A 55,309-nucleotide genomic window follows, 5' to 3' on the forward strand; every position below is an offset into this window, starting at 1 on the left:
CCCAGCGGAGGGCAGTACAGTCAGGACCCGTGAGGACGTTCCTGCGAGCTGTCGCGGTCGAGCATCTTCCGGTCGCGAGGGGGTCTGGGACGCCGTCATCGTTGACGAGGCGCACAACGGCCGCAAACCGAGCAGCTTCTACTCGATGATGGAGCGGCTCCGCGACCATACGCAGACGTACTATCTGCTGACTGCAACTCCCATGCAGTTGCATCCTGGCGAACTCTACGACCTGATGTCGCTGCTCGACCTTCCCGGTGGGTGGGGCAATCACGACGAATTCGTCGAATTCTTCGAAACGCGTAGAGCACTCAGCAAATCCCTCGACAAGGAACTGGACGAGACAGATTCGAACGACTCCGACGATTCTTGGTCGGCACAATCGACCCTCACCGACGGGCGGTATCAAGACCGGCTCTCCGAGGACCCGGATTTATCGAACCGAATCATCGACCGCGTCGGTAGTGAGTTAGATATCAAGGACGACGACCAGGCACGGTCCATCGCGAAACAGCGGCTCCTGAATGCGTGTACTCTCGCGAGCGACTACGGTACCCACTACGACGGCTACATCGAGGCGTTCGAAGCAGCCCTCGACGAGCACGATGTCGACCCGTTCGAAGCGAAAGAGGACGAGAAGCTGAAGTACCTCCTCTATCCGGAGTGGAAAGCTGAAGAAGAGTGGTTGACATTCTCTCAGTCTGACCAACTCAAATCGCTCGACGAACTGACGGGGTCGGGGTGGAGGGTCGTCCAAGATGTCCTCTCCGAGTCGACTCCTGTTGACGCTCTCATCCATCGAAATACCCGTGATACGCTCCGGAAGTACGAGCGAGTCGGGCTCCTTGACACGCGAGTCCCGACACGGAATCCTGAGCAGCACAAAATCGAGCTGACTGACGAGACACGCGAGGTGTATGACCGCATCGACGACTACACCAGGAAGTTCTACAAGCTGGCTCAGCAGTCCGACGAGGCCGACTCTCGGGCCATCGGGTTCGTGATGACGACGTACCGACAGCGCTTGACCAGCAGCGTCTACGCGATCTCACAGAGTCTCCAGAATCGAGTGAAGAAGCTCCGTGGGCAGCTCGCTGTCCTCAGGGGAAAACAGCGAGCGAAAGAGCAGATCTACAGTGACACGCAACAGGTGGTGATGGAGACACTCGGAAACTATGACATCGATGACCCTGACGACTTAGACCAATTAGAAGGGGAGTTAGAGGACGCAGATCTAAGCGAAATCATCCCGAGTGTGACCGACGAGGGACTCCACCTACTCGAGCGGGAGATTGATGAACTCGAGTCGTTCGTGGACGTACTCGCCGACATCGAGCAGGACCCGAAGATTGGCCAACTCAAGACCGACCTTGACACACTCGATCGGGAGGGTCACAGTCGGGCGATAATTTTCACACAGTACACAGATACGATGGACTTCATCCGCAAGAGCCTCATATCGATACACGGCGAGACTGTCGCGACATACTCCGGACGTGGTGGGGAAGTCTACGACCAGGAGTCAGGAAGCTGGGTCGAAGTCGGTAAGGAGCGAGTGAAGCGGGAGTTCTCGGACGACGACGGGCACGTCGATATCCTCGTCTGTACGGACTCAGCTAGTGAGGGACTCAATCTACAGGAATGTGGTGCGCTGATTAACTATGACTTGCCGTGGAATCCGATGCGTGTTGAGCAGCGTATCGGGCGAATTGACCGTATCGGTCAGGAGTTCGAAGAGGTCACCATCCTGAACTACAGCTACGAAGATACAGTCGAGACTGATATTTATGAGAGACTGGACGCTCGTATCGGGTTGTTCGAAAACGTAGTCGGAGATATGCAGCCGATACTGTCGAGCGTGAGCCAGCAGATTCGCACAGCAACCCTCGAATCCGATCGTGAGGAGAGCGGGGCCGCTGTTGAACGGGCTGACCGGCAACTCTCGGAGGAGATCGAGTCGCAGAAAGAGAGTGATCGAGTCGAGATAGGGGAATCTTTAGACAGAGTCGAGAACCTAGTCCAACAGGACGTCATCGACGAAGCGAAGCTCGATGCGTGGCAGTCCTACGCTCATCCCGACCTCGTGGATGTTGGGGCGGGGGACTACGAATACACGACTCCATTCGACCCAGCCGGCTTGGAAGCGACTCTACTTCGGAGTGAAGCGCTCGCTGAGGCTGGAGTCAAATTCACGGCAGTGGCCGATTTAGAAGTGGATTCGGGCGATGACTCACCTTTTGAGGGATTCGCATTCGAGGATTCGGCGTACAAGCTGGAGGCAGACGGCGTTGAGATTCCCGAGGAGGATGGGGAACAGACGATTGCAGAAACGATTGCTCCAGAAATGAATGCGGCAGCAGTCACGTTCTCGGCCGAGTGCGCTGATGAGTACCCCTCGATTCGATATCTAGCTCCGGGAAGCCCACTTTTAGCTGCGCTAATTCAGTTGATGCGTAAGGGAAGTCAAGACAAGACCAGACTCACGGAGCACACGAAGGGGCGGCCCGAGAGCCCGGAGCTGCCAGTAGTGTGTGGATGGGGTCGGGACCAGGAGCTATTCACTCTCAGTACAGAGGGTGCGTCGGTGTCAGATACTCCTCTAGATGTTCTCACAACGTGGTGTGAACAGTTCCTCGATAACCGGGACTCGTCGAGCACTCCATCGTAAAGACCCCCATTTCGACTGCTTCGGGTGGAACCGCCGTGCGGATGCGGAGGCGGTTTATTTTCTTCCCCCGGAGGGGGTGGCCTTTAGCCACACTCGCTAAGGGGATATTCCCGGCGGATAGGAACAGTCCCATCGGCGCTAGCGCTGGCACTGGCGTTCCAGGCGAAATACACCACGACAGGATGCTCTACAGGGGAAGGAAGCTGCGATTATTGCCGGTAAGAGGGGTGCGAGATAGTGTTGCCACTATACTGGCGGGGTCAGCCGGGGGGCCCAGCCTCACCGAGGTCGTGCCACACTTTCTGGCGGCAGTCGAGAGCGGACTCGCGCTCGCGGCCGCTGTCGAGACCGACCTCGTAGTCAAGGGACTCGAATCGAGAGCGGTACTCGTCGATGAGCGAACGAGCACGCCAAGTCTCGCCGTTCTCGAGAACGATGTCGGCACCCAAGAACTCACCTAGGGCGCGGCCGACCTGGAGCCATGCATCAGCGATTTCGTTCACAACCTTGGCGCGATGGAGTCTCGATGACGAGCGGAGCTTGCTGGTCGGCGTGCCCAAACGTATCTGAAGGCGACCGTCGTGGGTCTCGCCGAACTGAAGATCGTACCGTGCGGCGACCTGCTGGAGTACCCCGGACTCCTTCGCGAAGACGCGCTCGTCGACGCCGAGCAAACGGGCGACACGGGTAGTGGCACTGCCGACGGTCCGCTCGACGAGGTCGATGATAGCACGGATTTCCTCGGCGGCCTGCTGGCAGGCCCAGCGAACCACCCCGTTCTGGTTCTCGAGGACGCCCTCCATGCGTTCGAGCACGCGATAGACGGTAGAGATGGACACGTCTGCCTCGTTGGCGAGGTCCTCCACGTGCATCTTGTCGCCGCCGTCGGCCATGGCCTGCGTGACGTCCTGGCCGGCACCGGTCATCTCGCGGAAGGCAGCAGCGACCGATGCTTCTCGACGCTTTTTGATGGCCGGCGTGGGGTCAGAGTGCAATTCGACGCAGCGGTCGGTTACGTCGACACTGAAGTGATCGTCAGCGACGAACGATGTCGGCGCGTCGGTCGGGACACCGGCATGTTCGAGGACGTTGATGAGCGTGTTCTCGAGTTCGCCGTGGAGGTCGTCACGATCCCCCCACTGGACTGACGAGCGGTTGAGCTTGATAGTGTTCTCAGCGTTCCTACCTTTCATGAACAGCGCACCAACCTTTGGATGCTCGAGCGGGTCACCGGATTCGGTCGTCCGGACGTACTTCGGGTAGTAGCATTTCAGCTGCTTCCCGCGTTCCTGCCCTGGGAGGAACTCCCGAGCTGTTCGGGCGTTGTAGCGGAACGTGTGACGATATCCGAGACACTCTGTATTGTCGATGTCCCAGATGGCCCGGGCAGACTGCCCACCGGTCAGGAGTCGAGCGAGACGGCCAAAGTACCCGTCCTCGCGAACGAGCTTCTTTGCCATCCCCTTCTCGATCCGATAATAGCGCTCGGAAGTAGTGATGGGCGAGCGACGATCGACGTTTCGCATGGCGAAAAAGCGCTGGCCCCAGTAATTACCCCCTTCAACAGCGAGGCGCTCACACACTTCGTCAAGGAGATGTGGGAAGACATCTGGCTCGACGTTCGACCCATCGGCGGTGACGTCCACTCCCTCGTCGACGTGATCGGGGAGTTCACGAAACAGCCCCGTCCAGGGGCTCTTGAACTTGGAACCGTCGGTGTGTCGCTGGCCACGCCAGCGGGGTTTGATGTGGAACGAGGCCTTCTTCTGGCCTGGACCTCGGCCCTTCAGCCGCCACTCACGCATGGCAGCATCCTCGTCGAGACCGAAATCGGGCCGTGGGGCGAGAGTGCCAGTCTGGAATTTGACATCGAACTCCCAGTGCTCAGTCTCCCCACCGGGCATCGGCAGGTCGTACGCGACCTCGGTAGAGGCCTCGAAGGGTTGGCCCTGTAGCGCGCCAGAGAGAACCCAGTAAGGCGTCAGATCACCAACGTACCATAGGTATGCCTTGAACTCGTGCTGGGCGGAGGCAATGTGCTCGCCCGTCATAGGCGACACCCCGAGATACCAGGGACGAGAGCTGGGATTGCCCGGTTGACCGTGAAGACAAGCAGGCCGTCATTATATCCCGAATCGAGTGCGAGAGGGATCGCACGCGGAGAAAATATCGGAAAGAGGCCCAGATATTGTGCGTTAGTCGCCGCAGTCCTAAGGTGTCCTGTTGACCGAGAAAGCTCACGCTCAGGTCTGTTCGCGGCGGAACGCTCAATACAATTGAGCGACAGATTAGCCACGCCCGACCACCTTTGCGTGGCGTGGCAGTCTGCCGCTGAGGGCCGAAGCCTTGGAACAGTGAACGGCCCTCGCGGTCTGTCTTTGCGTTACACGGGGGACCCCGAACCCGCGAATGTTGATCGACTCAGACAGGACAGTATCGAAGCTACCTCTCCCGGGGGAGGTCTTACCGACATTCGAACCGAGAAGGCGATGCCGCCTCCCGGAAAATATCACGGGAGAAAATATGAGAGAGACGTCTGCACAGCTTGGGATTATGTAGAAATTTTGAGTAGTCCCACCAGGATTCGAACCTGGGTCGTTGCCCCCAGAAGGCAACAGGATTGGCCACTACCCCATGGGACTGGAGCGTCTACCCGCGACCGTCCGCAGGCACTTCCGGATACCCTCCTGAGCGTTATCAATATTCCGGAGTGGGCTCGCGGCCCCGCGGTGCGGATTCCGGGGCCGCCGTTCCCACCGCGCCATCCGGGCGGAGCCGTGACACGAACTTATATAATCGGGACACGCGCACTTCCGATCGAGAATCGTCGAGATGGTTCCGAAGGTCCTGATGCTCGGCTGGGGGTTTCCGCCGAAGATAACCGGAGGTCTCGACACCGCGATCGCCGAGCTGTTCGAAGTGTTCCGCGCCAGGGACGACGTCGAGATCGAGCTGGTGCTCCCAGCGGAGTACGCTCCCGAGGACCGCGAGGGGATCCACGGGATCCCCACGGGGAAGGGTGACATCGTGACGCGGATCGGTCGGCTCGCGGGCGAGTTCGCCGACCGCGCCGAGGACGCCGATATCGTCCACACCCACGACTGGTTCGGCTACAGCCCGGGCTCGCGCGTCCAGCTCGAACACGACGTCGAGTGGATCACCACGTTCCACTCGCTGTCCTCGGACCGGAACGTCAACCCACCCGAGCGGGAGGTCGAGACCGAACAGCGGGTGGCCAATCGCTCCGACCACGTGATCGCGGTGAGCGAGTTCACGCGGGGGAAGATAAAGCGCGAATACGGGGTGGACGCGACGGTAATCTACAACGGCTTCTCGTCGGTCGATCCCACCGGCCGCGACGTGAAGGCCGAGTACGACATCGACGGGAAGATGCTGTTCTTCGTCGGGCGGCACACCGATCAGAAGGGGATATCGCACCTGCTGTACGCCCTCTCGAAGCTCGGGCGCGACGACGTGACGCTCGTCCTGGGGGGGACGGGCCACCTCACCGAGCAGCTGAAGCGGTTCACCGAACTGCTCGGTATCGAGGACCGGGTCGTCTTCGCCGGCTACGTCCCCCAGGAGGAGCTCGGTGACTACTACGCCAGCGCGGACCTGTTCGTCTCCTCCTCCCTGTCGGAGCCGTTCGGAATCACCATCGTCGAGGCGCTCTCGGTGGGGACGCGCGTCGTCGCCTGCGAGAGCGGGGCCGCCGAACTGCTCCCCGAGGACTGCGTCATCGAGGTCGAGCCCGACTCGGACTCCATCGCCGACGGGATCGAGCGCGGCCTCGCGATGAACACCCCCCTCGAGTACGAGGTCCGGACCTGGGAGCAGGTCGGCCAGGAGCACGTCGAGTTCTACGAGCGGGTGCTAGACGAGTCGGAGCCGGACCCGGAGTAAGCCGGGGAGCGCCGCCGGGTCGTCCCGAGTACCGACCGAATCAGCGGAGGAACCGCACGTCGGTCACGGGCTCGGGGTGGACGATGCGGTAGCCGTCGGCGGTCGGCTCCAGGCCGGTCACCTGGGGTGACCCGGAGCTCCGGTAGGGGGTGTCGCCGACGCCGCTCCCGGGGTCGTAGGGGCTCTCGTAGGGGGTCTGACGGCCGCCCCCGCTCTCCGCCGACCGTTCGAAGTCCTCCGGGGGGAGGTAGATGTGTTCGCCCGAGGCCGACCGGACGATGACGGCGGTGTCGCGGTCGCCGGCGACCCGGATCTCCGTCCGCCCATCGGCGATGCTCATGTCGAAGTCGACCGTCTCGGGACCGCCGCCGGCGTCCGCCGACTCGCTCATACCGGTGAGGGGGACCTGCGTCACTTAGCTATTTCCCGCGAGGCCGACGCCCGCCGGGACGGTCGGGGCGTCCGGGGAACGCCGATCGGCGAGGAGAGGAGTCGATGACTGCGGCCCGTTCGCGGGCGTGGATGGCCTCAACACTACTATAGGTGGTGGATCGTACGGTGGGGTATGCGGTTGCGAACTGCGCTCAACGACTACAAGCGCGACCGTGCCGACGGCCGGCGGTATCCGGGCGAACGGCGGACGGTCGACGGGGCCTTCTCGGGCTACGGGGACCGCCTCGTCCACGTCGACCCGTCGGGGGGTATCAGGGACTTCTCCTCTCCGCTCTCCGGGCTCTACGGGATCGATCGCTCGCGCCTGGGTATCAGGGCGAGGTCGCGGACCCACTGGTTCGACGAACTCGACACCATCCGCCAGCACTACTACCGCGACACCAACCTCGTCGAGACGGAGTACGACGTGGGCGAGTTCACCGTCCACCAGTACGATCTCACGCTCGGGCGGGCGCACGTCACGCACGTCGAACTCCGTGGCGAGGTGCCCGCACGGGCGAGCCTCGTGGCGTTCCTCACGCTCGCACCCGAGGGACGGGACGCGCGCGTCGGCCGGCTCGTCCACGAGGACGGCGGGCCGGCGGGGAGCAAGGCCGTCGAGGTGTTCCACCGCCACGAACACGACTACGTGACGGCCTCGACCGGACTCGAACGCGTCGAGGGGCAGGTCCCCGAGCGGTTCGAGGAGATCCTCGACGAGGGCCCCGTCGAGTTCCCCCGCGACGTGGCGGTCAACCGCTACGAGGACACCCACCTCTCGGGCGACGTGCTGGTGACCGCGCCGCTGGAGCGGACCGGGCGGGCCGCCCGGACGACGCTCGTCAGCCAGCTATCCGATCACGGGGAGATAACCCGCGAGACCGCGCTCGCCGACCTGCGGGACTGTGCGACCTCCTACCGGACCGCCGACGATCTGCGAGGGGCCGCCCGGGAGTGGACCGGCGTGGACGTCCCGGAGTCGGCACCCCGGTCGGCGCTGATCGAGGCTGACCGCCGCGTGCTCGGCCTGCTCCAGGCCCCGAGCGGGGTTCGGATCGCCGCCCCGGAGTTCGACCCGTTCAACGTCGGCTCGGGGGGGTACGGCTACACCTGGGTGGGCGAGGACGCGACGGTCGCGGGGAGCCTGCTCGCGGCGTCGGACCGCCTCGGCCTCGACGTCGACCGCGAGCTCGTCGAGGCCGCCCGGTTCTACTGCGAGGCCCAGCTCGACGACGGTACCTGGCCCCACCGCGTCTGGGCCGCCGACGGGTCGCTCGCGCCGGGGTGGGCGAACGCGACCGTCGAGAACGCCGATTCCGGCGAGTACCGCGCGGACCTGACCGCCCGGACGGTGACGTTCCTGGCGACACTGCTCCGCAGGAGACGGGGAGACCTCCCGGACGACCTCGCGGACGAGGTGCGTGCGACGGTCGAGGCCGCCGTCCGTGCGATGGACGACTCGCTCGACGACGGCGGCCTCCCGGACCCGTGTCTGAACGCCTGGGAGGACACGCTGGGTCAGTTCACCCACACGGCGGCGACGTACCTGCGGGCGTACTCGGCGGTCGCCAGGGCACCCCTCTCCGAGGCGGTGGGTACGCGAGCCCGCGAGAGCGCGGAACGGGTCTACGACGGGCTCGATCGGCTCTGGGACGAGGAGTTCGGCTTCTACGCCCTCCGGCTCGACGAGGGGGTGCGCGACTCGCGGCTCGACGCCTCGACGTTCGCCCTCGTCGACGCGTTCAGGGAGTTCGCCTCGCTGGAGGGGCGGAGCCTCACGGAGACCGACCTCGACCGGCTGGCCGACCACGCCGGGACGCTCCTCAACGGCCTCTACCGGAACCCGAGGGCGAGCCCGGTCGCGGGGCTCGCCCGCTACGAACAGGACCGGTGGCGCGCGGAGGGGATCGACCAGGCGGCCGAGAAGGTCTGGTCGCTCTCGACCGCGATGGGCGCGCTCGGCGCGGCGCGGCTGGGCGAACTGCTCGAGGGCTACGGGCGGAGCGGCGAGGCGTTCTTCGAGCGCGGGCGGAACCTCTATCAGCTCCTCTCGTCGGACGGGCCGTTCTGCACGGACGCGGGCTACCTCGCGGCGGGGGTCTTCGACGACGGCACGCTCGACGGAGCGACGCCGCTCGGGCTGACGCACGCCCTCAGACTCCGGACGACGGCCCTGCTCGCCGAACACGACGCGCTCCCGACGGTCACGACGCCGACCGGCCCCGAGGAGCGACTCCGCTGGACCACCGGCGAGAAGTTCGGCGTGGGCACCGTCGCCGACCACGGGACCGGCGATCCCTCGCGCGTCTGGTTCACCCTCACCGAGGGAGCGCTGACCGAGCTCCGATTTCCTCGCGTTGACCTGATGAACCTCCGGACGCTCGACTTCCTCGTCAGGTGTCCCGAGGAGGAGTACCTCGTCCGGACACACGCGGAGATGGAGCACGGGCGGAGCGGCGGGTCGGTCGACCGCCGGGTCGAGCCGGCGGCCGACGACGCGCTCCTGTTCAGACACGTCGTCACCGAGACCGACGACGGCCACGGCCACGAGTGGACCCTCGAGGTCGAGTACGCCGCCGACCCAGCCCACGACGCCGTCGTCGCGGACGTCTCGTTCGAGGCCCACGACGGCAAGACCTACGAGGTGTTCGCGGTCGCCGACACCGCGCCCCGCAACGCCGGCGAACGCGACCGCGGGCTCCGCCTCGGCGAACCCGGCGAACACCACCTCGTCGCCCGTGACGCGAGTGCGTACACCGGCGAGCCCGTGGCCCCGCTGCTCGTCGACGAGGACGGCGAGGGCTACTCGGTCGCCGTCGCGCTGGCCGCCACCGAGCGGTTCGACTGGGCGACCGTCGGCGTCGCGGGCGGCGACCACCTCGCCGAGGTGTTCTCCGAGGGGCCGCTCCCCGATCCACGGGGTCGCGTCGACGGCGACCACGTCGTCCTCGTCGGCCGGCTCGGGATCGGCTCTCACCTAGAGAGTCAGGTCGCGCTCGGGCTCGCGGGAGCGGGCAACACGGCCGCCGCGCTCGGCGAGGCCCAGGGGGCGCTGGCGCGGGGGTACGACCCCGTGCGAGAGGGTTACCGGGAGAGCTGGCGGGCGTTCCTCGCCGACCGGCCGATCCCGTCGTCGGTCGCCGACGACCCCGACCTGGCGAACCAGTACCGGACGGCACTGATGAGCCTGCGGGCGATGGAGGACAAGACGTTTCGTGGAGCCTCGGTCGCCTCCCCTTCCGTCCCGTGGGGCGAGACGGTCACCGACGAGGTCGGGGTCGGCTGTGGCTACAACTTCGTCTGGTCGCGCGACCTCTACCACGCCTTCACGGTCGCGGACGCCGTCGGCGACGTCGAGACGGCCGCGAACCAGCTCGAGTTCGTCTACGCGCACCAGCAGGGCGAGAACGGGTTCGTCCCGCAGAACACCTACGTCAACGGCCACACCAGGTGGGGCGGCGAACAGATGGACAACGTCTCGCTACCGCAGGTGATGGCCTACCGGCTCTTCGAGCGCGGGGTCGGCTTCGAGGAGGTCGGTTACGACTACGAGAACGTCCGTCGGTCGGCCGACTACGTCGTGCGCAACGGCCCCGAGACCACCCAGGAGCGCTGGGAGGAGGAGTCGGGCTACTCCCCGTCCAGTATCGCCGCGGAGATCGCGGGGCTCGCCTGCGCGGCGAGGCTCGCCATCGAAGTTGGAGAGGAGGCCGACGCGCTCGTCTGGCTCGCCCTGGCCGATCACTGGACGAACGAGGTCGAGGACTGGACGGCCACCGAGACGGGGACCGAGCGGCACGATCGGGTACCGTACTACGTCCGGGTGACCCGCGATGGGGACCCCGACGCGGGGCGGGAGCGGACGCTCGCCAACGGCGGGCCGACGCTCGACGAACGCAACGTCATCGACGCGGGGTTCCTCGAACTGGTCCGGTTGGGTATCAAGTCGCCGGACGACCCGGTGATGCGGAACTCGCTGGCCGAGGTCGACGAGACCCTCAGGATCGACCTCCCGCAGGGACCGGCGTTCTACCGCTACAACGGCGACGGCTACGGCGAGCGCGAGCGCGGCGATCAGGGCGGGCCGTGGACCACCCGGGAGTTCGGGAAGGGCCGACTGTGGCCGCTACTCACCGGCGAACGCGGGGAGTACGAGCTCCTGAACGACGCCGGGGCGGAAGAGGAGGAGGAGGCCCTCACATCGCGGGCGCTCCTCCGGACGATGCAACGGCTCGCCAACTCCGGGCGGATGCTCGCCGAACAGGTCTGGGACCGCGAGTACGGCACCGACTACGGCTGGCGGCTTGGCGAGGGGACGGGCGCGGCGACGCCGCTCGCGTGGGCGATGGCCCAGTACGTCCGCCTGGCCCACGGTATCGACGCGGGCGAGCCCGTCGGGAGACCCGCGTTCGTCCGCGAGCGCTACCTCGAACGGCGAGTCCACGAGCGCGAGCGAAGCCCCGCCCTCCGGGTCGACACCCGGTTCCGCGGCGACCACATCGTCTTCTCCGGCGAGACGACGGGTGCGCTGGTGGCGATGAAGACGCCGACGGACACCGCGGTCGTCGAGCCCGAGGACGGCGAGTTCGAGTGCGACCTGGAGATGGTCTACGGCGAGAACACGGTCGTCGTGGCCGCCGCCTCCGAGCGCGACCTCGAACGGGCGAGCACGACCGTCAGGCGGTTCACGCTCTGAGCGCGCCGACGGGCCGCCGCCGCTCCGGCGACGTTCACCCCTCGCCGCCGTCGTCGTCCAGCCGGACGACCCGGTCGGCCCACGCTCGAAGCGTCCCGAGGACCTCGCGTTCGTGCCGCGAGACGGGGTCGTCCGTCCCGAGTTCGTCGCTCTCGAACGCGTTCAGCACCGCCGCCTCCGTCCGGTCGCAGTAGTCGGTGAGCCACTCGGGGGGGCCGCGCTCGTGCTGGAACGGGATGGTGGCGTCGTTGACGAACACGGCCCGGGGTCGGTCGGGGAGGTTATCGACGATCGCCCGGGCCCGATCCGCGTTCTCCCCCGCCAGCCGGACCGACTCGGCCTCGGTTTCGCCCTCCGCGCGCGGAGCGTGGGTGTCGAGGACGCTCGCCCGGACGCCCTCTGGGAGCGGTCCGAACCGCGTGAGCCGACCACCCAGGACACGACCGTCCCGCTCGAACTCGGGGGCGAAGTCGAGGACGACGACGCCCTCGGCACCCCGCGAACCGACCCAGGCATCGAGCGCGCGAGCGGTCAGCCGGGTCTTCCCGACGTTCGACGGCCCCACGACGAGCGTCGTCCCCGAGAGCGGGAACGGGAGGTCGGCGCGCTCGTCGGTCATGCCGTCGCCCCGCCCCCGACGGTCTGGCGGACGTACCTCCCGGCCAGGGCGACGGTGGCGAGACCGAGGCCGAGGGCGAAGACGGCGACGAACGTCGGAAGCGGGTCGCCGAGGTCCGGGAGCGCCCGCGTCCGGACGAAGTTGCCGGCGAGGACCGTCGTGACGAGGAGGAGGGCGATCCCGCCGAGGTTGGCGAGCGTCGAGTTGGGCTCCGGAACCGCGTCGCCGTTGAGGAGGTAGAGGACGACCGCGATGGCGAACGGCGTCCCGACGAGGCCGAACGCGAGGACCAGTACCAGGAGAGGGAAGAACGACCCGCCGAGGAACGCCCCCAGGCCCGAGAGCAGCGCCACGGCCACGAGCAGTCCGCGATACCGTGCGTCGGAGACGTCCGTCCCCCAGCCCAGCCTGTCCGCGAGGAGGTAGGGCGGCACGACCGTGTTACCGCCGAGCGTCGAGACTGCGGCACCCCAGAGCCCGAGGAGGAAGAGCCACTTCGCGTTCTGCCCGACGAGCGGGCCGAGCGCCTGTGCGGCCGCGACCGCGGTGAGGTCGCCCGCCGCCACGTCCGGGGAGTGGAGCACTCCCGCCGCGACGAGGAAGATCGCGAGGCTGTAGATCCCGAAGGCGACGAGCATCGACGCGCCCACGTCGAACGTCGCCAGCCCGTACTCCCGGCTCGTCCACTCCCTCGCGCGCATGTTGTACGAGTGCATCGTGATCAGCGTGATGTGGACCGCACCACCGAGGATACCCGCGGCGACGAGCGCGCCGTCCACGCCTGCGGGGACCCGGGGGACGAGCCCCGTCGCGGCGCTCGCCGGATCGACCGGCACGACGAACAGCGAGGCGAGGAAGGCGAGGACGACGCCGCTCACGAGGAGTTTCGCCAGGAGTTCGACGAACCGGTAGCCCCGACCGGCCAGTCCGAGCGCGAGGACGACCGCCCAGGCGACCCCCCAGACCCGGGCGTCGACACCCGTGACCGCGGCGCTCACGTCCGCGAGGCCCTTCATGATCACGAGCTGGGCGAGCCCCGCCGCGAGCACCGCGTCGACCACGAGGATCCACGCCCAGCCCCCGCCGAGGTGTCGCTCGACGACCGAGACGATGCCCGCCTCGGTGAGCAGTCCGAGCCGCATCGCGAGGTACTGGGCGGTCGCCCCGAGGACCGCCGAGAGGAGGACGACCCACAGAAGCGCGTAGCCGAACGTCGCGCCCGCGGTGACGACGCTCGCCATCGTCGCCGGCCCGGCCGCGACGGCCCCGGCGACCCACGAGGGGCCCATCTCCGAGAGGTACTCCCCCCACGTTCCGTCGGTCACGGCCCGCAGATCGTGTCGCCGGGTGTCCGCGTTCATCCCTCTCGGCTATCGAACCGCCGGTGAAAAGTCTTGCCACCCAGTGGTACCACTTGATTATCACCGGGAGACCCGTCCCGGCTCACACCGACCACCCCTCCTCCCGCCACGCGGCGTCCCAGAACCGGTACTCGTAGCGTGCCGAGGTCAGGAGCAGGTCGCGGTACCGCTCGCGCTCCCGGGTGGTGGCCTCGGCCGCCACCTCGTCCATCAGGTCCTTGCACCAGTCCGTGAGTTCGGTGAACTCCTCGCCGGCGTACATCTCGATCCACTCGGCGTACCGCTCGTCGTCGGGCTTCCCGGCGGCGGCGAGACGCTTGCCCGTCTCGTTGAACCCCCACATGCACGGGAGGAGCGCGGCCACGGTGTCCCCGAACCCGCCGAGCGCCGCGGTCCGGACGAGGAAGTCCGTGTACGCCCGCGTGGTCGGGGAGGGCTCCGTGGCTTCGAGCTCCGCCTCGTCGATGCCGAACTCCGTGGCGTACGAGTGGTGGAGCTCCATCTCGACGTTCACCGTCGACTCCAGCAGTTCGGCGAACGTCCCCATCCGTTCGAGCGTCGGTGCCTTCGCCGCGCCGAGGGCGAACACCCGGGAGTACTCGACCAGGTAGACGTAGTCCTGGCGGACCCAGTAGCGAAACGGCGACTCGTCGAGCGTCCCCGCGCCCAGTTCGCGGACCATCGGGTGATCGAGGATCGCCGTCCAGACCTCCTCTGCGTCCGCGCGGATCTCGTCGGTGAAGGCCATGGACAGGGTGGGACGAGCGTCCGGTAAAGTGTTATGACCCCGTGGTATAACGGAATGATAATGACGCGAGCACCAGCGCCCGACAGCCGTCCCGTCGCGCTCACCGTCGCGGGCAGCGACTCGGGGGGCGGCGCGGGTGTACAGGCCGACCTGAAGACGATGGAGGCGATGGGAGTCTTCGGGACGAGTGCCGTCACGGCCGTCACCGCACAGAACACGTGCGGGGTCGAGTCGACCCACGTCCTCCCGGTCGAGGAGGTGACCGCACAGATCGAGGCCGTCCGCTCGGACTTCGACGTGAGCGCGGTGAAGACGGGGATGCTCGCGACCGAACCGATCGTGTCGGCGGTGGCCGACCGCGCCGCCGAACTCGACGTCCCGCTGGTGGTCGACCCGGTGATGGTCGCGACGACGGGCGATCGACTGCTCGACCCCGGCGCGGAGGACGCCTACGAGGACCTGCTCGGGTCGGCGGCACTGGCGACGCCCAACGCCGACGAGGCCGGGGTCCTCACGGGCGTCGAGGTCACCGACCGGGCGAGCGCGGTCGAGGCCGGCGAGGCACTGGTCGACCTGGGGACCGATGCCGCGCTCGTCAAGGGCGGGCACGTCCCCGGCGACGTCGTCCGGGACGTCCTCGTCACGAGTGCGGGCGTCGAGACGTTCGAGCACCCCCGCGTCGACACCGACGCCACCCACGGTTCGGGCTGTACGCTGGCGAGCGCGGTCGCCGCCCGGATCGCGCACGGTGACTCGCTCGCCGACGCCGTCGACGCCGGCGTCTCGCTCCTCGCCCGCGCGGTCCGCTACCACCTCGACGTCGGCGAAGGTCCCGGGACCGTCCACCACCTGGCGGCGCTCCGCGATCGCGCGGCACGGCAACCGACGGCCGAAGCCGTCGAGGGGGTCGTCCGGCGGTTCGTCGACGCCGACGTCTCGCCGGTCGTCCCGGAGGTCGGGATGAACGTCGTCGGGGCGACCCCCTATGCCGAGACACCCGGAGAGACCGCCGCGGTCGAGGGTCGCATCACCCGGACGCTGTCGGGCGTCCAGCCCAATCGGGGAGTGCGTTTCGGGGCGTCGAGCCACGTCGCACGGTTCCTGCTCTCGGCCCGCGAACTCGACCCCTCGCTCCGGTTCGCGGTCAACTGTCGCTTCGACGAGCGGGTCGAGGCGGCGCTCTCGGAACTCGACGATCCGGCGGTCGAACTCGATCGGAGCGAGGAGCCCCGCCCTGACGCCGAGGGGAGCACGATGGGCTGGGTCGCCCGGCGTGCGTTCGAGGAGACGGAGGGGACCCCGGCGGCCGTCTACGACCGCGGCGACGTCGGCAAGGAGGCCATCACGCGCGTCCTCGCGCCCGACGCGGGGACGGCCGTCTCGCGGGTGCTCGCGCTCTCCGAGGCCGTCGGGGGGGAGTGAGCCGGCGCGAGCCCGGGGGAGGCTCAGAGGAGGGGTTCCGTCGGTCGGGACAGCAACCCCCACGACCGGACGCTCCCCGGTGAGACCCGACCCGGATCACCGGGCGCTCTTCGAGCGCGTGGTCGGCGTACTGGTCGTACTTCTCGCGGAGCGCCGTCGCCGCCGCGGGATGACCCGACTCGCCGGGCGGAAGATGGGTCGCGGTCCCCCGGACCTGCACCCACCCCAGCTCCGACCAGTCCTCGGTGTAGTGGTCGGCGACGAGCGCGACGCGCGGGTTCGCGTCGACGTCGCGGACCCGGCGGAGTTCCCCGGGTCATACCGCCTTCGGTTTCTCGTCGATCGGCGTGACGATGCGGTCGCCGGCGAACGCGAAGCAGACCGGGACGGCGTGGGGCCGTCCCTCGGCGTCGGCCGTCGCCAGTCGGGCGACCCGTGCGGTCTCCAGGTAGGCTCGTTCCCGTGGGTCGAACATACGTCATCGAGTCGCCCATCGGGCATGAGTTCGCCGGGTCGAGACCCGTGCCGGCCGTCCCGGACCGCCGGGGTCGGACGCCGGTGAGGGAAGGGGGTCAGGGCTTGTCGGTGCCGTGCATCCACTCGAGCGCCGCATCCAGCCCCTTCTCGTCGCGGATCTCGCGGAACCGCCTCGCGGTCTCGGTCTCCATCGTCATCGTCCCGACGTACTCGGCGACGCGGCCGTACCGCCGGTAGCCCTGGGCCTCCTGAACGTCGTTCACCATCGCCTTCGCGACGGCGACGGCGGTACCGGGCGTCTTCCGTATCCCCGCGAGTTCGGTCTCGACTGTGGCTTCGAGTTCCCCCTCGGGGACGACCCGGTTGACCATGCCCATCCGCTCGGCGGCCTCGGCGTCGACGGTCTTGCCCGTGTAGAGCAGTTCGCGGGCGTCCTTGAGCGAGTCGGTGACGAACGGGAGGACGAACTTCGGCGGCGGCTCGCCGAAGTGCATATCGGGGTAGCCGAACGTCGAACCCTCGGTGGCGAAGGTCAGGTCACAGCAGACGGCGAGGTTACACCCGCCGGCGAGCGCCGGGCCGTCGACCGCCGCCAGGACCGGGAGCCGCGAGGAGAAGATCGCTTCCAGGTGGGTCCGCTGCGACAGCACCCGCTCGTCGAGCGTGCGCTCGGTCTCCCCCGCCCCGATGTCGTACCCGGCGGAGAACGCCCGGCCGCGGCCACTGAGGACCACGGCACGGACGTTCTCGCTCCCTTCGGCGCGGTCGAGCGCGTCCTCCAGCTCCGCGAGCAGCGTCGGCGAGAGCGCGTTGAGCGTCCCCGGACGGTCGAGTTCGATCCACGCGGTCCGGTCCTCGACGGCGTAGTCGAGACAGTCGTAGTCGTTGTCCTTGTCGTTCCCTGCCATGACCGGTGGTCACGGTCCGCACACAAGTACGGTCGGGTGGCGAGCGGTCGATCGTCCCGCGACGGCCGCCGGAGATGCCCGCTCAGCGGTCGTCGGGGAACTCCTCTCTCAGCGCGACGGGGTTCCGGAGCTGCGAGTTGAACGGGAAGGTGTCGGCCGTCCGGCGCGCGACGACCGTCAGCCGGACGACGTACGACGCCAGGACGAGGAACGGCGCGAAGCCGGCGGTCAGCACCGCGGGGACGAGCACGGAGAGCGTCCCGACGGGGAGCGGCGGCTCGGAGCCCGGGACCGTGTAGAGCAGCATCAGGACGACCGCCACGATCTGGATCGGCACGCCGACGTAGAGCAGGTAGCGCGAGAGCTCCGACACCTCCGACTCGATGAAGACCGTCCTGAACATCCGGCTCGCGACCTCGATGTGCTTCAGCACCTCGGTCAGCCGGTCGAGCGGCTCGCCGACCTGTTCGGTGAACTCGTCGGCGTGCTCGGTCCGGAGGTACCACGTCCGGTGGACGTAGTTCTCGTAGTCGGCGGTCAGGGACGTGAACAGCGCGTGTTTCAGCCCGCTCGACGGTCGGCCGAGGAGGTCGATCACGTAGTCGGTGTGGGACCGCAGGCCGTCGACGAGCGCCGTCAGCTCCTCGCGGGCACGCTTCGTCCGCCCCTCCGACGAGACCCGTTCCAGCTCCTCGAGGTCGGCGTGGACGCTCCGGTAGAGCGCCAGGAAGAACGCGTCGGGCTTGACGGGCATGAGCCGCCGGCCGACGGTCCCGGCGACGTCCTCGCGGTAGGCGATCGTCTCGCCGATCTTCCCCCTGATCTCGCCGGGGGATTCGAGCCGACGGCCGAGGACGAACTGTCCGAGCGAGGTGACGATGGTGATGAGCGTGAAGTTCGCGCCGATCAGCGCGAACAGCAGGAAGAGGACCGGAGTCTCCTTGCGGAGCGGGGCCAGGCCCGAGGCCACCGCGAGCGCGAACGCCGCCGCCACCGGGACGATCCCGAGCACGCTCACCAGCCGTCGATCCCCGGTCAGCACTACCCACTCGGTCGGGTCGTATCCGAACAGTTCGACCTCGAACGCGAGCCACGAGACGAAGCCCGCGGACTCCTCGTCGCCTCGGCGACCGGTCATCGGTACCGCCGTGTGCCGCCGGGGACATATTCGGTCCGGTCGACTCTATGTCCGGCGGGACTCTGGCTCGCCGTACACCCCCCCTCCCGGTCGCTCGTCCCGTCGGGTCTTCGTCCGTCGTGTCACCCTTACGAACTCTCGCTCCGGGTCGGGAGCTGCGGGATCAGCCACGAGAGGAACGCGTCCTGACTCCTCGTCTGGAGCCAGACGGTCCCCTCCCCGGTGAACTCACAGACCAGCCCCTCGCCCGACAGCAGCGAGGACTTCAGCCCGCCGACGCGCTTCACGTCCCAGGAGACCGTCTCGGTGAACGCGACGACGTGTCCGGTGTCGACGACGTGACGCTCTCCGGGGCCGAGCTCGACCGGCTCGACCGCGCCGTAGCTGGCGAAGAAGGTCGGGCCGCTACCCGTGAGCGTCAGCAGGAACAGCCCCTCGCCGCCGAAGAAGGACCTGGTTCCGCCGAACTCCGTGTCGAGTTCGATGCCGCGCTCGGCGGCGACGAACGCCCCCGACTGGACGTACAGCGTCTCGTCGTCGATGTCGTGGTGGACGACGTCGCCCGGAAGCGGCGGGGCGAGCGTCACCGATCCGCCCTCCGGCGCGGTGAACGTGTTCCGGAAGAACGACTCCCCGCCGAGCACCGAGCTCTTGACCGACGAGAGCAGCCCGCCGCCGCCCCGATCGGTCTCGATCTCGACGCCGTCGCTGTGGCTCACCATCGCGCCCGCCTCGGCGGTGAGCGCCTCGCCCGCCTCGAGCGAGACGTCGAGCAGGGCGTACGACGGCCGGTGTCGGATCTCGTGTTCCATACCCGAACTGTCTCCCGATCGTATATGAATCCTGCCGCCGAGTCACCGACGGGAGCCGAGCGATCCGCCTCGGCGGGCCTGACCGGACGATCCTTCGCTCAGTAGGGGTAGCGGTCCCGCCACGGACGAACGCGCTCGAACGCGGCGCTCGCAGCGAGAACCTCGTCGTCGGCGAGCCGTGGACCGACGAGCTGCATCCCCACGGGGAGGCCCTCGTCGGTCAGTCCTGCGGGTATCGACGCGGCCGGGTTCCCGGTCATGTTGAACGGCTGGGTGAGGAGCCACCCCCGGCGCGGCTCGACGGACCGGCCGTCCACCTCGGTGGGGAGTTCGCCGATCTCGAACGGCGGGACCGCGAGCGTCGGCGTGGCGAGCAGGTCGTACTCCTCCAGGATCCCCTGGACGAGTTCCAGGACCCGCGTCCGGGTCCGGTCGGCGGCCTTGTACTCCCGGGTGGAGACCGTCTCGGCCTCGAGGATGGTCTCGACGGTGCTCTCGGCGAGACGGTCGCGGTCGGCTCCCCGAGGATCGAGGTCGCCCTCCTCCTCCAGGCTATCGAACAGCGACTCCCAGAGCACCTTCGCGAACGTGTAGTAGGCGTCGAGCACGTCGTCCTGGGCGAGACTCGGATCGAGGTCGATCCGCTCGACGGTCGCGCCCGCCTCCTCGAACCCGTCCACGGCGTCGTCGATCACGTCCCGAACCGCCGGGTCGATGGGGTAGATGCCGAGGTCGGGGCTGTAGGCGATCGAGACGCCCTCGATCGAGCGGCGGGTCGCGGCGGCGTACTCGACCTCCGGTTCCGGCAACGAGAAGGGGTCGAGGGGGTGCGGCCCGGCCATCACGTCGAGCATGAGGGCGGCGTCTTCCACCGTGCGGGCCATCGGCCCGAGGTGGCTGAACGGCGTGTGGTCCCCGAAGCCGTTGCGTTCGTCGACCCGCGCGATCCGGCCGAACGTGGGTTTGAGGCCGTAGACGCCGCAGAACGAGGCCGGCGTCCGGATCGACCCGCCCGTATCCGAACCCTGCGCCAGCGGGACGAGCCCGTCGGCGAGCGCGGCACCCGCACCCCCGGAGGATCCCCCCGAGACGCGATCGGGCGCGAACGGCGTTCCCGTCGGTCCCGCAACGCGGTTGTGGGTCGTACAGCCGAGGCCGAACTCGGGCGTGTTCGTCTTCCCGACGACGATGGCCCCCGCATCGAGGAGGCGGTCGACGAACGGGGAGTTCGCGTCGGAGACGTTGTCCTCGTAGAGCTTCGAGCCGTACGTCGTCCGCACGCCCGCGACGTCGTCGAGGTCCTTGATCGCGACAGGGACGCCGTGGAGTGGCCCCAGTTCCTCGCCCGTCTCCACGGCGTGTTCGGCGCGCTCGGCGCCCTCCCGGGCACGCTCGTCGGTGACGGTCACGAACGCGTTCGTCCGATCGTTGCGCTCGTCGATCGACTCCAGCACCTCGTCGACCACCTCGACGGGCGAGAGGTCGCCGTCCCTGATCCGCCTCGCGATGCCGGCCGCCGTCATGTGTGCCACGTCCGGGCTCATGCGATGGACCGAGTGGTAGCCATCGGGTGAAAAATCCCCACGTCGGTCCGGTGTCGACCCCGTGACCGCAACCGTTAGGGTTCGAACGGATGCAGGGACGGGCATGTACGTCGGCCGCTTCCTCGTCGTCGGTCCCGGCATCGCCGCCTATCGCGTCTCCTCCCGATCGTTCCCGAACCGGCGGGTCACCGAGCGCGACGGGACGCTCACCGTCGGCCCGACCCCGGACGCCCCCGAGACGGACAACCCCTACGTCGCGTACAACTGCGTCCGACCCGTGGAGCACCCGTCGGGTTCGATGGTCGTGGTCGGGAACGGCTCGCACGTCGATCCCGTCGCGGAGAAGATCGAACTCGGCTACCCCGCCCGCGACGCGCTCGCGCTCGCGCTGCTCGCGCTCGACTTCGAGAAGGACGACTACGACACCCCCCGGATCGCGGGGGTCACGAGCTCCTCGGGCGCGTACGTGGCGACCGTCCAGCGGGACCGCCTGCAGGTCGAGTCCGTCTCGGAGCCGACCCTCGTCGCCACTTACGAGCGGGACACCCCCGAGCCGTTCGCGCTGGAGGCAGGTACGGCAGAGGCGGCCGCGCGCGAACTCTACGATCACGAGTTCGAGCACGCGGTCTGTGCGGCGGCGGCGACCGTCGACGACGGCGGTACCGAGACGGCCCTCTACAACGGGTAAGCGGCGAACGACGAGCGACCGGGGACCGATTCGACGTTCTCGACTCCGTCAGAACTCCTGCTGGACGGTCCGCAGGGCCTCCTCACGGTCGTCCCAGTCGACGAAGACGGCGATGCTGGTCGCCGAGGTGATGACGTCGTGGAGGGTGATGTGCTGGTCGGAGAGCGGGTTGATGATCTGACGGAGGATCCCCGGCTGGTTCGGGATCTCCCCGCCCGTGACCCTGATGACGGCGATGTCGTCCTCGACGGTGACCGACGAGAGCGTGTCGCTCCCGACGACCGTGTCGTGGAGGACGGTCTCGGCCTCCTGTGCGAGGTCGGCGTCGACGTAGAACGTCACCGAGTCCAGTCCCGAGGAGACCGCGTCGACGTTGAGATCGGCGTCGGCCAGCGCAGTCGTGAGCTGTGCCAGCACCCCTGGGGTGTTCCGGATGGCGCGCCCGGCGACCGTGATGCAGGAGAGCCGACCCTCCCGGAGGTCGATGAGGTTCTCGAACTGCCCCTCGATACGGGTCCCGCCCGTGAGCAGGTCGCCGTGCTGGTAGTGGACGACGCGGACGTTCATATCGGCCGCCTTGTAGGACAGCGCCGACGGCGCGACGACCTCGGCCCCGCGGAACGAGAGGTTCCGGAGTTCGTCGACGGTGATCTCCCCGACGTTTCGGGCCCCCTCGACGACCCGCGGGTCGCCGGTCATCACGCCCTCAACGTCGGTCACGATCACCACCTCGTCGGCGTTCATGTACTTGCCGAGCATCACCGCCGTCGTGTCCGAGCCGCCGCGACCGAGGGTGGTGATGTTGCCGGCGTGGTCCTGTGCGAGAAAACCCGTCATCACCGGGACGATACCCTTCGCGAGGTAGGCCTCGGCGACCGCCTGCGCCCGGGTCCGCGTCGCCTCGACGTCGACCTCCCCGTGCTCGTCGGTGATCACCGGCCAGTCCTCCGCGCCGGGTTCGAGGAACACCGAGTCGACCCCCCGGGCCGAGAGGGCGGCCTTCAGCATCCGCACGGAGGTCCGCTCGCCCATGGAGACGATCTCGGCCTCGTCGGCGTCGTCGGCCTCGAACGTGATGGCGTCGAGCAGGAAGTCGGTCGTCGATCCCATCGCGCTGGCGACGACGCCGACCTCGTGGCCCTGTTCGACCGCGGCGGCGATGGAGTCGGCCGCGCGGTTCACCCGCTCGCCGTTGCCGAGCGAGGTACCCCCGAACTTGGCGACTACCCGCATCGTCTCACCCGCCCGCGACCGTGGGTCTCGCGCGTCTCCGCGTTCATGCAGCCGGCTACCCCGTCCCTCCGGTTAACTGTGTCCCTCCGTTCCCACCGCGGACACGCCCGTCGATCGGTGGGGCCGATCGACAGCCCGGGGGCGCGCGGGGTTTAATCCGCTGGGGTTCACAGAGGGGGTATGGAAGTGCGGGACGCGGTCGAAGCCGACGCCGATCGGCTCGCCGAACTGACGGACACCCCGACCGACGTGATGCGGAACCTCGTCCACGACCGGACCGTCCGGGTCGCGGAGGACGACGACGAGGTGCTCGGTTTCGTCAGCTTCGACGCCCGGCGCGAGACCGTCCACGTGACACAGCTCGAAGGGACGACCGGTGCGGAGGAGCGCCTGCTGGAGGAACCGTGCCGGTTCGCGCGCAACGAGGGGATGATCGTCGAGATGCTGGTCACCGGCGAGGACGACGACCTGCAGGCGATCGCCGAGGCCGCCGGCTTCGAGAACCAGGGGACCGGGCCGGTGTTCGACGGCACCCCTACGGTCAGGTACCGACTGGAGTCGGGGCCAGCCACCTGATCGACCGGCCGGCGAAGACCCGGCTCACAGGCGGCCGGGCACCCGGTCGACTCGTGACCTACGAGCGTCCTGGCGTACAGGCGGCACCCTCGCTCCCGCCGGACGGTGTGCCGCGCTCCCGCCCCGGCCACCCGGCGGCCGCTCTCGGACCACGACGGTGGTGGTCCCGTTCCAGTACTTGAAACTTCGTGAGGGGTGACGGGCAGACGACGGGGCCGAGAGTGCTCTCTGTCAGAACGATGGAACTGCTGACGGAGAGGCTAGCTCGCTCACCCGCGCCGAGCGCCGGGAGAGCTTTGCTCTCCCGAGCAGACGGCGGCCAGGGGCCGCCGTCGACGACCGCAGGGAGCGAGGCGCGCTTTTTCCCCACGTCTTTGCCTGAGCGAGGGCCGTTAGGCCCGAGCGAAGTGCAAAAAGTGGTCAGTTGAAGTCGTACACCGTCAGCTCCAGCGTGTCGAGATCGACGACCGGCGCGAACCCGTGGTCCGGATCGATGTTGACGGACTTCTGGAAGGCGGTCTGGGCCTGCCAGCACCCGGAGTTGACGGCGAGGACGTTCCGGTACTTCCCCCAGCCGAGCTTGTGGACGTGTCCCGTGTGGAATATCGCGGGCACCTCGTCGATGACGAGGTAGTCCCTGGCCTCGGGGGCGATGCGCGTGTGGCCGCCGAACTGCGGGGCGACGTGGCGCTTCCTGAGGAGCTGGTACATCGCGCGGTGCGGGTGGTCGTAGGAGGCCTTCTCCTCGGGGAGTTCGGCGATCACCTCGTCGAGCGAGACCCCGTGATACATCAGCACAGACACCCCCTCTATGGTGACTGTCGAGGGGTTCGAGACGATACGCGGGTCGTGTGCCGACATGATCTCCCGGAGTTCCTCGTCGAACCCGGGCTGGGGTTCCGCGAGGCGGACCGCGTCGTGGTTCCCCGGGATCATCACGATCTCGATGTCGCCCGGAACCTCCTTCAGGTGCTCGGAGAACGCCTCGTACTGCTCGTAGATGTCGACGATCGAGAGCTCCTCGTCCTGGTTGGGGTAGACGCCCACGCCCTCGACCATATCGCCGGCGAGCAGCAGGTACTCCACCTCGGCAGCGTCCTCGGTGTGTAGCCAGTCGGCGAACCGCGACCAGGCGTCGCCCATGAACTCCTGTGAGCCGACGTGGACGTCGGAGACGAGCGCCGCGCGAACGTGTCGGTCCGCGGTCTTCGGCTCGAACGTCCGCGGGACGTCCGGGAAGTGAAGCGAGTCGACGAACAGGATGCCGGCGTCGTCGCTCAGGCTCCCGTCGACGGCGATCACCTCGTCGAGGAGCAGTTCGTCGACCAGGTCCGCGATCCCCTTGTCCTTCATGACGAGACACGGGAACACCCCGGTCGTGTCCTCGAGTTCGACCAGCCAGTGGCCGTTCGCCGTCGACCGGACGTCGCTCACCATGCCGATCATCCCGGCCTCCCCGCCGCCGGGAGCGGTCTGCAGCGACCGGGCGGGCCGGTGGGTGACCCGACCCCTGAGCTTCGCCGAGAGACGGTCGTAACGGTCGCGGAACGTCTCCACGAAGTCGCGGTACTCGCCGGTCCCCGTCGACCGCCCGGTCATGTCGTTCGTCACCTCGACCGACCGGAGCGACCGGTCGACCTGCCGGACGAACTCCGACGTCGATCCCGGGGCCGACCTTCCCTCGGACGGGGCGATCGAGTTCTCCCCCGGATCGGGAGAGGACGGCTGGGGATCGTCGGCTGTGGCCGCCGACTCCGTCGCGGCCGACGGGGCCGATCCGGACTCCGCGGAGGCGTCCCCCTGCTCTCCGATCGTCGGCGGCGCGGCCTCCGTTCCCTCGACCTCGGTACCCCCCTCGCCGGGGACGGCCGAAGCGTCGATATCCGACCCCTTCGTTTCAGGTGGAGAATCCGCGTGCGTGCCCGGGTTGGGAGCGTGGGTTCCAGATGAAACGGAGGGGTCGGCCTCGCCGGAGGGGTCGTCGGGGACGGCTTCGTCCCCGGGGGGATCCGCAGTGGTGGGATCGCCCGGCTCGATCGGGGACCCGGGGGAACCCGAATCCGATGTAGAGGGGGGGTCCGAAACGGGAGGGCGCTCGCCGAGCGCCGACCGGACGTGCTCCGCGGTCACCTTGACGGCGTCCTCGGGAACCCTCTCGACGACGCGGTCGATGGCGTCACCGGGATCGGGCGTGTTCGCGATGAGCGTCACGGCCTCCCGTTCGGCGTTGTATCCCCGGCCGGCCAGCGCCCGAGCGACCCGTGCCGGCGCTTCGAGTGGCACACCCGAGGCAGGAGTGGCCCCGAGAAAAGCGTGGCGGAGCGAGCGACCACATCCGCCCGACGTATCGACGGCGACGGAGTCAGAACGTTCAAACGCCTGCCTCCGGTGGTACGAGTTGATGAGTGAGCCCGACGGCGGTCCCGACCGGGAGCGGGACGCCGGTCCTCCGTCCCGAAACCGTTCGGTCGGGGCCGACGGGGCCAGTGGGGGTCGAACCCCCCGGGAGTGGGTCCGCTGGTTCCTCGAGACCGACCGGGGAGCGGTCGCGTACGTGCGCGAAGTGCTGTCGAGCGTCCTCGCGGTGGTCCTCGTCGGCCTCCTGCTGTTCGGGGTCAGCGGGCTCTGGCCCCCGATGGTCGCCGTCGAATCCCCGAGTATGTACCCGCACATGAAGACCGGCGACCTCGTGTTCGTGATGGAGGAACACCGCTTCCCCGGCGGGGCGGCGTACGAGGGCACGGGGGTCGTCACCCACCGGACCGGCGAGCGGACTGGCTACCGGAAGTTCGGGATGGCCGGGGACGTCATCGTCTACGAACCGGACGGCGACACCGGGACGACACCGATCATCCACCGGGCGATGTTCTACGTCAACGCCAGCGAGAACTGGTACGACAAGGCCGTCGAGGTCGACCCCAGGGCGGTCGGGACCGCCGATAGCTGCGACGAACTCGAGAACTGTCCCGCACCCAACGCCGGGTTCATCACGAAGGGCGACAACGAGCGGACGAACCGCCGCTACGACCAGGTGAGCGGCCTCTCCGATCCCGTCAGGCCGGCCTGGGTCGTCGGCACCGCCGAGTTCCGCATCCCGTGGCTCGGGAACATCCGCCTGTGGGCATCCCAGACCGGTCCGTTCGCACCCGGCGTCGTGGATGCGGGCGTCGAGGCCGGAACGGTCACTGGCGAACCGACAGGGATGACCCCGATGGGGAACACCTCCTGCGCGTGGGGGTAGGACGGCCGAAGCGATAGAGAAACGTTCCGCATCCACTCGATTCCGGAACACCGTCGGACGACAGGAACAACCGCTTCCGGTGAGAGCCCAGTATACCTGCGGATGTGGCTAGCACGCTCACCCGCGCCGAGCGACTAACGCGAGCCTTCGGCTCGCGGCTGGAGCGAGGCGCGCCTTTTTTCCCCACGTTTTTGCCTGAGCGAGGGCCGTTAGGCCCGAGCGAAGTGCAAAAAGTGGTGGCTGTTAGTTATCGAACCGGCTCTGGACGAACGGCTGGACGTCCTCGACCTCGCCGAGCCGCGAATCCGAGAGGAGGACGGCCTCGGTCTCCTCGATCGGCACGGAGAGGGAGATCTCCTTGGTGCGCCCGTATCGGCCCTTCGAGACGACGACGGCGTTGACGATCCCCAGCATGTCGAGTTCGCTGATGAGGTCCGTCACCCGGCGCTGGGTGAGCACGTCGGCGTCGACCTCCCCGCAGAGCCGCTTGTAGATGTTGAACACCTCGCCGGTGTTGATGTTGTGGACGCCGTTCTTCTCCAGCAGGATGGTCGCGTAGAGGACGAGTTTGGACTGGGTGGGGAGCGTTCGTACGACCTCGACCACGCGGTCGAGTTCGATCTTCTCCTGGGCCTGGCGGACGTGGTTCTCCTCGACGGTGTCCGTGCGGTCGCGTTCGGCGAGTTCTCCCGCCGTTCGGAGGAGGTCGAGCGCGCGCCGGGCGTCGCCGTGCTCCTGGGCGGCGAAGGCGGCACACAGCGGGATGACGTCCTCCGAGAGCGTCTCGGGTTTGAACGCGACGTCCGCGCGCTGCTGGAGGATGTCCCGGAGCTGGGTGGCGTCGTACGGCGGGAAGACGATCTCCTCCTCGCCGAGGCTGGACTTGACGCGCGGGTCGAGGAAGTCGGTGAACTTGAGGTCGTTCGAGATGCCGATGATGCTCACCCGGGAGTTGTCGAGTTCGGAGTTCATCCGCGACAGGTTGTACAGCGTGTCGTCGCCGGACTTCTCGACGAGCTTGTCGATCTCGTCGAGCATGATGACGACGACGCGTTCGTGGTAGTCGACGGCGTCGAAGAAGGTGGAGTAGACCCGGTCGGTCGGCCAGCCGGTCATCGGCACCTGCTCGAACCCGTCGAGATCGGACTCCAGTTCCTCGATACGTGCGCGCAGCGACGATTCGGAGTCGAACTCGGTCCCCGCGAGCGGGGCGGGATCGTCGGGATCGTCCAGCCTGCTCTCGGTCTCGCGGAGTTCCTCCAGCTGGTCCTCGACGACCGCCTCGTTCTTGTCGATGAACTTGTTGGCGAGCTGGGCGAGCACCCGGTACTGGGTGTCCGTCACCTCGCAGTTGATGTACTCGACCTCGCAGGGCACCTCGAACTTCTTCGAGGTCGACTCCAGTTCCTCGCTGACGAACTTCGCGCTCGCGGTCTTCCCGGTCCCCGTCTTTCCGTAGATGAGGATGTTCGAGGGGGTGTCCCCCCTGAGGGCGGTCACGAGGATCGTCGCCATGTTGTTGATCTGTTCCTCACGGTGGGGGAGCCGGTGGGGGGTGTAGGAGGGGCGAAGCACCTCCTTGTTCTCGAAGATCGGCTCGCCCTCGAGCAGGTCGTCGAACAGTCCCCTCGAGGCCTCGTCCGGCTCCTCGGAACCGTCGTCGAGGACGAGTTCCTCGATGTCGATCCCCGTGTCCGTCCGGTCGCCGGCACCCCTCGCGCCGTCCGACGTCAGGTCGACCTCCCCATCGGACCGTCGCCCATCCCCCCCACCGAATCCGCCGGTCGAGTCGGTGTTCGTGGTGTTCGTCGCGTTCGTCGTATCGCCCTCCTCGCTGGTGGAGGAGTTGCCAGTGTCGGAGCGGGGAGGGACGTCACCCTGGTCATCGGTGGCCTCCTCGCTCGGGTCGGTGTCGGCGTCTCTCATGCCCCTCGGGACACCCCCTTCGTCTCACGTGGAACCGTAATCATTGCTCGAAAGTTCACCCCTGTGTTTCGTGTGGAAGTTCTTTCCGGGCGGTCGAGAACACCCCGTATACCGCCCAGATCGGGGTTTCTACGTTCGAGGCCCGGATTCCGCTGTCCAGTTGATGCAGAAGAACCGGTGGTGGATAGCATATTAAGTATTACGGTCATCTCCCGACCGGTCCCTCCACCCACAGTCCGGTCGGGAGACGACTGGAGACCGGCCATAGTTCGATCAGGAGACGATTGGAGACGGGCGCTCGTCGGCAGGGAGGTCCGGACTATCGGAATCCGGAGAACTCGGGACCGCCGTCCGGCTCGGCGGGCGTCGACAGGGACGGAGGTTCCGACACGGATCGCGGTGACTCGGTCGGCAGTAATCGGAAGGGAAGGACCCGGTACTCCGACGGGGGCGAGCTCGGGGAGTTCCCTGGAGACTGGGGGAGCTGGATCCTCCGGTCCCCGACCCCCCCACCCCTTCGTTTCGGGTGGAACGACTCACGAGGGAGAGGGGGACTGGAGGAAGACGGCTTGCAGGGAAAGATTCATTACCTAGATGCTACAACAGGACCCGTAGTACTAGAATACCGTTTTGAGAGATGGAGCTTCTAGTTCTAGGCTGTGTGGAGTAGAATAACCCGCCTAGAGACGATGAGACGGGAGATATGGTGGAATACTGCTCTCTCGACCGCTTCCGGAGGTGGCCGTCTCGTCCGGTTCCACCTGAAACGAAGGGGTGGGGGGGTTCGAGGGGTGGCCGGCTCCTCCGACCCGGACGGCCGGTCGTCATCGAGGAGCCACACGCCGGGTGTTCCACACCGTCCGACTCCGGTACCCACCCTCGGCGAGTTCGCCGCCGGCACGGGTCGACGGGCCGAGCAGCGACCGGCATCCGACGCGGCTACGGTCCGAATCGCACGGTGGAGGGAAGTTGCGGAAATCTGATACCGATAGTGGAGTCGGTCGTGTTCCCCGGGTTCGAGGGGTGAAACCCGGGCGACCAGCTCTCAGGAAGGTTATGTGTGTCTGACGCACAGTTAAGTGAGTGGGGTGGGGTAGTACGGGCAAGCGTCCCCGATTTCGAGGTGAAACGGGGCCGTCGAGGGAAAGGATGGGACTGCTCACAGGACTCAGGGAAAGCATCGCCCGGGTTACGTCGAGTCTGTTCTCGGCACAGGACCCGAAACGCATCGGTATCTACGGCCCGCCGAACGCGGGCAAGACGACGCTCGCCAACCGTATCGCTCGCGACTGGACGGGCGACGCCGTCGGGCCCGAGAGCCACGTCCCCCACGAGACGCGGCGGGCGCGACGGAAGGAAAACGTGGAGATCAGTCGGAACGGTCAGTCGGTGACCATCGACATCGTCGACACGCCCGGCGTGACGACGAAGGTCGACTACAAGGAGTTCCTCGAACACGACATCGAGGAGGACGACGCCATCCGGCGCTCGCGCGAGGCGACCGAGGGGGTCGCCGAGGCCATGCACTGGCTCCGCGAGGACGTCGACGGGGTCATCTACGTGCTCGACGCCGCGGACGACCCGTTCACGCAGGTGAACACCATGCTCATCGGTATCATCGAGAGTCAGGACCTCCCGGTCCTGATCCTCGCGAACAAGATCGACCTCGAGGAGGCGTCGGTCCAGCGGATCAAGAACGCCTTCCCACAGCACGAGACGATCCCGCTGTCCGCCCTCGAGGGGGACAACATGGACGAGGTCTACGACAAGGTCGCGGAGTACTTCGGGTGAACAGGATGGCAGAACTGAAAGCTGACGACGGCAACGACGGCGACGGCGTCCAGATTGACCTGATCAGCGCCGAGCGACTGAAGGGACTCCGGACGATGGAGAAGATCCGACTCATCCTCGACGGGGTCCACGACGACAACATCGTCATCCTCGAACGGGGGCTCTCCCCCGACGAGGAGTCGAAGCTGATCGAGGTGACGATGTCCGAGATCAGCCCCGACGGGTTCACCGGGATCGAGATCGAGACCTACCCCGGCGAGAGCTCGGGCGAGAGCGGTATCCTCGGCCGGCTCATGGGCAAGCGGGACGACGGGAAGCTGACCGTCATCGGCCCCGCGAACCGCATCGAGACGCTCCACAAGGACCAGAACCTCCTGAGCACGCTCATCACGAGGAAGTAGGCCCGGGCTCCAGATGCCACACCAGTGTACGAACTGCGGCCACACCTTCGCCGACGGCTCGAAGGAGATGCTCTCGGGCTGTCCGGGCTGTGGCGGCAACACGTTCCAGTTCCACCCGAAGGGGGCGGAGATCCCCGAGGAACCGCCGGCCGACGCGGAGTCGAAACCGCCCGAACCCGAAGGGGGGAACGCCGCGAACACCGTCGGTCGGGCGGCCACGAAGGTCCGGGACTTCGTGGGAGCAGGCTCGGAGTCCGGGACCGGAACCGCCGACTCGGGTTCGGAGCGACCGACGGAGGCGGACCCGGAGCCGGAACCCGATGCGGCCCCGGACCCGTCGGCCCCGTGGCCGGACGACCTCGACGAGGAGAGGGAGGACGCGGAGATAATCGACGCGGACGCGAGGCGCGAGGCGGACGACGCGGGGGATGCCGAGGACCTCGCACAGGCGAGCGCCCGCGCGGACGTGGCGGGCCCGGACGAGCTGGTGGCGGACGCGGTTGACCCCTCCGCTTCCGGTGGAACCGAACCCGATCCCCCGGGTGACTCGCAGGGAGGAGCCACCGCGACCGGAACCGACGCGCCGGCACCCAGCGACGGCCGCGTCGTGAGCGAGCCCAGCGGGGAGGAGCCCGGCATCGAGGAGCTCCGCGAGCAGCTCAACGACCAGTTCGAATCGATCAAGATCGTCGAGCCCGGCCAGTACGAGCTCAACCTGATGGAGCTGTTCGACCGCGAGGAGTACATCATCGCGCTCCAGGAGAACGGCCGCTACGTCATCCAGGTCCCCGAGAACTGGATGGGCGACCGGCCGGGCGACTGAGTCCGGTTCGGGCCTGGTCCCGTCTCCTCGAACCCCGCTTCCATCGAACTCAGTACACCTGAGCCGAGGCGCTCCCGACCTCGACCTCCACGAGTGGCTGGAAGGGGTACTCGCCGTCGCTGTCGTACTTCTCGAAGATCCGCTCGGCCACCGGCGCGACCCGTTCCCGATCCTCGACGACGCTCGCGGTCCCGAGCAGGGTGACCGACCAGTCGACGCTCCCCTCCGTCACTCGCTCGATTGAGACCGCCACCCGGGGGTTCCGCCGGACGTTCTCGAGCTTCCGGCCGCTCGTGACGAACGAGAGGACGCTCTCGTCGTAGAGATACCAGACGGGGGCGACGTGGGGGCGGTCGTCGACGGACGTCGCGACGTGGGCGCTCAGGCGTGCGCCCGAGATCAGATCTTCGACCTCGGCAGGGACGCTCATACTCGCTCGGCAGGAGGGACGGCACGGCGAAAAATCGGCCGGGTCCCGCGGCGGTCCCGGAGATCACGGACTCCCGGAACCGCCTGGAACCGCCCGGAACGGCCGCCTCCGTAAGGTAGAAACACGGTCGCCTCTCCGGGCTAGCGTGCCCCGGCTCGACGCCCGCGAGCGGTTCGAGGCGGTTCGGAGTGCCGTCCGGCGGGTGCTCGACCGATTCCCGGCGCTGCTCGCGCGGTTCGGCGTCGTCGACCGGGAGATGGGCGAGGAGGCGTTCGACCTCGCCGTCCCGGTGATGGTGACTGGCGCGCTCCGGGTGCTCATCCGTATCTCGGACTTCCTGTTCGTCGGCGTGGCGACGGGCGCGGCCGGCATCGCGGCGCTCGAACTCGGCTTCCAGTACTTCTTCGTCGCGTTCGGCCTCGCGCTCGCGCTCACCTCCGGGACGATCAGCGTCGTCTCGCGGCTCCTCGGTGCCGACGATCCGTACCGGGCGGACCTCGCCATCAAGCAGTCGCTCTGGCTCGGCCTGCTCGTCTCGGTCCCCCTGGCGGTGTGTGGGTGGCTCTACGCCGAACCGCTCGTCGGCCTGCTCACGAACGATCCAGAGACGATCTGGAAGGGTGCGGACTACCTCCTGATCGTCCTCGCGGCGTCGCCGGCCCGCTTCTGGTCGATGATCGCCGCCCGGGCGCTCGCGGGTGCGGGCGACACCCGGACGCCGATGTACGTCCGGCTGGTCACGCTCCCGGTCAACATCGTCCTCAACGCGGTGCTCGTCTTCGGACTCGGGCCGTTCCCCTCGCTGGGGGTCGTCGGCGCGGCGCTCGGCACGGCGGTCGCCTACCTCCTCTCGGCGGGGGCGTTTCTCGGGCTCCTGCTCACGTCGCGGTTCCCCGTGCGGCTCCGCCTCGGCGGCCCGCAGTTCGACCTCCCGCTGATGGTCGAGATCGCGAGGGTGAGCCTCCCGCTCGCGGGGACTCGGCTCTCCCGGACGTTCGGGCGGTTCCCGTTCCTGTTCGTCCTTGGGGTGCTGGGGACCTCCGAGGTGGCGGCCTACGCCGTCGGCCGGCGGGTGGTCCTGTTCGCGATGATGCCGGCCTGGGGGTACTCGACGGCGGCCTCGACGCTCGTCGGTCAGGCCGTCGGTGCCGGCGAGGACGAGGCGGCGACGGGCTACGGCTGGCAGACCACCCGGATCGCGCTGGCCACACAGCTCCTCGTCGCCGCCGTTCTCGCGGTCCTCGCCCCGTACGTCGCCCGCGGGTTCGGCACCGAGGACGTCGCGCTGACCGCGGCGTTCGTCCGCGTGTTCGCACTCGGCGTCGCGGGGTTCTCCGTCGCGCGGACCATGCGCGGGGCGCTCCGCGGAGCGGGTGACACCCGCTGGCCGTTCTACGGGACGGTCGTCGGGACCTACCTGGTCAGGCTCCCGATCGCCTTCCTCGCGCTCCCGATCGGCTACGCCGTCACCGTCGGCCCGTTCTCCCTCGGCGGCCTGACGCTCGGACGGCTCTCGGTCGCGCCGGGGATGGGATTGGGGGTCGGGGCCGCGTTCGTGGCCATCCTCGCGGGTCTGTACGTGAAGGCCGTCGTCAACACCGCCCGGTTCGCCTCCGGACGGTGGGTGACGGCTGCACGTACGCGAGGGGAGGCGACCTCCGGTGACGATTGAGGTCCGCCGTCGGAGCGTAGCGCCCCGGCGAACCCCCTCGTTTCGAGTGGAATCCTCACACACCGCACGAACGGCGGATAGACGACTAGACGATCGAACCTACGTTTCGAGTGGAATTTTAAACCTGCTATCACGATTAATAAATTATTGCTACAGATAGCGAATTGAAACCGGACTGGGGGCGGAGTCACTGGTCGGAAGCCGACGGGAACTGAAGCACTTAACCACCCCCCGGTCGGTAGCCTGGGATATGAGTGACGCGACGAAGGTCGTCCTCGGCACCGTGGTCGTCGCTGGCCTGCTCGCCCTGACGATCGTCCTGGCGATGGCGCTCTGAGATGTTCGACCGACGCGAGCTGTCGGGGCCGCTCGCGGCGGTGAGGGACCGCCACGCACCGGTGGCGCTCGTCCTCGACGTGGCGGGTGACTTCGAGATCCTCCCGCCGGAGCTCGCCGAGAACCTCGGGCCGATGGTCGACCGGTTCGACCCCCTGAGCTACCCCGACGAGTGGGTTCCGAGGGACGCACCCGAGCAGCTCTATCGACTGGCGGGCGGCGAGTTCACCATCGGGATGCCGGGCGAAGGCGGGGTCGCCTGGACGCGCCAGACCGACCCACCCACGGTGTTCGTCAAGCCGCGCCTGGAGGGTTCGCCCGACGCGTTCGTCTCCTTCCTCATCGGCGAGGCGCTCGTCGAGGCCGGGACCGGACTCCCCGAACACTTCCTCGGGTTCTTCGAGTCCCGGTACGCGGCGCTCGCGGGGTCGGTACCGCTCTCGCCGGCCGACACGTACCAGCTCGCCAACGCCGTCTACGACGCGTACGTCGGGCTCCACACGCGCGAGACGTTCGAGGGGTGGGAGTCGAACGGGGACGACGAGACCCCCGGCGACTCCACCGATCTCACCCCGCTCTACGAGGCGTGGGTCGACGCCGGCGAGCGCCTGGAGCCGCGGCTCTCGGGGCTCATGGGGGAGGTAGCGACCGGGGAGACCTCGTTCGCGGCCGCGGCCGAACTCGCCTGTAGCGCCGTCAAGCACGGGGTCGATCCCCCGACCCCGTTCGGTGCCCTCGACACGGCGGCCTACCGCCACCACGGCGCGGACTACGCGGTCGAGTGGATCGAGCGGACGCTCGCGGAGCTGGAGGACGGCTGAATCGGGCCGCCGGTGGGGGTCAGAAGTCCGTCGTGACGGTGCCGTCCTCGTCGAGGACGATCACCCCGTCGAACAGCTCGTGGTACCCCTCGAGGACCTCGGGTTCGTGGACCTCCTCGGCGATGTGGAACAGGCCGACCGCGTCGTGTTCGGAGAGCAGGTCGAGTATCTCCTCGACGGCGACCCTCGCCCGCTCCTCGTCTGCGTAGTAGGCCATCTCCGTGATGGAGTCGAGGCTCACCCGGAGCTTGCCCTCGTGGGTCTCCAGGAACTCCCGGACCTGCGCGACGATCCCGTCGAGGTCGTCCGGGGCGGCGACGTAGTGGACCCGGTCGGAGCTGCGTCGCGAGTAGCCGCGCTCGACCGAGAGGGTGTCCAGGATGACCGTGTTCTCGGTGTCGACGCCGTAGTACTCGAGCTTCTGCTGGACCTCCCGCGCCGTCGTCCGCGTCGAGACGACGAGCCGGTGGTCCGTGTCGACGTTGAGGAACTCCGTGTCGATCCGGTCGGTCTCCCCCGTACTCGGGTGGATCAGCAGGACGCCGGTTCCGCCCGATATCGTCCCGGGTGTCCCCTCTATCGCGAGGTCGTAGTCCATACCTCCCTACGAGAGCGGATCGCTCTTAAATCTCCAGTTCTGTCCGGGGATCCGGCGGGCGCGGTGGCTGGGTGGAACTCAGAACACGGAGTCGGCGGTCGCCGCCCCGACGACGGAGAAGATGGCGCCGACGCTGATCGCCTTGGCCGTGACGTACACCCGCTCGGCCAACGTCCCGTCGACGAACGTCCCCGGCGCGTCGAACGCCAGCGCGAGGACGAGCACGGATCCGAACGAGACGATCATCAACGAGAGGAACCGGAGGGGGACACCCCCGACCTCGACCTCGCGGTCGGGGTTGCGGTCCTCGGCCTTGTAGAGGGCCCCGTACCCGATGGTGAACACGATGCCGACCGTCACGAGCGCCTGGAAGACGTTCATGCTGGCCGCGAGGACCCAGACCTCCTCGGTCACGACGAACGGACCGGCGAGGAGGAACCCGCCGACCACCTGCTGGGCGATATCGGCGGTCTTGAAGTGTCGGCCCGGGCCTACCATACCTCCGGTGGAGCGTCGGGGCGTATAACCTCCACGACACGGCCCGAAGCAGGACCCGAGTGGTCACGTCGGGCTACGGGTTCTTGGTACCGGACTCCCTAGAGGATCGAGCACACCCTTCCTGTCCCGCATCGATCAGTCGTACCTTCGCCCGTCGGGAGAGCTGTTTCACCTCGTACTCGCGGGACATCGCGGCCGACTTCGACTCGAACGACTCGACGTGTCGGAGATCGACGGGCGTCCGACCCCGGGTGTACTTCGCCCCCTCGCCGGCGTCGTGTTCGTCGACGCGGCGCTCCGGGTCGGTCGTGTACCCCGTGTAGAACGTCCCGTCGGCGCACTCGAGGACGTAGACGTAGTGGTTCCCCGACCCCGCTTCCCCCGTCACGCGAGCGACACCCGGTGATTCGATCCCGGTTCCACGGCGTCAGGGCCGTGTTTCGTAGGCGCGTTCCCTCGATACCTCGGCGATCCCGGCGTTCGCGGAGCAGTTCGGGCAGGCGTATATCCGCCCGTGTGCGTCCGCGAACACCCGGGCGAACCGGTCCGAGACGTGCGCATCGCAGTGGTCACATCTGGGCATTCTGGCTACCGACTCGGGCCGTCCCCCGTCGGTTGTCCTCTTTAGGGCTCCGTCCCTCATATACTCTCGGCATGCGGTCACCTACCGCGGGTCGCCCGACAGCGCCGCCCCGTCCCACTCGTGCTGGCCGGGACGATCAACCCCGGGTGGGTTCCGGTCTGTCGTCCGGTCGGGCCGTCTCCCGTCGTCTCCAGTCTCGGACGTGCCCGCCCTCGGGCGCGCGCGGGCCGGCACGCGACCCCTTTCGACTCGGTGGGTTACCGGCTGTAACAAACACCCTGACATGTCCGGGTCGACGGGTGGTCCTCGTCGGGGCTAAACGGGCGATAGACGGGTCGAGACCGGAATGAATTGGGAACTATTATAAAGGGCGATCGACAACCCTCACCCGTATGGCAGACCTGATTGTCAAAGCCGCCGTGAAGGAAGCGCTCAACGACATGAACGTGGCCTCCGACTTCTACGACGCCCTCGACGACGAGGTCGCCGAGCTGCTCGAGGACGCGTCCCGCCGCGCCTCCGAGAACGACCGGAAGACGGTCCAGCCGCGCGACCTCTAAACCGGTCCGAATATCCCCGTTTTTCTTGGCCACCGCCGACCAGCCACGGCTCCGTCCGTCCGCGAGTTCAGCGCGTCCGGACCTCGACGCTCTCGGCTCCGACGTGGACCTCGTCGGCCAGTTCGACGAAGAGACCGTGCTCGACCACTCCCGGGACCGCCGAGAGGGTCGCCGCCAGCTCCGACGGGTCCTCGATGGCCCCGAACGCGCAGTCGAGCACGAGGTTACCGTTGTCGGTGACGACGGGACCGTCCTTGCGCTCGGCCGCCCGGAGCGTCGGCTCGCCGCCGAGGTCGGCCACCGAGTCGCGGACCGTCGGTGTCGCGTCCGGGAGCACCTCCACCGGCACGGGGTGATCGAGGATCCCCGACTCCTTCGAGGGGTCGACGACGAGCAGCAGCCGGTCGGCGGCGGCGTCGACCACCTTCTCGCGGGCGTGGGCCGCGCCGCCGCCCTTCACGCAGTCGAAGCCGGCCACCTGGTCGGCCCCGTCGATGGCGACGTCGGGTGTCGCCTCCTCCAGCGTCGTCAGGGGGACGCCACACTCCCGGGCCAGCTGGCGGGACTGGTAGGACGTGGGTATCCCCTCGACGTCCGCCCCGGCGTCGACCGCCCGGCCCAGCGCCCGGATCGCGTGAGCGGCGGTGCTCCCCGTTCCGAGCCCGACCACCTGTCCGTCCTCGATCCGGTCGGCCGCGGACTCCCCGGCCCGCCGCTTCGCCCCGTCGTCACCACCGCTGGTCTTCATGCTCGCGAATCCGACCGGGCGAACAAAAAGCCGACGAGCCCGCTGCGGTACCAGGACGCACCCACCGGCCGACGAGAGCTGTCGGCCCGAGCAGAGTCGTGGCGGTCCGAGTACGGCCCGTGGTTCTCGCGAGAATCCGGGTACTCACGATCCGCCGAACATGGCCTCCAGCAGGTCTTTGGCCCCACCTCCCGTCCCCCCCGTATGTTCGGTACGAGCGGTATCAGGGGTCCAGTGGGGGACGTGGTGACGGCGGACCTGGCGCTGTCGGTCGGCCGGGCGCTCGGCACCGAGACCGACCGGGTCGTCGTCGGCCGGGACCCCCGCGAGAGCGGGCGGCTCCTCGTCGACGCGCTCGCGGCCGGCCTCCGCGAGACGGGGACGGACGTCCTCGACCTCGGACTCGCGGCGACGCCCACGGTCGCCCGAGCGGTCGGGTGGGAGGGCTGCGACGCCGGCGTCTCGGTGACCGCCTCGCACAACCCGCCTCCGGACAACGGGCTCAAGCTCTGGCAGCCCTCCGGCCGGGCGTTCGACACCCAGCGCCGAGAGCGGATCACCGCACGCGTCGAGGCGGAGGACTGGACGCTCGAACCCTGGGACGGCCTCGGCTCGCGCGAACCCGCCGACGCCACCGAGCGACACGTCGAGGCGCTCACGGGCGCGGTCGACTTCGGTGAGCACGACCCGCCGGGCGTGATCGTCGACGTCGGCAACGGTGCCGGCGGGGTGACCGTCGAGGCGCTCTCCCGGCTCGGCTGCCACGTCGAGACGCTCAACGCCTCCCCGGACGGGCGGTTCCCGGGGCGACCCTCCGAACCGACGCCGGGGAACTGCGGGTCGCTCGTGTCGCTCGTCGGCGACTCGGACGCCGCACTCGGGATCGCCCACGACGGCGACGCCGACCGGATGCGCGGCGTGGCCGCGGACGGTACCTTTCTCTCGGGAGACGTCCTGCTGGCGGTGCTCGCCACGGCGAGCACGTCCGCGGGCGACCGGGTCGCGGTCCCCGTGGACACGAGCCTCGCCGTGGAGGACTACCTCGCCGACAGGGGGGTCGAGACCACGAGGACGCCCGTCGGCGACGTCCACGTCGCGGCGGCGGTCGCCGCGGGTGCGGCGTTCGGCGGCGAGCCGAGCGGCGCGTGGATCTGGCCCGGCGAGACGCTCTGTCCCGACGGGCCGCTCGCCGCAGTGAAACTCGCCGAACTCGCCACGGAGCGCCCCCTCGCGGCGCGCGCAGCGGAGGTTCCCACCTATCCCATCGAGCGCGACTCGCTCCGGGCGGTCGACAAGGGCGAGGTCATGGACCGGATCCGCGAGACCGTGGCGGAGCGGTACGACGACGTGTCCACGATGGACGGCGTTCGGGTGAACACGGATGAGGGGTGGTTCCTCCTGCGGGCCTCCGGGACACAGCCGCTGGTGCGGGTCACCGCCGAAGCCCGGGAGGAGGCGCGCGCGGCGGAGCTGTTCGAGACGGCCCGGTCGCTGGCCGTCGCGGCGGGCGCGGAGACGGCAGAGGAGTACTGAGAAGTCGACCGGACGGGAACGAGACGGGCGGTTCGGGTAATCGAGCGGTCTATCAGGTCCGACGGGTCGATCGGGCTTCGCGGACGCCGGCACCGTCCCGGATCTTGTCCTCGCACTGCGGACAGACCCGCGGGTCGTCGATCCCGTTCGGCGTGAACACTCGTGCGTAAGCGTTCGTTACGAAAGTCCCACAGTTCTGGCACTCCGGCATACGATACGATTGGGGGGGTAGGATCATAATAATACTGTGGTACGGGAAAACGTGACGGCCGGATATTCGGCCGTGATGGCCCGCTACCGGCAATTATCGCTGTTACTCCCCGCCACCGACCGGTCCGTGCTTCGCCGGGAAACGGTTATCCGGTCGACGTCCGTCCGGCTGGACATGACACGTACTGCCGTCGTCGCCGGCGTCGGTCCGGGCCTCGGCGCGTCGCTCGCCCGCCGATTCGACGCCGAGGGCTGTGACGTCGCGCTGTTCGCCCGGAGCCCCGGGTTCATCGAGGAGCTGGCCGGCGAACTCGACTCCGGACTGGCCGCCACCGTCGACGTGAGCGATCCCGAGGCCGTCCGGGAGGGGTTCGAGACGGTCCGGGAGAGGTTCGGCCCGACGGACGTCCTCGTGTTCAACGCCAGCGGCGCGTCCTGGACCGGCCTCCTCGACACGGACCGGGAGGGGTTCAGGGACGCGCTCGCCGTCGGTGTCGAGGGGGCGTTCCACTGTGCGCAGGAGGCCGTCTCGGACATGGTCGAGAACGACGGCGGGACCGTCCTGTTCACGGGTGCGACCACCTCCGTCCGGGGCCGGGAGGGCGCGGTCGGGTTCTCCGCGGCGAAGTTCGGCGCGCGCGGCCTCGCCGAGTCGATGGCCCGCGAACTCGGTCCTCGGGGGGTACACGTCGCCCACGTCGTCGTCGACGGGGGGATACTCCCGCCCGGAGCCGGGACGGGAGACCGACCGGAACACGAGTATCTCGACCCCGACGCGATGGCGCAGGAGTACTGGAACCTCGTCGAACAGGACCGCTCGACCTGGACGCTCGAACTCGACCTCCGGCCGCACGTGGAGTCCTTCTAGACCATCTTTTTCCGCCTCGGGTTGCGGGCCTCCGGCCCGCAACCACTCTCTGCTCACGGGCGGCTTCGCCGCCCGTTCGCACGGCCAGCGGGACGGCGGAGCCGTCCCGCTCTGGGCGCAAAAACATGGGTGAAAAAGGCCGCTCGGCGGCCGGAGGCCGCCTCGCGGTACAGGACGGAGTGGTCTCCGCACAGCACAGCAGGGTTGCCTTGTGGGGTCCGTAGTCTCGTTACCCGGGTGTAGTCCGCTGTGACTCCGGCCGTTCATCTTTCCGACCAGAACCGACTTCTCCCGGCCCCGCGACGGGGCAGGCATGAGCACGTTCGAGGTCACCGACGGCGTCTACGGCATCGACGTCGGGCTGTTCGACGAGGGTGTCACCTCGGTCTACCTCTTCGACGACGACGAGCCGGCGCTGGTCGACGCCGGGGCCGCGACGAGCGTCGACGCCATCACCGAGGGGATGACCGAATGCGGCGTCGATCCCGCCGACCTCGAGCACCTCGTGCTGTCGCACGTCCACGTCGACCACAGCGGGGCCGCGAGCGCCCTCGTCGGAGCCGCGCCCGACCTGGACGTCTACATCCACGGGATGACCGCCTCGCACCTGATCGATCCGGGGGCGCTGATCGAGAGCAGCAGACGGGCGATGGGCGAGGACTTCGAGTCGATGGGCGAGCAGGGACCGGTCCCGGAGTCGAACGTCGTCGCCGTCCCGGACGAGGGGACGACGGTCGATATCGGTGAGAACACGCTGGAGATGATCCACGCGCCCGGACACTCGCCCGACCACTTCGCCGTCTGGAACCCCGAACGTCGGCTCCTGTTCGCCGCCGAGTGTCTCGGGGTCTACCTGGAGCGGGCCGACGCGTGGTTCCCGCCGGCGACGCTCCCGAACTTCGATCCCGATCTCCTCCTCGAGGCGGTCGAGGAGCTCCGCGGGCTCGATCCCGACGGGATCGTCCTCCCGCACTTCGGCGTCTGGCCGGACGACCCCGATCGTGCGTTCGAGGTGGCCGAGACCGAACTCCGGCGGTTCGACGAACGCGTCCTCGAACTCCACGAGGCGGCGGACTCGACCGAGGCGACCAAGCGCGCGGTCGGCGATGAACTGCTCGACGTCTCCCCGCCGTACGATCCGGTGGTCGAACGGTTCTACGCCAGCCTCATCGTCGACGGCTACCTCCGACACCACGGTATCGAGTGACTGGGCCGCCTCGACCCCACCGAGTCGACCCCGCCTCCCGGCACGCCTTTACCGGGCGCGGGCCATGCTCGCCCATGCGCATCGAGTACGACCGGGACACCTGTATCGGGATGTTCCAGTGCGTCGCCGAGTGGGACGGGTTCGAGAAGGACGAGAGCGCCGGAAAGGCGGTGCTCGTCGACGGCGAGGAGGACGGGGAGGACCTGTTCGTGCGCGAGGTACCCGAGGGCGAGGAGTTCGACGCGCAGTTCGCCGCGCGGGTCTGTCCCGTCGACGCCATCGCCGTCTACGACGACGACGGCGAGCGGATCGTTCCCTGATCCTCCACCGGGACTGGCCTCGGCTGCCCTGCCGTCACCCGTCAGCCGTCGTTCTCATCCGTGACCGCCTGGCGGCTCCCTCCGAACGACGTACACCGCGACACCGACGCCGTAGAGCAACAGCAGTGACATCCCCGCGGCGATGACCGTCTCGGTCTCGTCCGGGTCGCCCGCACCGGACGGGGGTGCCTCGGTTCCCGTTCCCGCCGATGCGGTGGCTGCTGTCCCGGACGCTCCGACGGGGGTCTCGCCCGTCGCCGCGGTCTCCGCCGTCGTGGGAGCGGCGGTGTCGGACGACGTTTTCGTCGGGGGATCGGTCGAGGCACTCGGTGACTCGCCTGCCGCAGTCACCGTCACCGTTCCGGCGGAGACGCCGTCGACGCGGAGTTCGTACTCGCCGGAGAAGTCGGGGACGGTCCGGAGGTAGACGGTCCGTCGCTCGTCGACGTCGAGCGTGACCGTCCGCTGTGCGACGAGGGTGTCCCCTGCCGTGAGGTTCAGCGTGGTCCGGCCGCGGGCCGGGTGGAAGTTCACCAGATCGACCCGGACGACGATCTCCTCGCCCGCCGTGACGCTCTCGTTCAGGAGCCGTCGGTCCGTGATCTCCACGCTGTCGTCGGTCGCCTCGCGGACCCCGCCACCGCCGCCGCCACCGCCACCGCTGTCATCGTCGTCCGAGGGGGTCGCCGTCGGCGTGTCGGTCGGGACGTCGCCCGGGGTGTCCGCAGGTGTCTCGGAGGGATCGTCAGGGGGGGTATCGGTCGGCGTCCCGGCTGGAGCGTCCGTCGGGCCGTCCGTGGGTGTCCCGGACGGGGTCGCGGAGGCGGTGTCGGTCGAGGTCTCCGAGGGGGGCTCCGTGCCGGTGGGCGTCTCCGTGTCCGCTGGTGTCCCCGTCGGCTCGTCGGTGGGGATCTCCGTCTCCGCTTCCGTCGGCGTGTCGATGGGGGTTTGGCCTGGAGTCTCGGAGGATGTTTCCGTCGCTATCGGCGTCTCCGTCTCCGTGTCCGTGGGAACCTCCGTCTCCGCTGGCGTCTCGGTATCCGTATCGGTCGCCGCCGGAGTCGCGGTCTCGGTCGCCGCTGGCGTCTCCGTGTCCGTGGGGGTCGCCGTCACCGCTTCGATGATCGTGTCGGTCAGGATGCTGGTCGGGCTTTCGGTCGCCGCGTCGGTCGCCGTATCCATCGGAGTCCGAGTCGACGAATCGGCGGGCGTCTCGGTCGACGCGTCAGCCGAGCCCTCGGTCGGCACATCGGCCTGCGTCTCCGTCGGGATCACCGTCGCAGCCTCGGTCGGTGCATCCGTCGACGTGTCGGTGTCGGTTTCGTCCTGGTCGTCGTCGGTGTCGGTTTCGTCCTGGTCGTCGTCGGTGTCGGTTTCGTCCTGGTCGTCGTCGGTGTCGGTTTCGTCCTGGTCGTCGTCGGTGTCGGTTTCGTCCTGGTCGTCGTCGGTGTCGGTTTCGTCCTGGTCGTCGTCGGTGTCGGTTTCGTCCTGGTCGTCGTCGGTGTCGGTTTCGTCCTGGTCGTCGTCGGTGTCGGTTTCGTCCTGGTCGTCGTCGGTGTCGGTTTCGTCCTGGTCGTCGTCGGTGTCGGTTTCGTCCTGGTCGTCGTCGGTGTCGGTTTCGTCACCCTCCTCGTCGCTGCCCGGCGGGTCGTCCGGCGGGGGATCCACCGGCGGCGTGGGCTCGGGCTGTCCGACCGAGGCGGTGGTGCCGTGCGACCGCGTAGCCTCGACCCCTCCGGGATTCACGATCGAGACGCTCGCCGGTGGTGCTACGGTGTTCTCGATCCCGGCCGAGTCGTTCTCGTCGATCACCGTCCACAGAACAGGCCCCCACGCTTCGATCGCCCCTCCGGGAGCTAGCGAGGCGACGGCCGGCGCTGGGGCAGGGGCCGTGCCGGCTACGGCGTGAGCTACCGATTCACCAGGAACACCGGCACGATCTCCGACTGCCGAGGCGAGTGCCCGTTCACTATGCTGAGCCGGTCCCCCCGGCCCCACCTCATCCACGGAGGCTCCCGTCAGCCCCCCGAGGGCGACGGCGGGAGACGAGAGGACGACGAGAGCGGCGAGGACGACGAGAGTCGAGACTGCCGGAGAGAAGGGAGGCGTGTGTTCCATTGGATGGTTGACTCACTCTACGAGTCGGTACGAATATTCTTAATGGCCGCCTAACCCGGAGGCACGCTCCTTCTGTCGCTAGAAGGTGTCAACGCGGACGATCCCGTGGCGTCGTTCGGTGTCGCGCGCGATCAGGTGTACCGTTCGACCAGCGAGCGAAGCGTCCCCTCATCCCTGGCCCCGACCAGCTGCTCGACCCGCTCGCCGTCGGCGAACAGGTAGATCGTCGGTACTCCCTGGACTCGATACTGTGAGGCTAACCCCTGTTGACTGTCGACGTCGACCTTGGCGACCGTCGCGGCGGTCTCGGCGGCGATACGCTCGACGATCGGTTCGAGCATCTTGCACGGCCCACACCAGTCGGCGTAGAAGTCGACCAGCACGACGCCGCCGTCGGCGACCAGCTCGTCGAGGTGATCCGGGCCGGTGACGTGAATCGGCTCGGTCGAGGTCCGACCGTCCTCCTCGACCTCGGTCTCACTCGTCCCGTCTCCCCCGAGCCGGCGCTGGAGTTCCTCGGCTTTCCGCTGTCGGATGCGTTCCCGCTCGTCGGCTTCGGTGTCGGTCTCGCTCATCCCGACGAACTACGAGTCCCGCGAGTATAACAGTTTTGTGCGGATTGAGCACGATCACATCTGGTCCGGGGATTCACCCGTCGACGCCGGACACGCGATCGGGGCATGCCCGCAACCCATACGTCCACGGGACGACACCATCGCGGTATGGACGGAACCGAACTCGTCGAAGCGGTCCGGGCGTCGAAGGCCACGGAGCTGGAACGTCTCGGCAAGGAGAAGGCGCTCGTCGCCGCGACCGACGCCGACCTGTCGACCGGGGCGGTGCTGCGGGCGGCCGCGGCGAGCGAGCGCCGGGCACAGCGGACGTTCGAGGCGTGGGCCGAGAGCGAGCCGAACGAGGCGGCACGCGAGTCGTTCGAGCGGGTCGCCGCGCTCGAGGCCGACCACTACGACCGGGTCGTCGCGCACCTCGACGATCCCCCGTCGGACCCGGAGCCGGACCCGCTCCACGCGTCGCTCCGCGGGATCGAGCGGACCGTCGAGCGGGTCGGTGCCGGCCTCGTCGGCCGCCCGATGGCGAGCGAGCGGACGCTCCTCCAGGTGGTCAACTTCTTCGTCAACGAGGCGGACGACGCGACGGCGAACCTGTTCCGGGAGTTTCGCGAGGAGACCCGCGAGCTGTCCGGGGAGGGGGCGGCGCTGCTCGATGAACTCTGCTCGGGCGACGAGGACTGGGTGCTCGCCCGGAAGGCCGCCGAGGACGCCGTCCAGGTCGCCTACGACGACTACGCCGAGGCGCTCCAGGGGATGGGACTGGACCCCAAGCCGGTCTGTTGACGACCATCTTTTTACTGCGGGGGGTGTCCTCGGCCTCGCTTCGCTCGGCCTGCGGGCACCCCCCGTTGCAAAAACATGGGTGAAAAAGGCAAGGCCGCTCGCTCGGCGGTCTTCGACCGCCTCGCTCGCGGTACGGGACGGGGCGATCCCAGCACAGCAGGGGGTTCTACTCCGGGTTCGGGTGGAGAGTCGCTTGGGTGGGTCTCTCGGTAGGGGCTTTCCGTCTCGATCCCTCGATCGGGTGCGCCTTCTCCCGCCCCGCTGAACCCTCGCCCCTCCGCGGCCGTGCTCAGCGCACGGGGTCGGTGTCCCGTCCCGGTAATCGAACCCGCGGGGCCTTTGCCGGCCTACGCCTGTACCGTCGAGAGCACGAGCGTCGAGAAGTCGGTCTCGGAGATGTACCCCTCCTCGAGCGCGTGCATCCAGCCCTCGCGGGCCTCCCACGTCCCACGGGGATCATCGGCGTCGATGTCGTACACCCATCCCTTCAGGTCCACGGGCTCCCAGCCGTCCTCGCGGGCGTCGAGCAGGACGTTCAGCAGCCGACCGACCTCGTTCTTCGGGACGCCCTCGCCGCCGGTCGCGGTCTCGTACCTGACGTGGAGTGTCTCCTCTTCCCTCGTGTAGTCCGTGACGTAGACGCCGTGGCTCATCATGCGGTCCTCGAGCAGCCGCGCGAGTTCCTCGTCGGAGAGGGCCATACCCGGATGTAGGGCCCCCGCGACTATGCGCTTTCGCCGGTGATGCCGGGATCGGAGGGGTCGGCGACGATCAGACGGGGTCCGGCGGGACGTCCTGGAACTCGCGGACGGACTCGCGGAACCCGTCGGGGACCCGGACCGTCTCGCCGTCCCCGTCGACGGCGACGTGGACGACGCTCCCGCTCGCCACCCGCTCGCCGTCTCGCTGCCGGCAGACCCAGTCGAACTCGATGGACGAGCGTCGGATGGCCGAGACGCGCATCCCGTTGACGAGCTCGTCGGCGAACTCGGCCGGGGCGTGGTAGTCGAGCTCCGCGTGGACGACGTGGACGTCCCAGCCCCGGTCCTCGAAGGAGTCGAACGGGTGGCCGACCGCTTCGAGGTACGCCGAGAACGCCTCGTCCATGAATGTGAGGTACTCCCCGTAGAACACGATCCCCTGGGCGTCGGTCTCGGCGAACCGGACCCGGTTTTCGAACACGTCGTGGTAGTCCGGATCTCCCGAATCCTCGCTCATACCGGGTGAGACTCCGGGGTCGGAATAAACACTGCGGGTGGGTTCGGACAGTCTGACTACGGGAGGAGCGAGTGCCCGTCGAAGTACGTCTCCCGGACGGTCCCCGCGAGCAGGCCGTCGCGTTCGAACGCCAACAGGACGAGCACGAACGGTTCGTCGGTGTGATCGACGACGAAGACCTCGAACGGCGGGTCGACCGACTCGGCGAGCCGCGCGAGCAGCGGATCGAGCGGCTTGCCCCCGTCGCGGAACTCCTCGTAGAGGTCGCGGCTCCCCGGCTGGTCGGCGAACGTGTAGACGACGCCGTTGGCCTCCCCGTCGGTCCCGTGGGTGACCCGGGAGGCCATCGCCTCGCCCGCTTCCTGGGCGTCGCGCCAGCAGGCGTGGGCGTCCTGAAACAGCGGCTCGCGGGTCCGGACGAACGAGAACCGTGTGTCGGTCAGGACCTCGCTCTCCTCGACTCTGGGATCGCCCTCGGGCCAGACGAGCGTCACCCGAACGCGGTTGCCCGCCGCCGCGTCGAGATCCGGCCGGGGGACGTACGTCGGATCCCCGGTCTCGACGTCGAGCAGGAGCCACTCGCCCCCGTCGCGCTCGTCCACCTCGCGCGTCGATTCGAGGACTCGGTAGACTCCCCCCGTGGTCGGCGTCGCGGTCATCGTCGATCCTTCGGTTTCGAGCGCCATGAGCGTGTGGCTTCTCGATCCGAGGGGACCGTTCGATCTCCCGATCCGCTTCGGTCCAACGGTCACGCCCGTCGGCGGGCATCGCGGGGACCTCGACCGTACCGCGGTCCCGACCCGAGATACCGTGATTCCGGCGGCGGCGAGCGGTCGGCAGCAGGCGATGACACTTACGCAGCCGAAACAGTCCAGACGTATTTACTATCGGCTGTCGGACGTGCGACGTACGATGGTTGGTAGCGATACTCGGTCGCCCTCGACCCGCCGACCGATACCGCAGGCGGCGGGCGGGCCGTGAACCGTCGCCGGTTCCTCGCCCTCGGGGTAGGTACGGTGGGCGGGCTCGGGCTCACCCACACGGGCGAGCGGGCGCTCGACGGTCGGATCGACGCGAAGGTCTGGCTGAGCGAGGCGGCGGCCAGCTACGACGGCATCCGTCCCCGGCTGGTCGGCTACGTCCGCCGCGCGCTCGACGGGGTCCGTGGCGAGGTGTCCGTCTCGATCGGTGGGACGGTCGACGTGGGGACGGAGGACGGCTACCGCGTCACCGCCTCGGGCGAGTGGCCGTCCAAGTTCGCGACCGGCGCGGTCACGCCTGCCGACGACGTGAACGTCCTCGTCACCGACGGGGACATGCACACCTCTCCGACCGGGGTCGGCCTCCCGCACATCGCGTCTGTCGGCGGGGCCCGGCACGTCGCCCGGATGTCGCTGCCGTCCGAGACGCCCGATGTCGTCGACTTCTCGAAACCCGCTCTGGTGACACAGATCGTCATCCACGAGTGCGGTCACGCGCTCGGCCTTCGACACAACGACGGCACCGTCGTCGAACGGGAGGACCACGTCGTCGTGACGCCGATGGTCAGCAGCTACATCTGGGCGGAGGAGTCGGTCCGCGACCGGCAGTTCGACTACGAGACGAGCGCCTGCGGGGAGCCGTACCCTCGCGTCCGTCGGCGAGACGCCCGGCTCGACCTGACGTTCTCGCCGTGTGCTCGCCATCGGCTACGGCGGCTGTACGTCGGCAGGTCGTGAGTCGCTCGTCGGCGCGCGATAAAGGAAATCCGTCGACCGTTCGTCCCGGGTGTTCGTCTACGCCGGGGTCTCGGTTTCGGTCTCGTTCATGGACGAGGTTTCGGTCTCCTCCATGCTGGACGTCTCCGTCTCGTTCGTGTCGGAGGTCTCCGAGTCGTTCATGGACGAGGTTTCGGTCTCGTTCAGCGCCGAGGTCTCCGAGTCGTTCGTCTCGGAGGTTTCGGTTTCGTTCATCACGTCGGAGCTCTCGGTCTCGTTCATGGACGAGGTTTCGGTCTCCTCCATGCTGGACGTCTCCGTCTCGTTCGTGTCGGAGCTCTCGGTCTCGTTCATGGACGAGGTTTCGGTTTCGTTCATCTCGGAGGTCTCCGTCTCGTTCATCATCGGAGTCTCCGTCTCCTCCATCGTCGGCTCCTCGGTCGGAGCCTCCGTCGGCGCTTCGGTGGGGGCGTCAGTGGCGGGCACAGTCTCGGTCGCGTTGGCCGCGGGACCACCGGGTGTACAGCCGGCGATGGCCATCATGATCCCGACCGCGAGGAGCGGCACGATCATCAGGTTTCGTTGCATCCGGTAGGTCGGACCCGGCTCAGGGGATTAAACCGGGGCGATCGTCCCGTCGGTTGTACTCTGTTTCGGGCCTGCAACAGCGGTTCTGCCCGGTTTCGTCAAACGGACCGGGAGACCGGGGCGTGCCCATCCATTCTGTAGCGGAGCCACCCCTTAGGCGAGGCTTTAGGATGGTCCCCCGCCTACCGTCAGGCGTGCGAATCGTCACGCTCCTCCCCTCGGCGACGGAGATCGTCTACGCGCTGGGCCGCGAGCCGGTCGCCACCTCCCACGAGTGTGACTGGCCGCCCGAGGCCGCCGAACTCCCCGCGGTGAACCGCTCGCGCGTCGACGCCGACGCCTCCGCCGGCGAGATCGACGCCCAGGTACTCGAGGCGGGGGATTCGGGTGGCGTCTACGACATCGACCTGACCGCCCTCGAACGGGCCAATCCCGACCTGATCGTCTCGCAGGGGATCTGTGACGTCTGTGCGGTCGACACCGTGCTCGTCCGCGAGGCCGTCGAGGAACTGGGCCTCGACTGCGAGGTGGTGACGACCGATCCCCACAGTCTGGAGGACGTCCTCGACGACGTCCGGCGCATCGGCCGGGCGGTCGACCGCGAGGACCGGGCCGAGGAGGTGATCGCGGCACTCCGCGAGCGCGCGGCGCACGTCCGCGACCGGACCGCCGACCTCACCCCCGAGGATCGCCCCCACGTGGCCGTCCTCGACTGGACCGATCCGGTGATGACGGCCGGGCACTGGGTCCCCGAACTCGTCGAGTGGGCGGGCGGGGAGTACGGGCTCGCCGAGCGCGGCGCGGCCTCGCGCCCCCGGGAGTGGACGGAGATACGCGAGTACGACCCCGAGGTCCTGGTCGTCGCGCCCTGCGGGTTCGACCTCGACCAGACCGCCGAGAACCTCGCGGATCTCACGGAACGAGCGGGCTGGGACGAACTGACCGCCGTCCGCGAGGGCCGGACGTACGCGGTCGACGGCCACCACTACCTCAACCGCCCCGGGCCGCGGCTGGTCGACTCGCTGGAGCACCTCGCGGGGCTCGTCCACCCCGAACGGTTCGACGCACCGCCCGCGGACGTGGCCCGCTCGCTCGCACGTACGGCGGTGAACTGATCCGATCCCGTGACGCTCCTCCTCGATCCCCAGGTCCGTGACGCCGTCGTGGCCCACGCCCGGGAGGGGGCCCCCGAGGAGGTCTGTGGTGTGCTCGGTGGCGTCCGCCAGCCCGGAGGCGACGAGCCCACCGACGGGGAGGGACCGTCACGCGCGCGGACGGCCCGGCGGGTGCCGAACGCCGCCACGACCCCCCGAACGCGGTACGAACTCGATCCGGCCGAGCAGTTCCGGGCGATGGAGGCCATCGAGGACGCCGGCGAGGCGGTCGTCGGGTTCTACCACTCTCACCCCCGCGGCCCGCCCCGCCCGAGCGCGACCGACGAGGCGCTCGCGACGTGGACTGGCTACTCGTACGTCATCGTCTCGCTAGGCGGGCCGGAGCCAGAGATCGGGTCCTGGCGCTGGACTGGCGAGGTGTTCGAGCGCGAGCGAGTGACGATCGACGACGGAGCCTGATCAACCGAGCCGCCGGTCGATCCGGGGCGACCGCGTCAGTCGGCGTCGACCGCGCAGGTCGACTCGTAGGAGACGTCGTGGATCGACCCGATGCCACCTTCCTCGCCGCAGACGGGACAGTCCGGCCGGGGTTCGACGGGAACCTCCTCGAAGGTCATGTCGCCCGCGTCGTAGATGAGGAACCGGCCGTCGAGCGTCTCGCCGTACTCCAGCAGGAGTTTCACGACCTCCGTGGCCTGTATCGTCCCGACCACCCCGGGGAGGACGCCGAGGACACCCGCGGTGGCGCAGTCGGGTACCGTGCCGGGCTCTGGTGCGGAGGGGAACAGACACCGGTAACACGGCCCCCCCAGGTTCGACTCGAACGTCGTGACCTGCCCCTCGAACCGGAGGATCGCCCCGTGGGAGAACGGCACGCCCGCCAGCGTGCAGGCGTCGTTGACGAGGTAGCGGGTGGCGAAGTTGTCCGAGCAGTCCGCGACGACGTCGTACTCCTCGAGCAGCGACTCGATGTTCCCCGAATCGACGCGCGTCTCGTGGGTCTCGACGGTCACGTCGGGGTTGAGCGACTCGACGAACTCCCGTGCCGACTCGGCCTTCGGCCGGCCCACGTCGGCGTCGCGGTGGATGACCTGCCGCTGGAGGTTCGATCGCTCGACGATGTCGTCGTCGGCGATGCCGAGCGTCCCCACGCCCGCGGCGGCGAGGTACTGGAGCACCGGCGCGCCGAGGCCGCCGGCCCCGATCACGAGGACGCGACCGTCGAGCAGCTTCGCCTGGCCCTCCGGCCCCACGTCGTCCATGATGATGTGCCTGGAGTAGCGGTCGAGCTGGTCCGGCGAGAGGTCGAGACTCATACTCGGACGAACGCGGTCGAGGAGGTTAAGCGGTCGGGGCGGGGCACCGCCGCGTTCGACGACGACCCCCCGTTATAAGCCCCGGGGGGTACTTCCGGGACGTAATGGTGGCGCAAGTATCCGGCTTGGAACAGATCGCGCTGGGCATCGGGACGCTCGGCATGGCGATCGGTACCGTCGCGTTCATCGCCATGGGCCGGGGGGAATCGGACGAGCATCGCCGTCGGTTCTACGTCGTGACCACCCTCATCACGGGCATCGCCACGGTGGCCTACCTCCTCATGTTCCTGGGGATCGGTATCACCGAGGTGCGCGTCCCGGGCGAGGGCGTGTTGCGCATCTACTGGATGCGCTACGCGGACTGGTTGCTGACGACGCCGCTCCTGCTGGTCGATCTCGCGTTGCTGGCGGGGACGGACCGGGGAACCATCTACCGGCTGGTCGGTCTCGACGTCGGCATGATCGTCGTCGGGGCGGCGGCCGCGGTCGCGCCGGTCGGACAGACGGTCCGCCTCGCGCTCTGGGCCGTCTCCAGTCTCTTCTTCGTGGCCCTGCTGTACGTCCTGGCGAACCAGCTGAGCGCACAGGCCGCCTGGCAGTCCGGCGAGGTCGCCGCGCTGTTCAGCACGCTGCGGAACCTGATCATCGTGCTCTGGACGGCCTACCCGATCGTCTGGCTCTTCGGGACCGAGAGCACCATCGGGCTCATCCCGCTCGGCGTCGAGACGACCTTGTTCATGATCCTCGACCTCGCTGCCAAGGTCGGCTTCGGCTTCCTGCTGCTCCGGAGCCGGCACGTCCTCGCAGAGGTCTCCCCGTCGGCGTCGGCCGCGACGGCCGACTGAGCGTCCGCGGGAGACGCCGAGCCGATACGGGATCGGTTCGGGGCGGATCGGACCGAGTTCGATCCCCGCGTGCGGCTCCCGCTCGTCGACCGGACGGGTTTAAGCGGCCGCCGGGAGACGGTTCGACGACCACCTGACCGATGGCGCCGACGTACCTCCAGTTCCACCTGCTCTTCCTCGCGCCGCCGCTGTTCGTGCTGGCGGTCGCGGCGCGGCGACCCCGGTCGACGCGCGTCGATCCGGCCCGGATACGGGGGTACGACGCCCGGATCGTCGGCACCGCGCTGATGGCCGCCATCGCGTTCGTCTACACCACGCCGTGGGACCGCTATCTCGTCTCGGTCGGGGTCTGGAGCTACGGCGACGGGACCGTCCTCCTCCGAGCGGGGGGCGTCCCCCTCGGCGAGTACCTGTTCTTCCTCGTCCAGCCGGTTCTCACGGCCCTCTGGCTCTACCGCCTCCCGATGGACGCCGGCCCCCTCCGGATAGGCCCCGTCCAGCGCGCGCTCGGGATCGGTCTCGGCGGGGTCGTCTCGCTCTCGGGCTGGTGGATCGCCTCGACCGAGACGGGACTCTACCTCGGGGCGCTGCTCGCGTGGGCCGGCCCCGTCCTCGCGCTCCAGTGGGGGTTCGGCTGGACCTACCTCGTCGAACGGTGGCGGACGGTCCTCCTCGGGGTCGGCGTCCCGACGCTCTACCTCTGGGTCGTCGACCGGATCGCCATCGGGAGCGGGATCTGGTCCCTCTCCGGGCGGTACACGACCGGCCTCGCGATCCCCGGGCTCGGCCTGCCGGTCGAGGAGACGCTCTTCTTCCTCCTGACCAACCTGTTCGTCGTGCAGGGACTGATCCTCTGGGAGTGGGTGGTCCGGCGGTGGGCGTGAGTATCCCGACGGAGGCCCGCGAGACCCTCCGTGCGGTGGCCGTCCGGCCCGGCTGGGTCGTCCTCGCCGTGCTCGTCGTCCCGTTCCTGCTCGGGCTCTCCGTGCCGCCCGCGCTCCAGTACGTTCCCCTGGCCGCGTCGGTCGCCGTCCTCGGCCTCCCACACGGCGCGGTCGACCACCTCGCCGTCGAGCGGGCCCGCGGCGAGTCGCCGACCTACCGGGGGATGGCGCGGGTCGGCGTGCTCTACGCGCTCCTCGGCGGTGCCTACCTCGCCCTCTGGTACCTCGTGCCCGTCCTCGCGTTCGTCCTGTTCATCGCGATCACGTGGGCCCACTGGGGCCAGGGCGACGTCTACGCGCTGGTGGCAATCGAGCAGGTATCTCATCTCCGGACGCGCGCACAGCGCGCCCTCGCGGCCGCCGTCCGCGGGGGGCTCCCGATGCTCGTCCCTCTGGTCTCCTATCCCGGACAGTACCGCGAGGTCGCGGCGCTTCTGGTCGGCCGGTTCGGCGTCACCGCCGCGGATCTCGCGCCGCTGTTCGCGGCCGAGACGCGGCTCGCGCTCGGGGGTGGGTTCGCCGCGCTCACGCTGGTCGCGCTCGCGGTCGGCGCTCGCCGTGGTGACGGACTCACCGACCCGGGCTGGCGGGTGGACGCGCTGGAAACCGGGTTGCTGTGGGCGTTCTTCCTCGCCGTCCCCCCCGTGCTCGCCATCGGCGTCTACTTCCCCCTCTGGCACTCGGTGCGGCACATCGCGCGTCTGGCGCTGGTCGACCCCCGGGCCGCCGGTGCGCTCTCCCGTGGAGACTGGCGGGCCGCGCTCGCCCGGTTCGCCCGCGACGCCGCCCCGCTCACGGCCGTCTCGCTCGTCTTCCTCGGGGGGTTCTACCTCCTCGTCCCGGTGCGGCCGACGGGCCTCCCCGAGACCGTCGGGCTCTACCTCGTCCTGATCGCGGTCCTCACGCTCCCGCACGTCGTCGTCGTCTCGCTGATGGACCGCGCCGAGGGCGTCTGGTCGGTCGGAAGCGGCGGCTGAGTCGGCGCTCCGGATCCAGAGAGTACTCCCCGTGAATCCGTCGTCGGAGCGCGGCTCGGTTCAGTTCTCCTCGACGTCGAGCGCCGCGCCGTTGATACAGAAACGCTTGCCGGTCGGGTCGGGGCCGTCGTCGAAGACGTGGCCGAGGTGGCCGCCGCAGTTCCCACAGAGGACTTCCGTTCGGACCATCCCGTGTGAGGTGTCGCGCTCGAACTCGACCGCGCCCTCTTTCGCGTCGTAGAAGGACGGCCAGCCGGTGTCCGAGCCGAATTTGGTACCTGAATCGAACAGCTCGGTCCCACAGCCGGCACAGGTGAACGTCCCGTCGCCGTCGTAGTCGATGAGCTCCGATGAGAACCGGGGCTCGGTCCCCTTCTCCCGGAGGACCCGGTACTCCTCGTCGGTCAGCAGTTCGCGCCACTCCTCGTCGTTCTCGGGCATCTCGCGCGGTTCCTGGCTCATACCCGTGGATAGGGCTCGCAGCCTCTTGTCCCTTCGCCCGGCGGACCCGTCTGCCGCGACGGGCGGCTGATCGGGTTCTGCCGGGATCTCCCGACGGGAGCGCGGGCGGACCGTCGAACCGGTCGCACCGGTATCGTCAAGGGCCGTCGCGCTCTCCCCGGACCCATGCGCACCGAGGAGGAGGTCCGCGAGCGAATCGCCCGTCTCGAGGCGGAGTACGACGACCACGACCCGCCCTCCTCGGCGCTCGAGGAGGAGGCCGAGGTGGCGATACTCCGGGCCATCGAGGAGCTCGAGTGGGTGCTCGAGGAGTACGACGCCGAGTCCGGGTTCACGACGTAGCCCCCGCTGAACGGTCGTTCGATCCGGATTCGGGCGGACGGGGGTTTCAAGAGCCACGGGTCCCTATCCCGTGGTATGCCGGACGGGACCACGTACGGGCTACTCGGGGTGCTCGTGTTACTTCACCTCCTCACCCTGGCGTACGCCTACCGGCGGCGGGCGAGCGGGGACGGCGGCTCCGAGAGCGCCGAGCGCACCGCGAGCACCGCGGACGACACCTCGGCTCCCGTCGGGCCCGTGCCAGGGGAGTTCGACGCGGACACCGCCACGGTCTCGTGTGAGGCCTGCGGGACGGAGAACGCCGCCGAGTACGCCTTCTGCCGGGCGTGCGTGAGCGAACTCCCGACCCGTGCGCCGACCGTGGAGGGCGGACCGGGGACGTTCCGGAGCGGGTCGGCGTAGGCGCATCCGTCCGTCGGTGTCGACTACCGACGCGAGCCAACGCTCAAGCCGATCCCCCGCGACCCGAGGCGTATGCCGGAGTTCAGCGTCACCGAGGAACAGCTGGAGCGCCTCGACGCACTCCGAGCGGAGATTGAGG

53 protein-coding genes and 1 tRNA gene (2 of these 54 cut by a window edge) are annotated in these 55,309 nt (G+C 68.6%); 27 read left to right on the plus strand and 27 right to left on the minus strand.

The annotated features are described in order from the left end of the window. Nucleotides 1–2,668: the 3' portion of a helicase-related protein gene (locus WDJ58_RS03860; RefSeq protein ID WP_338916309.1), read on the plus strand. It extends 1,196 nt beyond the left edge of the window; the window shows 2,668 of its 3,864 coding nt (coding positions 1,197–3,864); its start codon lies off the left edge, out of view; the stop codon is at nucleotides 2,666–2,668. Nucleotides 2,669–2,928: 260 nt separating this feature from the next. Here WDJ58_RS03860 and WDJ58_RS03865 read toward each other — a convergent pair whose 3' ends face one another. Next, nucleotides 2,929–4,719: a hypothetical protein gene (locus tag WDJ58_RS03865; protein ID WP_338916310.1), complete on the minus strand. Its 1,791-nt coding sequence runs from the start codon at nucleotides 4,717–4,719 to the stop codon at nucleotides 2,929–2,931. Nucleotides 4,720–5,237: 518 nt separating this feature from the next. Then, nucleotides 5,238–5,310 (minus strand) — tRNA-Gln (locus WDJ58_RS03870). A gap of 190 nt (nucleotides 5,311–5,500) precedes the next feature. On the opposite strand from WDJ58_RS03870, the gene WDJ58_RS03875 reads away from it, so the two are divergent. Then, a complete protein-coding gene (locus WDJ58_RS03875) occupies nucleotides 5,501–6,571 on the plus strand; it encodes a glycosyltransferase family 4 protein (RefSeq protein ID WP_338916311.1) in 1,071 nt (356 codons plus the stop codon). Between the two features lie 40 nt (nucleotides 6,572–6,611). Here WDJ58_RS03875 and WDJ58_RS03880 read toward each other — a convergent pair whose 3' ends face one another. Then, entirely contained in the window at nucleotides 6,612–6,962 is a 351-nt protein-coding gene (locus tag WDJ58_RS03880; RefSeq protein ID WP_338916312.1) for a DUF7510 family protein, read from the minus strand. 174 nt (nucleotides 6,963–7,136) lie between these two features. Here WDJ58_RS03880 and WDJ58_RS03885 point away from each other — a divergent pair, with 174 nt between their 5' ends. Then, entirely contained in the window at nucleotides 7,137–11,699 is a 4,563-nt protein-coding gene (locus WDJ58_RS03885) for a glycoside hydrolase family 15 protein (protein ID WP_338916313.1), read from the plus strand. 34 nt (nucleotides 11,700–11,733) lie between these two features. Here WDJ58_RS03885 and WDJ58_RS03890 read toward each other — a convergent pair whose 3' ends face one another. The 3 genes from WDJ58_RS03890 to tenA form a co-directional block, all read right to left on the minus strand. Next, the gene (locus WDJ58_RS03890; RefSeq protein WP_338916314.1) at nucleotides 11,734–12,318 is read right to left on the minus strand and encodes a hypothetical protein; all 585 of its coding nucleotides are present in this window, start codon (nucleotides 12,316–12,318) and stop codon (nucleotides 11,734–11,736) included. Next, on the minus strand, nucleotides 12,315–13,607 hold the full coding sequence (locus WDJ58_RS03895; RefSeq protein WP_380661558.1) for a divalent metal cation transporter: 1,293 nt from the start codon (nucleotides 13,605–13,607) through the stop codon (nucleotides 12,315–12,317). Before WDJ58_RS03895 ends, WDJ58_RS03890 begins: the two co-directional genes overlap by 4 nt. Nucleotides 13,608–13,761: 154 nt before the next feature. Continuing rightward, nucleotides 13,762–14,427 (minus strand): thiaminase II, encoded by a 666-nt coding sequence (gene tenA, locus WDJ58_RS03900; RefSeq protein ID WP_338916316.1) that lies wholly within the window; start codon nucleotides 14,425–14,427, stop codon nucleotides 13,762–13,764. Nucleotides 14,428–14,487: 60 nt separating this feature from the next. Here tenA and thiD point away from each other — a divergent pair, with 60 nt between their 5' ends. Beyond that, nucleotides 14,488–15,849: a bifunctional hydroxymethylpyrimidine kinase/phosphomethylpyrimidine kinase gene (gene thiD, locus WDJ58_RS03905; protein ID WP_338916317.1), complete on the plus strand. Its 1,362-nt coding sequence runs from the start codon at nucleotides 14,488–14,490 to the stop codon at nucleotides 15,847–15,849. Nucleotides 15,850–16,165: 316 nt separating this feature from the next. On the opposite strand, the gene WDJ58_RS03910 is transcribed toward thiD, so the two are convergent. The 5 genes from WDJ58_RS03910 to WDJ58_RS03930 form a co-directional block, all read right to left on the minus strand. After that, a complete protein-coding gene (locus tag WDJ58_RS03910; protein WP_338916318.1) occupies nucleotides 16,166–16,324 on the minus strand; it encodes a pyridoxamine 5'-phosphate oxidase family protein in 159 nt (52 codons plus the stop codon). A 97-nt stretch (nucleotides 16,325–16,421) separates the two neighbouring features. After that, the gene (locus tag WDJ58_RS03915; protein WP_338916319.1) at nucleotides 16,422–17,234 is read right to left on the minus strand and encodes an enoyl-CoA hydratase/isomerase family protein; all 813 of its coding nucleotides are present in this window, start codon (nucleotides 17,232–17,234) and stop codon (nucleotides 16,422–16,424) included. 82 nt (nucleotides 17,235–17,316) lie between these two features. Beyond that, nucleotides 17,317–18,372, minus strand: coding sequence for a hypothetical protein (locus WDJ58_RS03920; RefSeq protein WP_338916320.1), 1,056 nt, complete (start codon nucleotides 18,370–18,372; stop codon nucleotides 17,317–17,319). 128 nt (nucleotides 18,373–18,500) lie between these two features. Beyond that, on the minus strand, nucleotides 18,501–19,184 hold the full coding sequence (locus tag WDJ58_RS03925) for a TIGR00266 family protein (protein ID WP_338916321.1): 684 nt from the start codon (nucleotides 19,182–19,184) through the stop codon (nucleotides 18,501–18,503). A gap of 98 nt (nucleotides 19,185–19,282) precedes the next feature. Then, nucleotides 19,283–20,728, minus strand: a complete 1,446-nt coding sequence (locus tag WDJ58_RS03930; protein ID WP_338916322.1) for an amidase — start codon at nucleotides 20,726–20,728, stop codon at nucleotides 19,283–19,285. 103 nt (nucleotides 20,729–20,831) lie between these two features. On the opposite strand from WDJ58_RS03930, the gene WDJ58_RS03935 reads away from it, so the two are divergent. After that, nucleotides 20,832–21,416, plus strand: a complete 585-nt coding sequence (locus WDJ58_RS03935; RefSeq protein WP_338916323.1) for an IMP cyclohydrolase — start codon at nucleotides 20,832–20,834, stop codon at nucleotides 21,414–21,416. Nucleotides 21,417–21,464: 48 nt separating this feature from the next. Here the strand turns inward: WDJ58_RS03935 and WDJ58_RS03940 are convergent, their stop codons facing one another. Beyond that, the gene (locus tag WDJ58_RS03940) at nucleotides 21,465–22,649 is read right to left on the minus strand and encodes an aspartate kinase (protein ID WP_338916324.1); all 1,185 of its coding nucleotides are present in this window, start codon (nucleotides 22,647–22,649) and stop codon (nucleotides 21,465–21,467) included. A gap of 180 nt (nucleotides 22,650–22,829) precedes the next feature. On the opposite strand from WDJ58_RS03940, the gene WDJ58_RS03945 reads away from it, so the two are divergent. Next, the gene (locus WDJ58_RS03945; RefSeq protein WP_338916325.1) at nucleotides 22,830–23,225 is read left to right on the plus strand and encodes a hypothetical protein; all 396 of its coding nucleotides are present in this window, start codon (nucleotides 22,830–22,832) and stop codon (nucleotides 23,223–23,225) included. Between the two features lie 420 nt (nucleotides 23,226–23,645). Here WDJ58_RS03945 and WDJ58_RS03950 read toward each other — a convergent pair whose 3' ends face one another. Then, complete coding sequence (locus WDJ58_RS03950; protein ID WP_338916326.1) at nucleotides 23,646–25,508, minus strand: DNA-directed DNA polymerase II small subunit; 1,863 nt, start codon at nucleotides 25,506–25,508, stop codon at nucleotides 23,646–23,648. 118 nt (nucleotides 25,509–25,626) lie between these two features. Between WDJ58_RS03950 and WDJ58_RS03955 the strand changes: the two genes are divergently transcribed. Then, on the plus strand, nucleotides 25,627–26,466 hold the full coding sequence (locus WDJ58_RS03955; protein ID WP_338916327.1) for a S26 family signal peptidase: 840 nt from the start codon (nucleotides 25,627–25,629) through the stop codon (nucleotides 26,464–26,466). 243 nt (nucleotides 26,467–26,709) lie between these two features. Here the strand turns inward: WDJ58_RS03955 and WDJ58_RS03960 are convergent, their stop codons facing one another. Continuing rightward, nucleotides 26,710–28,392: a Cdc6/Cdc18 family protein gene (locus tag WDJ58_RS03960; protein WP_338916328.1), complete on the minus strand. Its 1,683-nt coding sequence runs from the start codon at nucleotides 28,390–28,392 to the stop codon at nucleotides 26,710–26,712. A 1,149-nt stretch (nucleotides 28,393–29,541) separates the two neighbouring features. Here WDJ58_RS03960 and WDJ58_RS03965 point away from each other — a divergent pair. The 3 genes from WDJ58_RS03965 to WDJ58_RS03975 are packed head-to-tail and all read left to right on the plus strand — an operon-like array spanning nucleotide 29,542 to nucleotide 31,407. Then, on the plus strand, nucleotides 29,542–30,183 hold the full coding sequence (locus WDJ58_RS03965) for a GTP-binding protein (RefSeq protein WP_338916329.1): 642 nt from the start codon (nucleotides 29,542–29,544) through the stop codon (nucleotides 30,181–30,183). A gap of 5 nt (nucleotides 30,184–30,188) precedes the next feature. Next, the gene (locus tag WDJ58_RS03970; RefSeq protein WP_338916330.1) at nucleotides 30,189–30,584 is read left to right on the plus strand and encodes a DUF2073 domain-containing protein; all 396 of its coding nucleotides are present in this window, start codon (nucleotides 30,189–30,191) and stop codon (nucleotides 30,582–30,584) included. 13 nt (nucleotides 30,585–30,597) lie between these two features. After that, entirely contained in the window at nucleotides 30,598–31,407 is an 810-nt protein-coding gene (locus WDJ58_RS03975) for an OapC/ArvC family zinc-ribbon domain-containing protein (protein ID WP_338916331.1), read from the plus strand. A 49-nt stretch (nucleotides 31,408–31,456) separates the two neighbouring features. Here WDJ58_RS03975 and WDJ58_RS03980 read toward each other — a convergent pair whose 3' ends face one another. Then, entirely contained in the window at nucleotides 31,457–31,837 is a 381-nt protein-coding gene (locus tag WDJ58_RS03980) for a pyridoxamine 5'-phosphate oxidase family protein (RefSeq protein ID WP_338916332.1), read from the minus strand. A 145-nt stretch (nucleotides 31,838–31,982) separates the two neighbouring features. Here WDJ58_RS03980 and WDJ58_RS03985 point away from each other — a divergent pair, with 145 nt between their 5' ends. Next, nucleotides 31,983–33,509 (plus strand): MATE family efflux transporter, encoded by a 1,527-nt coding sequence (locus WDJ58_RS03985; RefSeq protein WP_380660208.1) that lies wholly within the window; start codon nucleotides 31,983–31,985, stop codon nucleotides 33,507–33,509. Nucleotides 33,510–33,847: 338 nt separating this feature from the next. Next, entirely contained in the window at nucleotides 33,848–34,666 is an 819-nt protein-coding gene (locus WDJ58_RS03990) for a DUF7089 family protein (RefSeq protein ID WP_338916333.1), read from the plus strand. Nucleotides 34,667–34,685: 19 nt separating this feature from the next. Here the strand turns inward: WDJ58_RS03990 and WDJ58_RS03995 are convergent, their stop codons facing one another. From WDJ58_RS03995 to WDJ58_RS04005, 3 genes are all read right to left on the minus strand, one after another. Further along, nucleotides 34,686–35,264 (minus strand): DUF7090 family protein, encoded by a 579-nt coding sequence (locus WDJ58_RS03995; protein WP_338916334.1) that lies wholly within the window; start codon nucleotides 35,262–35,264, stop codon nucleotides 34,686–34,688. A gap of 78 nt (nucleotides 35,265–35,342) precedes the next feature. Continuing rightward, entirely contained in the window at nucleotides 35,343–35,762 is a 420-nt protein-coding gene (locus WDJ58_RS04000; RefSeq protein WP_338916335.1) for a DUF2391 family protein, read from the minus strand. Nucleotides 35,763–35,835: 73 nt separating this feature from the next. Further along, nucleotides 35,836–36,150: a GIY-YIG nuclease family protein gene (locus WDJ58_RS04005; protein WP_338916336.1), complete on the minus strand. Its 315-nt coding sequence runs from the start codon at nucleotides 36,148–36,150 to the stop codon at nucleotides 35,836–35,838. Between the two features lie 587 nt (nucleotides 36,151–36,737). Between WDJ58_RS04005 and WDJ58_RS04010 the strand changes: the two genes are divergently transcribed. After that, nucleotides 36,738–36,905: a DUF1931 domain-containing protein gene (locus tag WDJ58_RS04010; RefSeq protein ID WP_338916337.1), complete on the plus strand. Its 168-nt coding sequence runs from the start codon at nucleotides 36,738–36,740 to the stop codon at nucleotides 36,903–36,905. Between the two features lie 67 nt (nucleotides 36,906–36,972). On the opposite strand, the gene rpiA is transcribed toward WDJ58_RS04010, so the two are convergent. Continuing rightward, on the minus strand, nucleotides 36,973–37,653 hold the full coding sequence (gene rpiA / locus WDJ58_RS04015) for a ribose-5-phosphate isomerase RpiA (protein ID WP_338916338.1): 681 nt from the start codon (nucleotides 37,651–37,653) through the stop codon (nucleotides 36,973–36,975). Nucleotides 37,654–37,857: 204 nt separating this feature from the next. Between rpiA and glmM the strand changes: the two genes are divergently transcribed. The 4 genes from glmM to WDJ58_RS04035 all read left to right on the plus strand — a co-directional run bounded on the left by glmM (nucleotide 37,858) and on the right by WDJ58_RS04035 (nucleotide 41,791). After that, nucleotides 37,858–39,186: a phosphoglucosamine mutase gene (glmM, locus tag WDJ58_RS04020; protein WP_338916339.1), complete on the plus strand. Its 1,329-nt coding sequence runs from the start codon at nucleotides 37,858–37,860 to the stop codon at nucleotides 39,184–39,186. Between the two features lie 385 nt (nucleotides 39,187–39,571). Continuing rightward, the gene (locus tag WDJ58_RS04025; RefSeq protein ID WP_338916340.1) at nucleotides 39,572–40,264 is read left to right on the plus strand and encodes an SDR family NAD(P)-dependent oxidoreductase; all 693 of its coding nucleotides are present in this window, start codon (nucleotides 39,572–39,574) and stop codon (nucleotides 40,262–40,264) included. Between the two features lie 313 nt (nucleotides 40,265–40,577). Beyond that, nucleotides 40,578–41,471 (plus strand): MBL fold metallo-hydrolase, encoded by an 894-nt coding sequence (locus WDJ58_RS04030; RefSeq protein ID WP_338916341.1) that lies wholly within the window; start codon nucleotides 40,578–40,580, stop codon nucleotides 41,469–41,471. A gap of 74 nt (nucleotides 41,472–41,545) precedes the next feature. Further along, on the plus strand, nucleotides 41,546–41,791 hold the full coding sequence (locus WDJ58_RS04035; protein WP_338916342.1) for a ferredoxin: 246 nt from the start codon (nucleotides 41,546–41,548) through the stop codon (nucleotides 41,789–41,791). Nucleotides 41,792–41,845: 54 nt separating this feature from the next. On the opposite strand, the gene WDJ58_RS04040 is transcribed toward WDJ58_RS04035, so the two are convergent. Beyond that, on the minus strand, nucleotides 41,846–43,603 hold the full coding sequence (locus WDJ58_RS04040) for a hypothetical protein (RefSeq protein WP_338916343.1): 1,758 nt from the start codon (nucleotides 43,601–43,603) through the stop codon (nucleotides 41,846–41,848). A gap of 437 nt (nucleotides 43,604–44,040) precedes the next feature. After that, nucleotides 44,041–44,484 carry a thioredoxin gene (trxA, locus tag WDJ58_RS04045; protein ID WP_338916344.1) on the minus strand — a complete coding sequence of 148 codons (444 nt, stop codon included), beginning with the start codon at nucleotides 44,482–44,484 and terminating at the stop codon, nucleotides 44,041–44,043. Between the two features lie 147 nt (nucleotides 44,485–44,631). Here trxA and WDJ58_RS04050 point away from each other — a divergent pair, with 147 nt between their 5' ends. Then, complete coding sequence (locus tag WDJ58_RS04050; RefSeq protein WP_338916345.1) at nucleotides 44,632–45,264, plus strand: rubrerythrin family protein; 633 nt, start codon at nucleotides 44,632–44,634, stop codon at nucleotides 45,262–45,264. Nucleotides 45,265–45,611: 347 nt separating this feature from the next. Here WDJ58_RS04050 and WDJ58_RS04055 read toward each other — a convergent pair whose 3' ends face one another. The 3 genes from WDJ58_RS04055 to WDJ58_RS04065 all read right to left on the minus strand — a co-directional run bounded on the left by WDJ58_RS04055 (nucleotide 45,612) and on the right by WDJ58_RS04065 (nucleotide 47,141). Continuing rightward, nucleotides 45,612–45,965, minus strand: coding sequence for a hypothetical protein (locus WDJ58_RS04055; protein ID WP_338916346.1), 354 nt, complete (start codon nucleotides 45,963–45,965; stop codon nucleotides 45,612–45,614). 70 nt (nucleotides 45,966–46,035) lie between these two features. Next, on the minus strand, nucleotides 46,036–46,482 hold the full coding sequence (locus WDJ58_RS04060) for an acyl-CoA thioesterase (RefSeq protein ID WP_338916347.1): 447 nt from the start codon (nucleotides 46,480–46,482) through the stop codon (nucleotides 46,036–46,038). Between the two features lie 56 nt (nucleotides 46,483–46,538). Then, the gene (locus WDJ58_RS04065; protein ID WP_338916348.1) at nucleotides 46,539–47,141 is read right to left on the minus strand and encodes a DUF6663 family protein; all 603 of its coding nucleotides are present in this window, start codon (nucleotides 47,139–47,141) and stop codon (nucleotides 46,539–46,541) included. Nucleotides 47,142–47,459: 318 nt separating this feature from the next. Between WDJ58_RS04065 and WDJ58_RS04070 the strand changes: the two genes are divergently transcribed. Next, on the plus strand, nucleotides 47,460–48,200 hold the full coding sequence (locus WDJ58_RS04070; protein WP_338916349.1) for a hypothetical protein: 741 nt from the start codon (nucleotides 47,460–47,462) through the stop codon (nucleotides 48,198–48,200). Nucleotides 48,201–48,257: 57 nt separating this feature from the next. Here the strand turns inward: WDJ58_RS04070 and WDJ58_RS04075 are convergent, their stop codons facing one another. After that, nucleotides 48,258–48,767, minus strand: a complete 510-nt coding sequence (locus WDJ58_RS04075) for a hypothetical protein (RefSeq protein ID WP_338916350.1) — start codon at nucleotides 48,765–48,767, stop codon at nucleotides 48,258–48,260. Between the two features lie 194 nt (nucleotides 48,768–48,961). Between WDJ58_RS04075 and WDJ58_RS04080 the strand changes: the two genes are divergently transcribed. Both WDJ58_RS04080 and WDJ58_RS04085 read left to right on the plus strand, forming a co-directional pair. Beyond that, nucleotides 48,962–49,882, plus strand: coding sequence for a cobalamin-binding protein (locus WDJ58_RS04080; protein WP_338916351.1), 921 nt, complete (start codon nucleotides 48,962–48,964; stop codon nucleotides 49,880–49,882). Between the two features lie 9 nt (nucleotides 49,883–49,891). Beyond that, a complete protein-coding gene (locus WDJ58_RS04085; protein ID WP_338916352.1) occupies nucleotides 49,892–50,341 on the plus strand; it encodes a desampylase in 450 nt (149 codons plus the stop codon). A 35-nt stretch (nucleotides 50,342–50,376) separates the two neighbouring features. On the opposite strand, the gene ubaA is transcribed toward WDJ58_RS04085, so the two are convergent. Further along, entirely contained in the window at nucleotides 50,377–51,198 is an 822-nt protein-coding gene (gene ubaA / locus WDJ58_RS04090) for an SAMP-activating enzyme E1 (protein ID WP_338916353.1), read from the minus strand. Between the two features lie 104 nt (nucleotides 51,199–51,302). Here ubaA and WDJ58_RS04095 point away from each other — a divergent pair, with 104 nt between their 5' ends. From WDJ58_RS04095 to WDJ58_RS04105, 3 genes are all read left to right on the plus strand, one after another. Beyond that, on the plus strand, nucleotides 51,303–52,043 hold the full coding sequence (locus WDJ58_RS04095; RefSeq protein WP_338916355.1) for a bacteriorhodopsin: 741 nt from the start codon (nucleotides 51,303–51,305) through the stop codon (nucleotides 52,041–52,043). Nucleotides 52,044–52,183: 140 nt separating this feature from the next. Further along, nucleotides 52,184–52,927 (plus strand): lycopene cyclase domain-containing protein, encoded by a 744-nt coding sequence (locus WDJ58_RS04100; protein ID WP_338916356.1) that lies wholly within the window; start codon nucleotides 52,184–52,186, stop codon nucleotides 52,925–52,927. Continuing rightward, a complete protein-coding gene (locus WDJ58_RS04105) occupies nucleotides 52,924–53,964 on the plus strand; it encodes a Brp/Blh family beta-carotene 15,15'-dioxygenase (protein ID WP_338916357.1) in 1,041 nt (346 codons plus the stop codon). The genes WDJ58_RS04100 and WDJ58_RS04105 overlap by 4 nt, the downstream gene beginning before the upstream one ends. A gap of 60 nt (nucleotides 53,965–54,024) precedes the next feature. Here the strand turns inward: WDJ58_RS04105 and msrB are convergent, their stop codons facing one another. Then, nucleotides 54,025–54,426, minus strand: a complete 402-nt coding sequence (gene msrB / locus WDJ58_RS04110) for a peptide-methionine (R)-S-oxide reductase MsrB (RefSeq protein ID WP_338916358.1) — start codon at nucleotides 54,424–54,426, stop codon at nucleotides 54,025–54,027. Between the two features lie 165 nt (nucleotides 54,427–54,591). Here msrB and WDJ58_RS04115 point away from each other — a divergent pair, with 165 nt between their 5' ends. The 3 genes from WDJ58_RS04115 to WDJ58_RS04125 all read left to right on the plus strand — a co-directional run. After that, entirely contained in the window at nucleotides 54,592–54,768 is a 177-nt protein-coding gene (locus WDJ58_RS04115) for a hypothetical protein (RefSeq protein WP_338916359.1), read from the plus strand. Between the two features lie 75 nt (nucleotides 54,769–54,843). Then, the gene (locus tag WDJ58_RS04120; RefSeq protein ID WP_338916360.1) at nucleotides 54,844–55,170 is read left to right on the plus strand and encodes a DUF7577 domain-containing protein; all 327 of its coding nucleotides are present in this window, start codon (nucleotides 54,844–54,846) and stop codon (nucleotides 55,168–55,170) included. Between the two features lie 72 nt (nucleotides 55,171–55,242). Beyond that, a protein-coding gene (locus tag WDJ58_RS04125) for a hypothetical protein (RefSeq protein WP_338916361.1) crosses the window boundary here: on the plus strand, nucleotides 55,243–55,309 show its 5' portion. It continues 602 nt past the right edge of the window; only the first 67 of its 669 coding nucleotides appear in the window; it begins with the start codon at nucleotides 55,243–55,245; its stop codon lies beyond the right edge, outside the window.

This window comes from Salinirubellus litoreus (genome assembly GCF_037335815.1).
Taxonomy (GTDB): Archaea; Halobacteriota; Halobacteria; order Halobacteriales; family Haloarculaceae; genus Salinirubellus; species Salinirubellus litoreus.

What these genes read in the sequence shown, in the direction of transcription:
- WDJ58_RS03865 (WP_338916310.1), bottom strand. Translation starts at nt 4,719, where the DNA reads ATGACGGGCGAGCACATTGCCTCCGCCCAGCACGAGTTCAAGGCATAC.
- WDJ58_RS03875 (WP_338916311.1), top strand. Translation starts at nt 5,501, where the DNA reads ATGGTTCCGAAGGTCCTGATGCTCGGCTGGGGGTTTCCGCCGAAGATA.
- WDJ58_RS03880 (WP_338916312.1), bottom strand. Translation starts at nt 6,962, where the DNA reads ATGAGCGAGTCGGCGGACGCCGGCGGCGGTCCCGAGACGGTCGACTTC.
- WDJ58_RS03885 (WP_338916313.1), top strand. Translation starts at nt 7,137, where the DNA reads ATGCGGTTGCGAACTGCGCTCAACGACTACAAGCGCGACCGTGCCGAC.
- WDJ58_RS03890 (WP_338916314.1), bottom strand. Translation starts at nt 12,318, where the DNA reads ATGACCGACGAGCGCGCCGACCTCCCGTTCCCGCTCTCGGGGACGACG.
- WDJ58_RS03895 (WP_380661558.1), bottom strand. Translation starts at nt 13,607, where the DNA reads ATGGGCCCCTCGTGGGTCGCCGGGGCCGTCGCGGCCGGGCCGGCGACG.
- tenA (WP_338916316.1), bottom strand. Translation starts at nt 14,427, where the DNA reads ATGGCCTTCACCGACGAGATCCGCGCGGACGCAGAGGAGGTCTGGACG.
- thiD (WP_338916317.1), top strand. Translation starts at nt 14,488, where the DNA reads ATGACGCGAGCACCAGCGCCCGACAGCCGTCCCGTCGCGCTCACCGTC.
- WDJ58_RS03910 (WP_338916318.1), bottom strand. Translation starts at nt 16,324, where the DNA reads ATGTTCGACCCACGGGAACGAGCCTACCTGGAGACCGCACGGGTCGCC.
- WDJ58_RS03915 (WP_338916319.1), bottom strand. Translation starts at nt 17,234, where the DNA reads ATGGCAGGGAACGACAAGGACAACGACTACGACTGTCTCGACTACGCC.
- WDJ58_RS03920 (WP_338916320.1), bottom strand. Translation starts at nt 18,372, where the DNA reads ATGACCGGTCGCCGAGGCGACGAGGAGTCCGCGGGCTTCGTCTCGTGG.
- WDJ58_RS03925 (WP_338916321.1), bottom strand. Translation starts at nt 19,184, where the DNA reads ATGGAACACGAGATCCGACACCGGCCGTCGTACGCCCTGCTCGACGTC.
- WDJ58_RS03930 (WP_338916322.1), bottom strand. Translation starts at nt 20,728, where the DNA reads ATGAGCCCGGACGTGGCACACATGACGGCGGCCGGCATCGCGAGGCGG.
- WDJ58_RS03935 (WP_338916323.1), top strand. Translation starts at nt 20,832, where the DNA reads ATGTACGTCGGCCGCTTCCTCGTCGTCGGTCCCGGCATCGCCGCCTAT.
- WDJ58_RS03940 (WP_338916324.1), bottom strand. Translation starts at nt 22,649, where the DNA reads ATGCGGGTAGTCGCCAAGTTCGGGGGTACCTCGCTCGGCAACGGCGAG.
- WDJ58_RS03945 (WP_338916325.1), top strand. Translation starts at nt 22,830, where the DNA reads ATGGAAGTGCGGGACGCGGTCGAAGCCGACGCCGATCGGCTCGCCGAA.
- WDJ58_RS03955 (WP_338916327.1), top strand. Translation starts at nt 25,627, where the DNA reads ATGAGTGAGCCCGACGGCGGTCCCGACCGGGAGCGGGACGCCGGTCCT.
- WDJ58_RS03960 (WP_338916328.1), bottom strand. Translation starts at nt 28,392, where the DNA reads ATGAGAGACGCCGACACCGACCCGAGCGAGGAGGCCACCGATGACCAG.
- WDJ58_RS03965 (WP_338916329.1), top strand. Translation starts at nt 29,542, where the DNA reads ATGGGACTGCTCACAGGACTCAGGGAAAGCATCGCCCGGGTTACGTCG.
- WDJ58_RS03970 (WP_338916330.1), top strand. Translation starts at nt 30,189, where the DNA reads ATGGCAGAACTGAAAGCTGACGACGGCAACGACGGCGACGGCGTCCAG.
- WDJ58_RS03975 (WP_338916331.1), top strand. Translation starts at nt 30,598, where the DNA reads ATGCCACACCAGTGTACGAACTGCGGCCACACCTTCGCCGACGGCTCG.
- WDJ58_RS03980 (WP_338916332.1), bottom strand. Translation starts at nt 31,837, where the DNA reads ATGAGCGTCCCTGCCGAGGTCGAAGATCTGATCTCGGGCGCACGCCTG.
- WDJ58_RS03990 (WP_338916333.1), top strand. Translation starts at nt 33,848, where the DNA reads ATGTTCGACCGACGCGAGCTGTCGGGGCCGCTCGCGGCGGTGAGGGAC.
- WDJ58_RS03995 (WP_338916334.1), bottom strand. Translation starts at nt 35,264, where the DNA reads ATGGACTACGACCTCGCGATAGAGGGGACACCCGGGACGATATCGGGC.
- WDJ58_RS04000 (WP_338916335.1), bottom strand. Translation starts at nt 35,762, where the DNA reads ATGGTAGGCCCGGGCCGACACTTCAAGACCGCCGATATCGCCCAGCAG.
- WDJ58_RS04010 (WP_338916337.1), top strand. Translation starts at nt 36,738, where the DNA reads ATGGCAGACCTGATTGTCAAAGCCGCCGTGAAGGAAGCGCTCAACGAC.
- rpiA (WP_338916338.1), bottom strand. Translation starts at nt 37,653, where the DNA reads ATGAAGACCAGCGGTGGTGACGACGGGGCGAAGCGGCGGGCCGGGGAG.
- glmM (WP_338916339.1), top strand. Translation starts at nt 37,858, where the DNA reads ATGTTCGGTACGAGCGGTATCAGGGGTCCAGTGGGGGACGTGGTGACG.
- WDJ58_RS04025 (WP_338916340.1), top strand. Translation starts at nt 39,572, where the DNA reads ATGACACGTACTGCCGTCGTCGCCGGCGTCGGTCCGGGCCTCGGCGCG.
- WDJ58_RS04030 (WP_338916341.1), top strand. Translation starts at nt 40,578, where the DNA reads ATGAGCACGTTCGAGGTCACCGACGGCGTCTACGGCATCGACGTCGGG.
- WDJ58_RS04035 (WP_338916342.1), top strand. Translation starts at nt 41,546, where the DNA reads ATGCGCATCGAGTACGACCGGGACACCTGTATCGGGATGTTCCAGTGC.
- trxA (WP_338916344.1), bottom strand. Translation starts at nt 44,484, where the DNA reads ATGAGCGAGACCGACACCGAAGCCGACGAGCGGGAACGCATCCGACAG.
- WDJ58_RS04050 (WP_338916345.1), top strand. Translation starts at nt 44,632, where the DNA reads ATGGACGGAACCGAACTCGTCGAAGCGGTCCGGGCGTCGAAGGCCACG.
- WDJ58_RS04055 (WP_338916346.1), bottom strand. Translation starts at nt 45,965, where the DNA reads ATGGCCCTCTCCGACGAGGAACTCGCGCGGCTGCTCGAGGACCGCATG.
- WDJ58_RS04060 (WP_338916347.1), bottom strand. Translation starts at nt 46,482, where the DNA reads ATGAGCGAGGATTCGGGAGATCCGGACTACCACGACGTGTTCGAAAAC.
- WDJ58_RS04065 (WP_338916348.1), bottom strand. Translation starts at nt 47,141, where the DNA reads ATGACCGCGACGCCGACCACGGGGGGAGTCTACCGAGTCCTCGAATCG.
- WDJ58_RS04075 (WP_338916350.1), bottom strand. Translation starts at nt 48,767, where the DNA reads ATGCAACGAAACCTGATGATCGTGCCGCTCCTCGCGGTCGGGATCATG.
- ubaA (WP_338916353.1), bottom strand. Translation starts at nt 51,198, where the DNA reads ATGAGTCTCGACCTCTCGCCGGACCAGCTCGACCGCTACTCCAGGCAC.
- WDJ58_RS04095 (WP_338916355.1), top strand. Translation starts at nt 51,303, where the DNA reads ATGGTGGCGCAAGTATCCGGCTTGGAACAGATCGCGCTGGGCATCGGG.
- WDJ58_RS04100 (WP_338916356.1), top strand. Translation starts at nt 52,184, where the DNA reads ATGGCGCCGACGTACCTCCAGTTCCACCTGCTCTTCCTCGCGCCGCCG.
- msrB (WP_338916358.1), bottom strand. Translation starts at nt 54,426, where the DNA reads ATGAGCCAGGAACCGCGCGAGATGCCCGAGAACGACGAGGAGTGGCGC.
- WDJ58_RS04115 (WP_338916359.1), top strand. Translation starts at nt 54,592, where the DNA reads ATGCGCACCGAGGAGGAGGTCCGCGAGCGAATCGCCCGTCTCGAGGCG.
- WDJ58_RS04120 (WP_338916360.1), top strand. Translation starts at nt 54,844, where the DNA reads ATGCCGGACGGGACCACGTACGGGCTACTCGGGGTGCTCGTGTTACTT.